This window comes from Nocardia sp. NRRL S-836 (assembly GCF_001279525.1).
Taxonomy (GTDB): Bacteria; Actinomycetota; Actinomycetes; order Mycobacteriales; family Pseudonocardiaceae; genus Lentzea.
The window spans coordinates 1-57671 of sequence record NZ_LGDY01000080.1 but is presented as its reverse complement, the minus strand read 5'-3'; the positions used below and the strand labels follow the sequence as shown (position 1 = coordinate 57671).

The following is a 57671-nucleotide window of genomic DNA, read 5'->3' as shown; positions in this document are numbered from 1 at the left end:
CGACCCCGCCGACCTCACGCCCGCGACGCTGGTCGACGCGGTCACGTCGGTGCTCGGCGACCAGGAGGTCGCGGCCCGGTCGGACCTCATGCGCAAGGCCGTCGCGGAAGCGGGCGGTGCGGCGCGCGCCGCCGACGTGGTCGAGCAGCACCTGGCGCGGTCGCGTTGAGCCCCGCCCCGGCCGAGTTCGGCGTGCTGGGCCCGATCCGGTTCCTGCGCGACGGCGTGGAGAAGCGGGTGGGCGGTCCCCGCGAACGCGCGGTGCTGGCGCGGCTGCTGTTCGACGCCAACCGCGTGGTCAGCGTGGACCGGCTGATCGAGGCGGTGTGGCACGGCGACCCGCCGGCCAGCGCGCGCGGTCAGATCGCGATCTGCGTGTCCCGGCTGCGCAGGGCGCTCGGCGAGGCGGGCCGGGCCATCGACACCGCGAGCCCCGGCTACGTGGCGCGGCTGGACGAGAACGCCGTGGACTGGTTGCGGTTCAACGGACTCGTCGGCCGGGCCCGGCCACGCGCGGCGAGCGGTGACGTGGCGGGCGCCGCGGCGCTGTTCCGCGAGGCGCTGGGGTTGTGGCGCGGTGTGCCGTTCGAGGACCTGCCGGGCCTGCGCGCGGAAGCGCTGTCGCTGCAGTCCGCGCGGCTGGACGCGGTGGAGGCGTGCGCCGAGCTGGAGCTGCGGCTCGGGCTGCACCACCGGGTCGGCAAGGACCTGGCCGCGGTGGTGGCCGAACACCCGCTGCGCGAACGGGCGCGGGCACAGCTGATGCTGGCCCAGTACCGGTCGGGTCGGCGCGCCGACGCGCTGCGCACCTACCAGGACGCCCGGCGGGTGCTGGTCGAGCAGATCGGCCTGGAGCCCGGTCCGGAACTGCGGGAGCTGCACGAGCAGGTGCTGCGTGACGCGCCGGCGCTGCTCGCTCCGGTCCGTGCCGAGGTGCAGGCGGTGGCGCCGTCCCAGCTGCCGCGCCAGGTCCTGCCGTTCGCCGGTCGGTCGGCCGAGCTGGCGGAGCTGGACGCCGCCCTCGCGCCGGGCCCCGACGTGCCCGGTGTGGTCGTGCTGTCGGGACCCGGCGAGGTGGGCAAGACGGCGCTGGCGCTGCGCTGGGCGCACCACCGCCTCGACCGGTTCCCGGACGGGCAGCTGCACTGCGACCTGGTCGACGACTTCGACCGCCCGGTACCGCCGGCCGTGGTGCTGGACCGGTTCCTGCGGGCGCTCGGCGTGACCGCGGAGTCCATTCCGGACGATCCGGGCGAGAAGGTCGCGCTGTACCGCAGCACGGTGGCGCACAAGCGGGTGCTGGTGGTGCTGGACGGTGCGGTGGACCACGCCCAGGTGCGGCCGCTGCTGCCCAGCGGCGCGCACACGAGGGTCATCGTCACCAGCAGGCAGCCGATGGACGAGCTGGTCGCCCGGCATGGCGCGCACCGGGCGTTCCTGGACCCGCTGACGGCGGAGGAGTCGTGGCAGCTGCTGACCATGCTGCTCGGGAACGACTGGGTGGCCGAGGAACGCGGTGAGGCGAGCAGGATCGTCGGCTCGGCGGACGGCTTCCCGCTGCCGCTGCGCCGCGCGGCGGCGGGCGTCCGGACGGCACCGCACCGCCAGGCCCGCCGACGCCTGACCGGCGTGCCTGCCTGACCGGTGCCGCCCGCTTGGGCGATGGCGCCCGCTTAGCCGGTGCCGCCTGTTCGGCCGATGCTGCTCGCTTGGCCGGTCCCGCCCGCCCGGCTGGTCCCGCCTGCTCGGCCGATGCTGCCCGCTTGGCCAGTGCCGCTCGCTTGGCCAGTGCCGCTCGCTTGGCCAGTGCCGCTCGCTTGGCCAGTGCCGCTCGCTTGGCCGGTGCCGCTCGCTTGGCTGATGCTGCTCGCTCGGCCGATGATGCCCGCTCGGCTGATGCGCGCCGCAACGGCCCGCGTGATCCCGCTGCCCGCCCGGCGCCTGGGGCAACAGACCGGTCAACCACGTGCGAGAACGGCGTCGACCGCCGCCGACAGCACGTCCGCCGACGCGGCAGCCGTGCTGCGCCAAGCCACGTGCCCGTCCGGCCGCACCAGCACCGCGCCCACCGCACCCACGCCGTAGACCGAGGCGAACTCCGGCGACACCACGGCGGTCGAGCCGTCGGCCGACACCTCGACCGCCGTGATCGCCACGCCGGTCCGGGAGCCGACCTCCTTCGCCGCCTGCGCCCAGCCGCTGCCCGCCGGGGTGAGCAGGACGAACCCCGCACCGAACAGGTCCAATGTGGACAACGTCTCCGCAGCCCGGGTCAGTGGCACGTGCGGCGCGCGGTGGCCGGGTCGCGCGGTCGGGACGTACGTCCGGTACGGGTCCTCGACCACCGGTGCGCCGGTGCCGTCCGGCACGACGGCGGCGGAGTCGTAGTGGAAGCCGAGGACCAGGCCCTCGCAGCTGCGCCGGCCCGCCTGCTGAGCGATGGCCTCCTTCATGGACAGCTTGCCCTCCATCATCTGGAACGTGATGAAGGCGTTCGCCAGGCTCTCGCCGACGGTGCGCTCGCCGATCGGGTGGCGCTCGGCGTCGTAGGTGTCGAGCAGGGCCTCGCCGGCCGTGCCCGACAGCACCGCCGCCAGCTTCCACACGAGGTTGTGCGCGTCCTGGATGCCGCAGTTCATCCCGAACCCGCCCTGCGGCGTGGACACGTGCGCCGAGTCGCCCGCCAGGAACACCCGGCCCGAGCGGAAGCGCGTCGCGGTCACCGCCTGCTGCAGCCACGGCATCACGCCGACCAGTTCGACGTCCAGGTCCGGCACGCCGACGGCCTCGCGCACCACCCGCACGCAGAACTCGGGCGTGAAGTCGGCCTCGCTGCCGCCCTCCGCGGGGTCGTAGCCGGTCTGGATGATCCAGCGCCGCTGGTTGTCCACCGCCTCCACCGCGCACGGGATCGCGCTGCGGATGAAGTACAGCGCGCACATCCTGCCGGTCAGCAGCGGCACCAGGTCGGCGTCGAACATGATGCTGATCATGTGCCCGAGCGGTGGCGGGCCCTCGACGCCGATGCCGAGCCGTTCGCGCACGGTGCTGCGCCCGCCGTCCGCGGCAATGGCGTAGCGGGCCCGCACGGTGGCACGGCCGGACGCGGACTCGACCACCGCGTCCACACCGGACTCGTCCTGCTCCAGTGACGTGAGCGTGGTGGAGAACCTGACGTCCGCGCCGGGCGAGCGCTCGGCCAGGCCGCGCAGCACCACCTCGAACCTGTCCTGCGCGCAGATGTAGGTGTACGTGGGACTCTGCGGGGCGTCCTCGGTGAGCGGGGCGACCTCGCGGTGGAAGTCGGCCGCGGTCAGCGAGGAACCGACGCCGACGGCCAGGCTGTCCTCGCGCGGCAGGCCGACGCGCTCGACCTCCTCCGCCAGACCCCACGCCCGCACCAGCTCCATCGTGCGGGTGGACACCAGACGCGCCTTGGGAAAGATCGACGTCCCGGCATGCCGCTCCACCAGCAGTGACGTCAACCCCTGCCGGGAGCACTCGATCGACGCGGCGAGGCCGACCGGGCCACCACCCACGATCAGGACGTCGACCTCGAAGTCAGCCATGGGCAGGAGCCTGCGACACCGCCGCGGGGACGTCAAGGAGGCGGATATCGAAGTGATAGAGCACTGAAGTCGCAGGTCAGTAGCGTTGCGCCAGAACGACGGCGTGCGCAGCGGGCAAGCCTTGGACAACGGGGGAGGCACCATGTTCGCCGAAGGATCGGTCGCCGTGGTCACCGGCGGGTCGCGCGGGATCGGGCGGGCCGTCGTGGTGGACCTGGCGGCCCACGGCGTGCACGTGGTGGTCAACTACTCGCGCTCGGAGGAGCACGCCAAGGAGCTGGTCGCGCAGGTCGAGCAGAACGGCGGCAGCGCGAGCGCGGTGCGGGCCGACGTGACCGACGAGGACGCGGTGCGCGAGCTGTTCCGCTCCGTGCGCTCCGAGCACGGCCGGCTCGACGTGCTGGTCACCAGCGCGGGCGTGACGCGGGACCGGCACCTGGTCGCGATGAGCAGCGACATGTTCCGCGAGACGATGGACATCAACGTGCACGGCACGTTCCTCGCTTGCCGCGAGGCGATGCGCATCATGCAGCACCAGCGGCGTGGCGCGATCGTGACGCTCAGCTCCGCGAGCGGCCTGGACGGCGGCTTCCCCGGCCAGACGAACTACGTCGCGTCCAAGGGCGCGATCATCGCGTTCACCAAGGCGCTGTCCTACGAGGCCGCTCCGCACGGCGTGCGCGTCAACGTGGTGGCGCCGGGGTTCGTCGAGACCGACATGACCAGGGTCATCCCCGCGAAGCTGCGCGACGGCTATGCCTCGCGCATCCGGCTCGGCCGCATGGGCCGGCCGGAGGAGATCGCGAACCTCGTCACGTTCCTGGCTTCCGACAAGGCGTCCTACATCACCAGCGAGACGTTCGTCGCCAACGGCGGCGGGCTCGGCTGATCCCCCATCAGCAAGAACCAGCGAGCCGCAGTACACAGTGGACGGAAGGACAAGCGTGACCCTCGACGAACTGCGCGCCACGGCGGCCGCCCGGCACGACACGTGCGCCCAGATCAAGAAGATGATCGTCTCGCGGCTCGACCTGCCGATCGAGCCCGCGTGGATCACCGACGACCAGCCGCTGTTCGGCCGCGGACTGGAGCTCGACAGCCTCGACGTGCTGGAGCTGTACGTGGCGATCGAGGCCGAGTTCGGCGTCGCCCTCTACGACAGCGACATGTCGGTGTTCGGTTCGGTGTCGCGCCTGGCCGACCACGTGAACCCGGCCCTGGCCGAGCAGGCGCCGACCGGTTCGGCATGACGGCGACCCGGGAGCCCGTGCGGGCGGGGACGTCGCTGACCAACGACCAGCTCCGCGAGATCCTGCCGCACCGGTGGCCGTTCCTGCTGATCGACCGGGTCGAGAAGGTCGAGCCCGGCGTCGGCGCGGTCGGGATCAAGAACGTCGCGGCCACGGAGATGTGGTTCCAGGGGCACTTCCCGACGGCGGCCGTGCTTCCGGGCGTGATCATCATCGAGGCGATGGCCCAGCTGGCCGGCGTGGTGTTCGCCCTCGCCGGCGCCGGGCCGATCGGCTACCTCGCGGGCGTGCGGACGATGCGGTTCCGCCGCCCCGTCGTGCCGGGCGACCAGCTCCTCCTCACCGCCGACCGCACGGCGGGAGGCCGGGGCTTCAGCGAGTTCAGGGTGAGCGCCAGGGTCGACGGCCAGATCGCCGCCGAGGGCACCATCACCATCGCCGACCCGGCAGCCACCAGCCCTACCGGAAAGGTTTGACACGACAATGGAACCCCTGACGTCGCCGGTGAAGGCCGCGCACCCGGAAGGCACCGCGTACGGCACCGTCCTGGACGCCGAGGTCGCGCTCCGGTTCAGCACGCTCGACGCCGAGTACCAGGCGATCCGGGAGCGCGCCGCCCTGCTGGACCTGTCCGGCGAGCGGATCGTCGAGCTCTCCGGCAGCGGCGCCATCGACTTCGCGCAGAAGGTGCTGGCGCGCGACGTGGAGTACCTGACCGCCGAGCGCTGCATGACGAGCCTGGTGCTCGCCGAGGACGGCGCCGTCGTGGACCAGGTCGTGGTGTGGGGCCGGGAGGACGGCCTGCTGCTGGAGTCCTCCACCGGCGCGGGCACCCGGCTGCTGGAGCACCTGCGCGCGCACGCCGAGCCCGGCGTGGAGATCACCGACCGCACCGCGGAGCACGCGCTCTTCGGCCTGGAGGGCCCGTACGCGTGGGGCGTGGTCGGCCGGCTGATCGACGGCGAGCTGGCCGCGCTGCCGTTCGAGTCCGTTGTGGACAGCCAGTGGGACGGCGTGGACATCCTCTTCGCCCGCACCGGCGTGACGGGCGAGTACGGCTACAAGGTGCTGGTGCCGCGCGAGTCGGCGGAGCGGCTGTGGACCAAGGCACTGGAGCACGCCGTGCCCGCCGGTCAGGAGGCCGTGGAGCTGGCGATGCTGGAGGTGCGGCAGCCGGTCGTGCGCCACGAGGCGGGCGAGGGCGTCGACGTGCTGGAGATGGGCGCGGGCTGGCTCGTGGACATCACCAAGGAGGAGTTCGTCGGACGTGACGCCGTGGTGGCCGCCTTCGAGGGCACGGCGGAGCGCCGCACGGTCGGCTTCTCCGGCGGCACCGAGGTGCCCGCGCCGGGGACGCCGGTCACCGTGGGCGGGGAGAAGATCGGCGAGGTCGTCCACGCCGTGCACAGCATCGCGCTGAAGTCCTCCCTCGGCCTGCTGCGGCTGCCGCCGGACCTGGCCGCCGCCGGGCTCACGCTCACCGTCGGCGACACCGAGGTCAGCACGCTGACCAGCCCGTACGTCACGCCCAAGAGCTGGAGCACCCCGATCATCTGATCTGGTCACCCGGGCGGTCGCCCGGGGGTCGCGAGGAGGAGCAAGCATGGCGCTGCGGCCAGTGGTCATCACCGGAGTCGGGGTGATCTGCGCGGTGGGCCGGGACCCGGAGAAGTTCTGGGCGCGGCTCACCGCGGGCGCGGGCGGCATCACCGCCGTGGACGACGAACGGTTCGCCGCGTTCGAGGCCAGGTTCGCGGGCCAGGTGCCCGAGGAGTGGATCGACGCGCAGCTGCCGGCCGAGGACACCGGGCTGGACCGCACGGCCCGGCTCGCCCTCGTCGCGGCCCGGCAGGCGGTCACGCAGGCGGGGCTGGGCGCGGACCTGCCTGCCGAGCGGTTCGGGCTGGTCCTCGGCAAGTGCCAGGCCACCCCGACCGCGGCGGGTGGCTACCAGCCCATGCACGCGACCGGCGACGTCGTCGCCCGCAGGCTGGGCATGGCCGGCCCGCGCATCCTGGTCTCGACCGCGTGCGCGGCGGGCGGCAACGCCGTCGGCCTGGCCAAGGACAAGATCCTCACCGGTGAGGCGGACGTGGTGCTCGCCGGCGGCGTCGACCCCCTGCTGTTCGGCACCTACGCGGGGTTCGCGGGCTTGCAGGCCCTCAGCGCCCGCCCGTGCGGCCCCTACAGCCGTTCGGACGGGCTGAACCTGGGCGAGGGCGCCGCGTTCTTGGTCGTGGAGGCGCTGGACCACGCCCTGGCCAGGGGAGCGGAGCCGCTGGCCGAGGTCGCGGGCTACGGCCTGTCCGCCGACGCCTACCACGCCACCGCGCCGGACCCGACCGGTCGCGGCGGCACCACGGCGATGCGCCGGGCGCTGGCCGACGCCGGTCTGGACGCCGACGCCGTGGACTACGTCAACGGGCACGGCACCGGCACGCCCGCCAACGACGCCATGGAGAAGAAGGTCATGCGCGCCGTGTTCGGCGAGCGGGCGCCCCAGGTGCCGACCAGCAGCATCAAGAGCTTCATCGGGCACACGCTGGGCGCGGCGGGCGCGGTCGAGGCGGTGGCCAGCGTGCTGGCCCTGCGCACCTCGACCGCGCCGCCCACCATCGGGTTCACCGACGAGGCGATCGCGGAGTCCACCTTGGACTTCGTGCCGAACACCGCGCGTCCGCTGCCCATGGACGTCGTGGTGTCCAACAACTACGCGTTCGGCGGCAACAACGCCTCGCTCGTGCTGCGCCGCCCCGGCGGCCCGCGCGAGTACGACGAGCTGCCCGCCACCGAGGTCGTCCTCACCGGCCTCGGACCGGTCACCGGGCTGGGCACGGGCATCGCCGAGGTCGCCGAGGCGGTCGCCAACGGCCGCACCGCGGTCGGTGCGGAGCCGTCCCTGGAGGGCCGCACGTTCGCGCCGCGCTCGCTGTGGCGGCACATGAACAACCTGTCCCGCATGGCGATCGCCGCCTCCCGGCTGGCCTGGGAGGACGCCGGGCTGAAGCTGCCCCGCGCCGCACTGGACAACGTGGGCGTCGTCTTCGCCACCGCGGCGGGCTCGGTGGAGAGCACCGGCGGGTTCGACGAGAGCGTGCTGGCCAACCCGAACAAGCCCGCCGTGCTCAGCTTCTCCAACGTGGTGCTCAACGCCACCGGCGGCGCGGTGTGCCAGACCCTGGGGCTGCGCGGCCCGACCACGACGATCTGCAACGGCAACGCCTCGGCGTCCATCGCGCTGGACTGCGCGGTGGAGACCATTCGCGCCGGCAAGGCGGACGTGGTGGTCGTGGTCGCCGCCGACGAGTCACCGCGGCCCGGCGACGGCGCGCGGGTCGACCCCTACGACCGCGACTCGGGCGAGGCGTCCGCGTCCGCGTCGGTGGCCCTGGTCGTCGAGTCCGCCGCGCACGCCGCCGCCAGGGGCGCGACCCCGTACGCGCGGGTGCTGAGCAGCGCCCACGCGAGCGCGGGAGCGGACGACGAGCGAGCCCTGGTGGAACGCGCCATCGCCGCGTTGCCCACCGAGGGCGTGGAACTGGTGGTCGGCGCGGCCACCGGCGGCGCGACCGACGAGGCGGAGGCGGGCGCGGTGCTCGGCGCCGTCCCGTCCGCCCGGCTCACCGCCACCGCGGGCCTGACCGGTGACGCGGGCGCGGCCACCGGCGCGCTGAACCTGGCACTGGCCGCGCTCGCCCTGCGCGACGGCGTCGCACCGGCCATCACCGGCCTGACCAGCCCCCGTGCCGGCACGGTCGAGTCCTACGTCACCAAGCCCGAGCTGCCGGCCACGCCGGCCAAGGCCCTCGTGCTCAGCGCCGCGCCCGGCTCGGTGCGCGGAGGAACCCTGCTGGGTGCGGTGTGACCGGCCTGCCCTTCGACGTGCTGGAGACCGACCGGCTGCTCACCACCACCCGGTCGGTGCGCCGTCGGCTCGACCTCGACCGGCCCGTGCCGCGCGCGGTGATCGAGGAGGCGCTGGAGGTCGCCGTCCAGGCACCGACCGCGAACGACCAGCAGAACTGGCGCTGGGTCGTGATCACCGAGCAGGCGGTGAAGGACCGGCTGGCTGAGCTGTTCGACATCTCCTGGCAGTTCCACCAGAAAGAGGTGTGGACGCGGTCCGGGCGCCGGCGCAACAACCCGCAGGCGAGGAAGAACAACGCCTCCGCCGCCGCGCTGGCCGAGACCATCGCCAGGGTGCCCGCACTGGTGATCCCGTGCGTGCTCGGCCGTCCGCCGGACATCGGCGCGATCGACGCGGAGTGGCTCGGAGCGACCGGCACCCGCAACCTCGGCACCTGGCAGGAGGGCGTGCGGATCGGGGCCATGCGGGCCAGCAACTTCTACGGCTCGATCTTCCCCGCCGTCTGGTCGTTCCAGCTGGCCCTGCGCAGCCGCGGTCTCGGCAGCACGATCACGTGCATGCACCTGCCGTTCGAGCGGCAGGTCGCCGAGCTGCTCGGCATCCCCGCCGGTGTCACGCAGGTCTGCCTGGTACCGGTCGCCTACACGATCGGCACGGATTTCCGTCCCGCCAAACGGGTTCCGGCCAAGGAGCGCACGTCCTGGGAGAGGTGGCAGGCATGACCGTCGAGCACACCGGGATCGACGTCGTCGTGGTGGGCGGCGGTATCGCGGGCGCGTCCGCCGCGGCCAACCTCGTGCAGAACGGGCTGTCCGTGGTGCTGCTGGAGAAGCAGGAGACCTACCAGGACATCGTGCGCGGCGAGTGGATCGCGCCGTGGGGCCTGCGCGAGGCGCAGACGCTGGGCGTCGAGGAGGCGTTCGGTCTCGGCGGCGCGTGGGAGATCCGCGAGTGGACGCAGTGGGACGAGACGGTCGACCCGGCCGAGGCGGAGACCGTGGACATGACGCGGTTCGTGCCCGGCGTCGGCGGCCCCATGTCGTTCCCGCACCACGAGGTCTGCGCGCTGATGGCCGAGCAGGCCGAGGACAACGGCGCGAAAGTGGTCATGGGTGCGCAGCGGGTGCGGGTCACCGCCGGAACCAGCCCGGAGGTCCGCTGGACCCATGCGGGCCAGGAACACCTGGCCAAGCCGCGCATCGTCATCGGCGCCACCGGCCGCGGCTGCACGGTCGGCCGGCAGATCGGCGTGTCCATGGCGACCTCGGTGCACCACTGGGGTGGCGGCCTGCGGGTCACCGGCCTGGACGACTGGCCGATGGACGTGCAGGCGATGGGCACCGAGGACGAGAAGATGTTCATGGTGTTCCCGCAGGGCGACGGCAACGCCCGGCTCTACATCAACTTCCCGACCGCCAACCGGAAGCTCTACCAGGGCCAGGAGGGCGAGAGGCGGTTCATCGCGGACTTCGAGCTGGCGTCGCTGCCCGACCGCGGCAAGGCCGTGTACAGCGCCGCGAAGCCGATCGGACCGCTCAAGCTGTGGCCGTCGGTGGCGATGTTCCCCGAGCAGCCGATCGTCCAGGACGGCGTGGTGCTCGTCGGGGACGAGGCGGGCAACGCCGACACCGTGCTCGGCACCGGCCTGTCGTGCAGCCTGCGCGACACCCGCGCCGTGTGCGAGGTGCTGACCGGCGGCGACGACTGGTCGCCCGCCGCCTTCGAGGGGTACCTGGCCGAGCGGAAGTTCCGGATGGACCGGCTGCACTTCGGCGCGGGCATCATCGCCAAGCTGCACTGCGAGTTCGGGCCCGCCGCGGCCGAGCGCCGCCGCCGGGCGCGCGAGCTCATGGCCGACAACTTCGCCGCGTCGGTGACCGGCCTGCTCAACATGGTCCCGCCCGAGGACGTGCCGGAGTTCGGGTTCAGCGAGTTCTTCGCCGAGAGGCTGTTCAGGGAGAGGGCATGAGCGTCAAGGACACCCTGCTGACCGGGGCGGCACACGTCAACGGCATCGACATCGCCTACGTGGACAAGGGCGAGGGCGACCCGGTCGTGCTGCTGCACGGCTTCCCCGACTCGCACTACCTGTGGCGGCACCAGATCGACCCGCTGGTCGAGGCGGGCTTCCGCGTCATCGCGCCCGACCTGCGCGGCTTCGGCGAGTCCGGCAAGCCGCAGGAGGTCGAGGCGTACGACATGCGCACGATCGTCAACGACGTCGTGGCGCTGACGCAGCACCTCGGCATCCCCAAGGCGCACATCGTCGGACACGACTGGGGCGCCGCCATCGCGTGGATGTACGCGTTCCTGATGCCGCGCCGCGTCGACCACCTCGCCGTGCTGTCGGTCGGCCACCCCGGCGTGTTCGGCACGCCGTCGATCGAGCAGCGCAAGGCCAGCTGGTACATGCTCTTCTACCAGTTCCCCGGCGTGAGCGAGCAGCTGTTGCGGCGCAACGGGTGGCGGCTGTTCAAGGAGATCATGGGCGGCGAGGGCGACCACCAGCGCTACCCGCGCGAGCTGGCCAAGCCGGGCGCGCTCACCGCGGCGCTGAACTGGTACCGCGCCAACCGCTCGCCCGAGGCCGAGCTGCGCGTGGAGGGCAACTTCCCGCCCGTGCTCGCGCCCACCCTCGGCATCTGGTCCACCGGGGACAAGGCGCTGCTCGAAGAGGGCATGACGGGCTCGGTGAAGTTCGTCAAGGGCTCGTGGCGCTACGAGCGCGTCGAGGACGCCAGCCACTGGATCCCGCTGGACCAGCCGGAGATCGTCAGCAAGCTGCTGCTGGGTTTCCTGGGCACCGAGAAGGCCGCGGCGGTGCCCACCCGGCGGCGCCGGCTCTGACCGGCACCCGGCTCGTCGGCAAGGGCAGCGCAGAGGACTGGAGGTGCGCAGGTGATCGGCTTCGTGTTCCCCGGCCAGGGAACGGTCCGGATCGGCATGGGCGGCTGGCTGCGCCGTGACCCGGTGGGCGCGGCGGTGATCGCGCGCGCCGACGAGCTGCTGCCCGAACCGGTGTCGGAGCTGTGCGCCCGCGGGCCGCTGGACAAGCTCGTCGACACCGCGCACGCCCAGCCCGCCGTGACCGCGTGCAACCTCGCCGCGCTCGCGGTCCTGCGGGACCGCGGTGTGGAACCGGACGTCGTCGCCGGTCACAGCGTCGGTGAGATCAGCGCGCTGTGCGCGGCGGGCGTGCTCGACGCCGACACCGCGCTGCGCCTGGTCGCCACCCGCGCCCGGCTCATGGCCGAACTGCCCGACACCGGTGGCATGACCGCCGTGCTGGGGTTGACGCCGCAGCGGGTGGAGGAGCTGGCCGGCGAGGCCGCGGGGCCGGGGGAGCCGCTGGTCGTCGGCTTGGAGAACGCGCCGGACCACACCGTGGTCTCCGGAGCGACCGCCGCCGTCGAGCGGCTCGTCGCGTTGGCCGGAGCGGCCGGTGCCCGCAAGGTGGTGGCGCTCAAGGTGAGCAACGCGTTCCACTCGCCGCTGATGGCGGGCGCGCTGGACGGCTGGGCCGAGGCGGTGCGCGCGACACCGATGCGCTCGCCGCGCGTCCCGGTGGTCCCGAACGCGACCGCCGAACCCACCACGGACCTGCCGACCATCGTGGACGCGCTGATCACGCAGCTCACGGCGCGGGTGCGGTGGACCGCGACGATGCGCGTGCTCGCCGGTGCCCAGACCCTGGTCGAGGTCGGCGACAGCAAGGTGCTCGCCGGGCTGCTGCGCGGTGTCGGCACGAGCTGCGTCAGCATGGCCGACCCGGCCGCCGTGCGCAGGCTGCGCCGCCCGGAGCCCGCGGCATGACCAGGTGGGGGAGTGCCGCGATCGCCTTCGGCGCGCTGACCGCACCGTGGCAGCTGGTCGAGCCGATGCCGCTGGAGGTCGTGTTCACCCGCGCGGAACGGCTGCGGTCCGGCGCCGGGCGCACCCTGCAGCATTGGGCGGGCCGGCTCGCTGCCAAGTACGCCGTGCTGCGCCTGCTGGACGAGCCCGTGACCGCGGAGCACCTGGGTGCGGTGGAGGTCCTGCCCCTGCCCGCGCCCCTGTGCGGCCGCACCGCGGCCTGCCTGCACGGTCACCCGCCGGGTGTGCGCCTGACCGGCGCGCTGGACGGCCGGGAGGCGCCGGGCACCCGCGTCCGGGTCTCCGTCAGCCACACCGCCGACCTCGCGTTCGCCGTGGCGGTGACCGCGGCCCGGCTGGCCGAGGACCACGACCTGGAAGCGGTGACCGCATGGACCTGATCGAGACCGCCGCGCGGTGGGCCGCGGCCTGGCGCGAGCGCGACGCCACCGCCGTCGCGGACGCGGTGGCGGAGTTCGCCGACCCGGACACCCCGGAGCCGGTGGCCGGGGCGGATCTCGTCGCGCACGTCGAGGCCGTGCTGACCCGGTTCCCGGACCTGGAGCTCGACTTCGCGCCGGCCACCGACGCGGGCGGCACCGCCGTGCTCACCTGGACCCTGACCGGCACGCACCGCGCCCCCTACCTGGGGATACCGGGCACGGGCGGTGCGGCGAGGGTGGACGGCGTGGACGTGCTGACCGTCGTGGACGGCGCGGTGCGCGTGCGTCGCCACTTCGACCGGGTCGCCCTGGCCTCGTCGCTCGGCCACACGGCGCGCTTCCTCCTGAGCCACGACGAGGTGCAGGAGTACGGCATCAGCGCGCGCACCACGATGGGCAGGACCGAGTACCCGCGCGTGCTGACGTTCACCTACCTGGACTTCCGCGACGACGTCGAGGGCGCGGACGTCGACCTGCTCAGCACCGAGGTGGTCAAGTCGTTGCGCGCCTCGAAGGGCTTCCTCGGCGTGAGCACGTTCGAGATCGGCACCCGCAAGTACACGATCAGCGCCTTCGACCGCCCTGAGTCGGTCCGCGCCGTGCACGCCCGGCCGCACCAGCGGTCCCTGCGGAAGTTCTTCCGCGGCGGCCTGTGCACCGGGGCGTACACCAGCGTGTGGGTGCTGGAGCGGGAAAGCCTCCACCTGCGCTGCCCCGACTGCGAGGAGATGGTCGACGCGGGCGTGGGCAAGACCTGCGCGTGCGGCACCACCCCGACCCCCGACCCCCTGTTCTGACGATCTGTTGTGACGACGCCAGGAGCTGCCCGATGACGGTCTTCACCGCCGACCACCGGCCCGCGGCGGGCGGGCGACCGCTGGTGGCCTTCATGTCCGCCCTGTTCGCGGGCGGCTGGATCTGGGACCACCCGTTCGCCGCCCTCGCCGACGCCGGGTGGCCGGTGCTGCGCACCGAGGAGCCCATCTGCGGGGTGGACCCGAAGATCGCGGGTTCCATCGAACGCCTCGGGGACGCCCTGATGGAGGCCGTGGACGCGGCCGGCGCTCAGGAGGTCGTGGTCTGCGCGAACTCCCTGGGCGGTCTGGTCGCCATCGACCTCGCGGGCCGCTTCCCGGACCGGGTGAAGGCCATCGCGGTCAGCGGCGCACCCGGCCTGAGCGCCGACCCCGACGTGGGCCTGAACATGGACCGGCGCGGCGACGTGCGGTTGCAGGGCGAGCAGTTCCGCGACCGCATGCTGGCCGCCCTCTTCCACGGTGAACCGCTGTTCACCGACGAGCAGGTGGAGTCGACCGCGCAGCTGCTGCGCCAGGGTTCGGCGATGGTCGCGATGGCCCGCAGCATCCGCGCCACCAGGACCTACCGGGTCGACCCGGCGATGGACAAGGTCACCTGCCCTTCGCTGTACGTCTGGGGCCGCCACGACCGCATGACGCCTATCGAGCCGTGGCTCGAACTGGTGCCACGGCACGCGAACACCGAGTTCGTCACCGTGGAGGACTGCGGGCACATCCCGATGATCGAGCGCGGCGAGGTCTACACCGCCGAGCTGCTGCGGTTCCTGCACGGGGTCACCGGGTGACCGCGCCGCTGATGCTGTTCGGCGTGGACGTGGTCGACGTCGCGAGGGTCACCCGCGCCATGTCCTACAGCGGGCCCGCCTACACCCGGCACGTCGCCTCACCTGCCGAACGGGACCTGCACGCCGATCCCGGCCTCGCCACGGCGGCCGCCGTCGCGGTGAAGGAGTGCCTCGTGAAGGCGATCGGCGGGCGTCCGCCCGGGTTCTCCTGGCACGACTTCGAGGCGCGCGGCGAGGTGCCGCTGCCCGGTGCGGAGTGGGCCGGCCCGGTGCTGGCCGCCGCCGTGCCCGAGGTCGAGGCGGCCACCCGCGTCTCGATGACCGAGTGTTCCGCCTACACCGTGGTCGGTGCCAGCGGTTCGGCCGCCCTGGCACGGCTCACCGGGCGATCCGCCGGCCCCGGCGACGGCGCCGCCGTCGTGGGCATGGCCCGCTGGGGCTTTCGCGGTGACCTGATCGTCGCCCTTGCCATACTGACCGCCACGCCGAGAGGAGCGCTGCGATGTCCGTGACCGAGGTCAGGACCGAGGTTCGCATTCAGCCGGGGGATTCCGTTCAGGAAGCGCTCGACAGCTGTGCGCCGGGCGCGGTGCTGCGCCTGGCCGAGGGGACGTACGAGGGCAGCCTGGTGATCGGCCGCCCGGACGTCGCGCTCGTCGGCGCGGGCGCGGGCCGCACGGTGATCGTGCCCGGTGCCGTCGCGCCCAGCGCCGTGCCGGCACTGCACGACGCACCCGCCGACGTGGTCAGCGGCATCACCGTGCACGACGTGTCCGGCGTGACCGTCGAAGGCCTGACCGTGCAGGGCTTCTCCGGGGCGGGCGTCTACGCGCACACCGCCACCGGCCTGCGGCTCGTCGACGTCGAGTCGGCCGGCAACGCGGTGTGGGGCCTGTACGTGCGTGAGTCGGCCGCGGTGGAGGTGTTGCGCTGCCGCGCGGAGGGCAGCCAGTACGGCGGCATCGCGCTGGCGTTCTGCCCGGCCGCCGACGCGGTGGTCGCCGACAGCGAGAGCACCGCCAACGCTTTCGGTGTGTTCGTCGACAACTCCAGCCGCGCGCGGGTGTTGCGCAACCGCTGCCACGGCAACGCGGCGGGAGTGCTGCTGCTGCACCAGACCTACGAGGGTGAGCTGCCCGGCGGCGTCGCCGACGTGCTCGTCGCCGACAACGACATCACCGGCAACACCCTGGCCTCCGGTGGCGACGAGCCCGGCGTGCTGGGGTTCGCCGGGCCACCGATCTCCGGCGTCGGCATCGCGGCCATCGGCGTCCAGCGGGTCTCGGTCGTCGGCAACCGGTTGCACGGCAACGAACCCACGGGCCCGTCGGTCATGGGCGCCGCGCTGGTGCTGGCCTCGTCGGCGGACTGGGGCGGCTCCGACTCGGTCGACAACTCCTTCGAGTGGAACACCATCACCGGCAACAGCCCGTTCGACGTGCAGATCGGCACCGACCCCGGCAACCAGCGCTTCCGCAACAACGTGGTGGGCGCCTCCCAGCCGGAGCGGATCGACGGGTGCGAATCTTGATCGAGAGGACGTCATGACGCCTGCGCTGGAGTGCGAGCGGCTGGTCAAGCGCTACGGCGACAAGACCGTGGTCGACCGGGTCGGCTTCCACATCGACGAGGGCGAGGCGTACGGGCTGCTCGGCCCCAACGGCGCCGGCAAGACCACGACCATCTCCATGCTCGTCGGGCTGCTGCGCCCGGACGAGGGTTCGGTGCGGGTCGGCGGCATCGACGTCGATGAGGACCCGATCGCCGCCAAGCGGCTCATCGGGTACGTGCCGCAGGAGATCGCGCTGTACCCGGAGCTGACGGCGCGGGAGAACCTGCGCTACTTCGGCAGGCTCCACGGCCTGCCGCGGCGTGAGCTGACCGCGCGCATCGGCGAGGTGCTCGACCTGGTCGGCCTGACCGGTCGCGGCGACGACAAGGTGGCCACCTACTCCGGCGGCATGAAGCGGCGCACCAACATCGCCGTGGCCCTGCTGCACCGGCCGCGCCTGCTCATCCTCGACGAGCCGACCGTCGGCGTGGACCCGCAGAGCCGCGTCGCGATCCTGGACCGGGTCGAGGCGCTGGTCGGCGAGGGCATGAGCCTGCTCTACACCTCTCACTACATGGAGGAGGTGGAGCGGGTGTGCACGCGGGTCGGAATCATCGACCAGGGCCGCGTGGTCGCCGACGGCACCAAGCGCGAGCTCGTCGCCGAACTGGGCGGCACGGACCGCGTGGAGCTGACGCTGGACGGCGACGTCACCGCGGCGTCCGAGAAGCTGCGCGCCGTGGAGGGCGTGTCCGAGGCGGTGGTCACCGGGTCGTCGTCGATCCGGTTGCTCGTCGCCGACGGACGGCACCTGCTGCCCGCACTGCTGGGCGCCGTCGGCGACGCGGGTGCGGTGACCGGTGTCGAGGTCGTCGAGCCCGACCTCGAAGCGGCGTTCTTGCACCTCACCGGCAGCACCCTGCGGGACTGACGCGGGCCGAGCTAGGGAGTGGCGAAAACCTTGGGGAAGAGCACTGTGCGTGCCCTGCTGGTGGTGGGCGGCCACGAGTTGCGGTCGCGGCTGCGGGACGGCACCGCGCCGCTGATCGCGCTCGTCGCGCCGATCCTGCTCGCGACGATGTTCGGGTTGGCGCTGGGTGGTGACGACGACCCGCCGCTCAAGGCGACCATCGGCGTGGTCGACCTCGACGGCGGCGAGTTCCCCGCCAGCGTGCAGCGCGAAGCGCTGAACACCGATGAGCTCAAGGGCGTGCTGACCTTCCGCAAGTACCCGGACGAGGCCGCGGCGCGCAGCGCGGTCGACGGCGGCGAGTCGGGTGCGGCCCTGGTGTTCCCGGCCGGGTTCAGCGAGGGCGTCGGCGCGGGCCGCGGCGGGCAGGTGTCCGTCCTGGAGTCGCCAGAGTCGCCACTGGCGGGTGTGGTGGCGCGCAGCATGGTCGACCGGATCTCGGCCCTGGTCGAGGCCAGGACGCTGGCCGTGCGCGCCTCGCTGGCGGCGGGCGTGCCCGCCGACCGGGTGCAGCTGTTCGTCGAGGAGAACGGCAAGGCCGGGCCGGCGCTGTCACTGGTCGGCGACCCGGTCTCGGGCGGGCGGGTGGACCTGGCCGTGCACTACGGCGCGGGCATGGCGGTGATGTTCGCGTTCTTCGTCGTCGGCACCACCGCCCGCAGCCTGCTCAGCGAGCGGCAGAACGGCACGCTCGACCGGATGCGCGCCGCGCCGGTGCCCCTGTGGACTGCGCTGGTGGGCAAGAGCGCGGTCGGGTTCGGGCTGGCGCTGGTCAGCATGTGCGCGACCTGGCTGTCGTCCGTGCTGATCTTCGGCGCGAGCTGGGGCGACCCGCTCGCGGTGTTCGCGCTGCTGCTGGCGCACGTGTTCGCGGCGACCGCGATCGTGATGCTGGTGGCCAGCCGCGCGAAGACCGATGCGCAGGCCGACGGCTACACGCTCGGCGTGGCGTTCGTGTTCGCGTTCCTGGGCGGCAGCATCGTGCCCGTCTACAACCTGCCCGAGTGGCTGCGCGGCGTCTCGCTGATCACGCCCAACGGCTGGGTGTCGGCGGGCTTGTCAGAGCTGGCGGGCACCGGCGCCGGACCGTCCGCCGTGCTCGTGCCGATCGCCGTGGTCACCGGCATCGGCGTGGTCGCAGGCACGCTGGCGTTGCTCGGCTTCCGCAAGGGCAGGTTCGCATGAGGCCCCGTCCCGTCATCGCGCTGGTGCTGGCCAACCTGAAGCGCCAGCTGCGCGACAAGGTCGGCATGTTCTTCATCGTCGTCATGCCGTTCGTGACGATCGTGTTCGTCGGCATGGCCCTGGGCGGCGACGCGGCGGACGCGAAGCTGCCGGTGGCCGTGGTCGCCGACACCTCCGACCCGGTCTCGGCGGCCGTGGTCGCCGAACTGGAGTCCGACAAGGCACTGGAGGTGCGGCGCGCGGAGTCCGCGCAGGAGGTCCGCGACGACGTCCGCCGGGGCGAGCTGGCCGCGGGGCTGGTCGTGACACCGGGCGACACCGACCTCGAACTGGTCATGACCCAGACCAGCGGCAGCGGCATGGCCGCGCGCAGCGAGATCGACGTGGCGGTCGGCAAGGTGGCGGCGGTGCTGGAGGCGACCCGCGCGGCACGGGCGGCGGGCGCGTCACCGGAGCAGGCCGCGGAACTGGTGCGCAAGGCCAAGGAGCAGTCGGTGGCGGTCACCGTCGCCTCAGCGGGAGGCGGCGAGCCCGCCAAGCCGACCGGCTTCGCCTACACCGCACCCGCGAACCTGCTGCTGTTCACGTTCGTCAACTCGATGGCCGTCGCCGCCGCGCTGGTCGAGAGCCGCCGCATCGGCATGGTCCGCCGCTCCCTGGCCGCACCGGTGCGGCGCAGCCAGGTGCTGCTGGGCGAGGCGCTGAGCCGGTTCGCGGTGGCGCTCGCGCAGTCCCTGCTGATCATCGTGGTGAGCCGGTTCCTGTTCGACGTGCGGTGGGGTGACCCGCTGGGCGTGGGGGTGGTCGTGGCGCTGTTCTGCCTGATCGCCACGGGTGCCGCGATGCTGGTCGGCGCCTTGGTGCGCTCACCGCAGCAGGCTCCGGCCATCGGTCCGCCGGTCGGCATCGTGCTGGGCATGCTGGGCGGCTGCCTGTGGCCGCGCGAGGTGGCCGGCGAGACGCTGGGCACGATCGGCTACCTGTTCCCGCACTCGTGGGCGATGGACGCGCTGCTGACGCTGTCCCGTCCGTCGGCGGGGCTGGGGTCGGTTCTGGTCGAGGTCGCGGTGCTGGCGGGCATGGCGGTGGTGGTGCTCGGCGTCGCGCTGGTGGTGTTCCAGCGGCGGGCGCTGGCGACGGTCTAGACGCCCGGTCGGTCACCGCTGTCCCACCGCGGTGCGGGTGTGGAGCAGTGCGGTGACGTGGTCGCGCAGGGCGCGTTGGACGTTCTGCTGGGAGTCACTGGGGATCACCGTCCATCCCCGCGTGCGCGCCCAGTCGAGCAAGACCCGGCGGACGGCCGTCTGGTGGGTCAGGAAGCGCGCGGGGGAGCACCCGGCGTCCCGGCCGCACTCGTAGGGGGCGAGGTCGTCGCCTTTGCGGCGCAGGGCCTCTTCCGGGGTGACGTCGAGGTAGACGACCGAGTCGACGGGCGCCATCGTGGCGTTGATCGTGTGCACGAGGTCGGGTGGGCAGTCGGCGAGCAGTTCGGCTGCCGCGTGCTTGGCCCGGTAGCCGTCCAGGACCACGAGGTCCTCGGTGCGTTCGAGTGCGCGGGTGGCCGCGGTGGCGTTCATCCACCCCAGGAACAGCATCCGTGCCGGGGTGGGCATCTCCGCGATGCAGGTGCGCAGGTCCACCTGGTCCGTGCCCCGCAGGAACCGCGCGTACGGCACCACGTCGTGGCGGAACACGTCCCATTTGCCGACGACGGCGGCGGAGTGTCCCTCCGCCCGTGCCCATGCGACCAGGTCGCGGACTTGAGTGCTCTTGCCCGCGCCGTCGGGTCCGTCCAAAGCGATGATCATTGTTTGCTCGTCCTCCCCGGCCCGAACGGCGATCCCTTCCCCGGGATTGCGTAGGCCTTTCACGTTGCATTCCAGTCAAGGTGATATTCCCACCGCATGCGGGTCGGGTCTGATTTCGACACGCCGGGCTGAGTCGATGTCGGTACAGTGACCTCGAACAGGCCGGGAGGATTCATGTTCAGTGCTTCTGACGTTGTCCGAATGGATGACGGAATCGGTTCGCGTCACCGTGCGCAATTCTCGTCACTCGGCCGGGTAGGTGATTTCGTGCCCCGAACGCGCGTGGTTCATTCGGATGTCGCAATCTCCCGTCGAGAACCCGGCGGGGCGGCGAGATGACCGCGCACCTCTACTGGGACCGGATGTGGCGCACCCGGCAGGGGCGCAGCGGCTGGGTCGCGCCGCACCCCTGGGTGGTGGACACCGTCCACCGCTTGCGCGACCGCGGCGTGCGCGACGTGCTCGACCTCGGCTGCGGCATCGGACGGCACACGTTCCTGCTGGCGGAGGAGGGCTTCGCCGTCCACGCGATCGACCGCAGTCCCGCCGCCGTGGAGTTCGTCCGCGGTGAGGCGGCCGACCGGCGAGTGCCCCTGGTGGCCGACGTCGCCGACATCACGTCCCTGCCCTGTGCGACCGGTGCCTTCGACCTCGTGCTGGCCTTCAACGTGGTCTACCACGCCGACGAGGACGGTCTGGCGCGCGTGCTGGGGGAGGTGCGCCGAGTCCTCCGCCCCGGTGGCCTCTACCAGGCCACGATGCTGTCCAAGCGCAACGCGCAGTACGGCCGGGGCGTCGAGGTCGCGGCGAACACGTTCGTCCAGCCCCGGGCGACCGACGACAAGGTCCACCCGCACCTCTACGCCGACGCGGCAGACCTGGTGCGGCTGCACCGGGGGTTCAGACTGCTCGACGCCTTCGAGGCCGAGCACGGGGAGGCCGGCTCGTACCACTGGCACTGCCTGTTCGAGGTGGAGCGCGCGACGCCGTGGCACCGGAGCACGCCGAGGGGTGGCACGCATGAGCAAGGCCGCTGAACTGCGCGAACTGCTGACACGACCGGCTGTCTCGCGCATCGTCGGGGCGAGGGACCCGCTGACCGCCCGGATGGTCGAGGAGGCGGGCTTCGACGGCGTGTGGGTGTCCAGCTTCGAGTTGTCGGCCACCCGTGCGCTGCCGGACCTCGGCCTGCTGACGATGACCGAGTGCCTCGACGCCGCCGCGCTCATCGACGGTGCGACGGTCCTGCCCTCGCTGGTCGACTGCGACACCGGGTTCGGCGCCGCGATCAACCTCGTCCGCGTGGTGCGGCTGTGCGAGGCGGCGGGCATCGCCGGGATCTGCGTCGAGGACAAGGTGTTCCCCAAGCGCAACAGCTACCTCGACGGGGGACAGGTCCTGGAGGACCCGGACGTGTTCGCCCAGCGCGTCGAGGCGGCCGTGCGCAGCAGGCGTGACCCGGACTTCACCGTGGTGGCCCGCTGCGAGGCCCTGATCGCCGGCGCGGGCATGGACGAGGCGCTGCGCAGGGCACACCACTACGTCGACGCGGGCGCGGACGCCGTGCTGGTCCACTCGAAGCGGCGCGAGCCTGACGAGATCGTCGAGTTCCTCCGCCGGTGGTGCCGTCGCGCGCCGGTGGTCGTGGTGCCGACCACCTACTACCGGTGGAGCCTGGCCGAGGCGCAGGACGCCGGGGTCTCGCTGGTCATCTACGCCAACCAGGCCCTGCGGGCCTGCGTGCTGGCCGTGCGCACGGTGCTGAGCGAGATCCACCTGCGTGGCGACGCGGCCACCGCCGAGGACTCGATCGCGCCGGTGAAGGAGGTCTTCGCCCTGACCAGGACCGCCGAGTGGGAGGAGTGGGGAGCGTGATCGAGGCGGAGGTGTTCTGCGACGCGCTGGAGTCGCGCGGGTTCGACTTCTTCACCGGTGTTCCCTGCTCCTACCTGCAAGGCGCGTTCGCCGTCCTGGAACGCCGCGGTGCCTACGTCCCGGCGCCCAACGAGGGCGTGGCGATGGCGATGGCGGCCGGCGCGCAGCTCGCCGGCCGCCGCGCGGCGCTGCTGGTGCAGAACTCCGGGCTGGGCAACCTGCTCGACCCGCTGACCTCCCTGCTGATGTCCTACGACATCCCGCTGCTGGTCGTGATGAGCCTGCGGGGGTGGCCGCACGCAGGCGACGACGAGCCGCACCACGAGGTCATGGGGCGCGGCACGGCCGCGCTGCTGGACGCCGTGGGGGTGGCGCACGAGGTGCTCGGGCCGTCGGTGGACTCCCTCGCCGCCGCGCTCGACCGCGCGGAACGGGAGCACCGGCACGACCGCTGCTTCGCCCTGCTCGTGCCGAAGGCGGCACTGGCCTCGTGCCCTGTTCCGGGCACGGGCACGGACGCGGTGATGCGTCGCGCGGACGCGGTGGCCGCGATCTGCGCACACCTGGGCGACGCGTTGGTCTACAGCACCACCGGCATGATCAGCCGCGAGCTGTTCGGGCTGGACGACCGCCCTGGCAACTTCTACGTGCAGGGCAGCATGGGTCACGCGATCGGCCTGGGCCTGGGCACGGCGGTCGCCCGGCCCGACCGGCGGGTCGTCGTGGTGGACGGCGACGGCTCCGCGTTGATGCACCTCGGTGGCCTGGCGCTGGTGGGTGACAGGAAGCCGCCGAACCTGACCCACCTGGTGCTGGACAACGGTGCCTACGACTCCACCGGTGGCCAACGGACCCGCGCCCACCCGGTCGCCTGGGACCGCCTCGCGCTCTCCGTCGGCTACCGCACCGCCGCGGTCTGCCGGACCGTCGAGCAGGTCCACGCCTGCCTGGAGCGCGTCGCGGGCGCACCGGGCCCGCACCTGGTCGCGGTGCGGATCGCGGCCGGCGCCGGGGGGACCCCACCACGCGTCACGTCCGTCCTCGACAACCGCGGCATCCAGGAGAGGTTCCGGTTCGCCGCGTGTGCCGCCACCGGGCTCGGGGTGGACCGGTGAGATCGGTGCTGGTCGCCGCGCGTGGAGCACCGGCGGTGCGCGCGGCCGCGGTGTGCCGCGCCCTCGGCATCGCCCCGGTGACCGTAGTGACGCGGTCGGACCCGCAGCGGCGGCACGTCCTCGCCGGTCACGTGGTGCTCGACGCGGCAGACTGCGCCGCCCGCGCCGGCTGCGGCGGTTACGACTGCGCCGACTGCGTCGTCCGCGCGGCGGTCGCGGCCGGGGTGGACGCCGTGCACCCCGGCTGGGGAGCCGTCGCGGAGGACCCCGCACTGGCCCGCGGGCTCGCGGAGCGGGGCATCCGGTTCGTCGGCTCACCGGAGGCGGCGCTCGCGGTGGCCGGTGACACGGCCTGGGCGGTCGAGACTGCCGAGCGCGCCGGCGTGCCCGTGCTGCCCCACGCCGTCGGCAGGCGGATGATCCGCGCGCTCGTCGCCCGCCACGGCCTGCCCGTCGTGCTCAAGCGGTCGCGCTGCCGGCAGGGCGACGGGGTCCGCGTGGTCCGGTGTCCGGCGGAACTGTCCGCCGCGCTGGCCGACCACCCGGACTGGTACGCCGAGCGGTACGTGGAACCCGCGCGCGTGGTCGGCGTGATGGTGGCGGTCGACGACGAGGGCAACGCGGCGCACCTGTGCGAGCGGGAGTCGCTGCTGGTGGCGGGCAACCGCAAGCTGCTGGAGGCCGCGCCCGTCCACGGCGTGCCGGACGTGCTCCTGGCGGCGATGCGAGCCGACGCCCAGCGGCTGGCGTGCGCGTTCGGCCTGCTCAACGTGGTGACGGTCGAGTTCCTCGTCCACGCCGGCGGCTACACGTTCCAGGAGGTCAACCCGCGCCTCACCGGCGCCTACCGGATCGCCGAGGCGGTGACCGGGATCGACGTGATCGCCCTGCAGCTCGGGCTGGCCGCCGGGTCGCGGTCGATCCCCGTCGACCCACCCGCCGGCACGCACGCCGTGCAAGGCCACCTGTTCCTCCGCCCAGGATCGCCCGCGAGCCGGGTGCTCAGGCGGGTGCGCCTGCCCGCCGAGCGGTCCGGGGTGGTCGTCGACTGCACGCTCGACGCGGGGCGGCCGGTCGTGCTCGACACCATCGCGGCGCAGGTGCTGGCCACCGGCACCAGCCGCGCCCAGGCGTACGACCGCGTGGCGCGCGCGGTCGGCGGTCTGCACCTCGCCGGTGTCCGGCACCACGGCGCGGACATCGCGCAGTGGTGCTCCCGGCGATCCCGAGCGCTCACGGAGGTGTGACGACGACATGGACGACGGCGAACAGACCACCCCGATCCACGACCTCGACCAGCGGCTGGTGGACGGGGTGGCCGGAGACGACCCCTCGGCCCGCGCCGCCTTGGCGAGGACGGTGCGCGACCGCGAGGAACGGCACCTGGTGACCGGGCCCGGCTACTTCCTGCTGTCCGGCCTCGGTCATCTCGACGAGTCGGCGGCACGCCGCTTCCTGCTCGCGCTGTCGGTGGCGCTGGGCAGGCCACTGCCCCAGACCTTCGACGGCGAGGTGGTCCGCGAGGTGCGCGACCGGGGCGTTCGGCTGGAGAGCGGGCCCACCGTCCGGTACTCCGACACCCGGCAGGGCGGACACCTGCACACCGACGGCATCCACCGGCCCGGCGAGGTGCCCGCCTACTTCGCGCTGCACTGCGTCCGGCAGGCGGCGGCAGGCGGTGCGCTGGTCCTGGTGCACGTGGCCGACCTGGTCCGCGAACTGCTCGCGTGGGAGCCGGAGTCGGTGGCCGCGCTGCGGGAACCGGTCCACTTCGACACGCGGGACGACCGCCCCGGCCACCCGGCGACCGTGCCGCGCCCCATCCTGGAGCTCGACCGCGGGGGAGCGCGGATCGCCTACCTGCGCGAGTACATCGAAAGCGCGCACCGCCGACCGGGGGTGCCGCCGCTGTCCGCGCCCCAGACGCGGGCCATGGACCGCCTGGACGCGTTGCTGTCCCGCCCGGACCTGCGCACCTGCCACCGCCTGGAACCCGGCCAGGTGGTCGTCGTCAACAACAGGGCGGTCGTGCACGGCAGGACCACGTTCCAGGACCGGCCCGGCGCGGGTGCGGGCCGGCTGATGTTGCGCACGTGGATCGCGGCCCGTTCCGCCCGGCCGGCTGTCCCGCGGCCACCTCTGTGAGTTAACCCGGGCGGTGCCGGCGACATCACCGGCGGTGACACCACTCCCCACCGCCTGGGTGACATCCGCCGAAATAGTACTTCGAAATCACCGAATCGGATGGAAAACGCCCGGTTGTGAATAAAGGGTGGACGTGCTCTTGTCGGCTCGGATTGGCCGCAGTACGCTCGGAAAACCGGGCAATTCACATTTCGAAGATCTGTTGATGAAAGGCGATCCCGATGGCTAACCAGGAACGCGCGGCCGATGTGGAACAACTCGCGAGCGCGGCGAGCACCATTCAGGAGAACCGCACCGGTTTGGTCCTGACCGGTCGGATCAAGAACGGCGAGCTCCAGCTCGACCAGTCGACGCTCGACCAGATCCGCGAGAAGTACCCGGACGCCGACATGGCGTTCGTCGCGATGAACTCGCCCTTCGACGCCGTGTCCCAGGCCGTCTGACCGACACATCGTCTGACCGAACGTGGCCCAGCACCGACCGCGAGGATGTGAGGTTCGGATGTCCCAGAACGTTGTTCTCGCGCACACTCTGCTCGGGCGTGAACCCTCCCCGGACCTCATCCGGTCCATCGCCGAGGTGGCGGTTCGAACCCAGTACCCGGACACCCGGTGCCCGCGCTACTTCGAGGCGCTGGACCAAGCCCTCCGGGACGAACCGCCACCGTTCGGCACGGCGGAGTACGGCCTCATCTACCGCAGCCTGTCGGTCGAACCGAGGTGGATGGGCATCTCGCTGATCACCAACTCGGAGCGCGAGGGCGACGGCTCCCGGCGGCTGTGGTCCCTCGCGGCCTGCTCGGTCGACCCGCGCCACCAGCGCCTGCTCAAGCGCCACGCCTGCGACGAGTCGCGGCACTCCCTGATCTACCTGTCGCTGCTCGACCTGACCTTCCCCGGGGCGGTGTCGCCGGAGTTCCGGGCCGAGCTCCGCCAGCTGTCACCGGGGTTCACCATGCGGCGGGAGCTCTTCCCGATCCCGGGGTCGCCGTACGCCAGGGTGCCCACGATCGACGACTTCCTCCAGATGAACATCGCCGAGATCCGCACGACGGTCCACCACGCCATGCAGCGCCCTGCCCTGGCCGCCCACTGCCCGCCCGAGAACCAGGACAAGATCACCAGGCTGCACGACGCGCTGCTGACCGACGAGCTCAGTCACATCGCCTACACCGCCGTGCTCGTCGAGGAGATCGGCCGGCACGCCGACCCCGACCGGTTCGCGGCGTTGTTCCGCAAGCGGCTGCACGACTTCAACACCATCACCACCGAGGAGCTGGGCGGGAACGTGTTCGACTGCTCGGTCGCGTGCTGCGCCCGCCGGCCGACCTGCCGCGCGAAGGTGGGCGACCCGGAACCCGTCCTGCACCAGATCGGGATGGGCCGGTCGTGAGCAGCGCCACGGAGGCGTCCCCGGTGCTCACGGCGTGCCTGGCCCGGTGTGGCACCGACCAGGCGGCCGTGCTGGCCGGCATCGACGACGTCGTCGGCCTGCGACCCGATGACCTGGTCCTCGCCGTCGGCTCCCTGGTCGAAGGACTGGGCAACGACAAGTCCGACCTCGACCTGATCCTCATCCCCGGCGAAGGCGACACCGACCGCGCGGAGGACGAGCTGTGCTGGGCCGTCGGGCACAGCATGGTCGACCTGCGGATCCTGCACCGGGCCGGTGTCGACTCGTTGCTCCACCGCCTGCACGACTGGGCGCGCCTGCCGTGGAACCTGGTCGAGCTGGCCCCCTTCGAGGACAGCGAGCGGTTGCTGCTGCACCGCCTGCTCGAAGGCCTCGTGGTCCACCCGCCCGATCCCGGTTCGACGCCGTGGTCCTGGCGGCCCGACCGCGCCTCGGTGGCGAGGCTGAAACTCCAGGTCGCCCGCCACCTCGCACGCACCGTCCAGGTCGACCTGGTCGGCTACCGCGGCCAGGGTGACGACGCCACGTGCGTGCTGGCGGCGCAGGACCTCCTCGGCCACGCCGTGGACGGCCTGCTCGCGGCCCACCACCTCACCAACCCGAACCCCAAGTGGCGCACCCGCCTGCTGGCCCGGCTGCCCGGCGACTGGGACCGTCCTCTGTGGACACGCAGCACCGGCCTGCCCGCCGACCGCGTCTTCTGGGACCTCCACCGGGCGCCGGCCAGACCCGAGCCGCATTCGGCCGCGGCCCACGCCACCCGCTGCGTCGCCTTCGCGCGGGCGGTGTTCGCCTGGGCGGAGCACCACCTCATCGGACGCCCCGCACCCGCGAGGGTGCCGCTGGTCCCGGTGCGCGACGACGACCGCGCCACCGGCGCGGTGCTGCCCGCCCTGGAGTTCGACGTCGACTTCTTCTTCTCCGAACAGGGGATCGCCGTCGCCCGGCTCAACGAGTTCGCGGCCTCGCTACAGCTGTCGGAACAGGAGTTCGCGCACCTGCTGCTGTGCGACGGCAGGACCACGGCCGCCGCGGCACAGGCGGCCGTCGGACAGCGGGACGGCGAGGCGGCGCCGAACGTCGAGAGCCTGGTCCAGCAGATCACCGACCGCGGCCTCGTCCTGCGCACGCCGGCGCGACCGGCCGAGACCGGCACCGTCCCGCCGGAGGACGCCGCCACCGCAGCGGTGGAGCGGTTGAGCGAGGTGCTCACCGGAACCGGGTACGGCGAGTTCCTGACCTGCTTCACCCCGTCCGTCCTCGACCCACGAGCATGGCGGGCCGCGCGCGACCACGCGCCGCCGGGTCTGCGTGCCGTCGTGGACCTGCTGCTGCTGGGCCGCGGCGTGCACCCGGACGCCCTGCCACCGGATCTCGCCGAGTCGGTGGCGGGCTTGACGGCGGCGGGAGTGCTCGCCGAGCGGCAGGACGGGTGCGTCGACACCGACGGCCTCGCCGTCCTGCTCGTCGCCGGCAACTGGTTGATCTGCGACCGTCCGCAGCCGGACCCGCTGTGCTACCTCGGTGACGACTCCCTGGCACTGCTGAGCCGGCTGACGCCGCAGGGAACCCGAGCCTGCCTCGACCTCTGCGCCGGCCCGGGCCTGCACGCGCTGCACTGCGCCCGCTTCGCACCACAGGTGACCGCGGTGGAGCTCGACCCCCGGGTCGCCCGCGTGACCCGGCTCAACGCCGCGCTGAACGGCCTGACCGACCGCGTCGAAGTCCTCTCCGGCGACCTGTACCAGCCCGTCGCCGGTCGGCGCTTCGACCTGGTGGTCGCCAACCCGCCGACCCTGCCCTACCCGGTGGCGGACCTGCCGGCGCCCCGTGTCGGCCACGGCGGTGAGGACGGCCTGCTGCTGACCTCACGGGTGCTCGCCGGTCTCCCGCACGCCCTGACCGACCGAGGCCGGGCACACCTGGTCGGGATGACGCTGACCGATGGCGGACCGGGCCGGTTCGGTGACTGGTTGGCCGCGGCGGCACGCGAGCACGACCTGGACATCCGCTGCACGGTCGTTTCCCACACACCGCTGACCCCAGGTGCGGACACCTGCGAACGGCTCATCGCGGCGGTCGCCGCCGCCACGCACACCGAGCCCGACCGGGTCCGCGAGTCCTACGCCCGGCTGGCCGAGCGCCAGCGCGCGAGCCATGTGAGCGCCTACTTCCTGCAGGTGTCGACCGGTTCGGGCGAGGTCGCGCTGGCCGATGTGTCACCGGCCGGCCGCGGCGGCACGTGGTTCGTCTGAGCGTCACAGGTTCCGGGCTGCGCGATGTCTTCCGGTCCACCACATCGGGTGGCCGGCGCTCGACCGACGACAAGGTCTTCTCACGTGGACTGTCCAATCGAGACACTCTGACGCATCGGACAGCCGAGCAAGGAGGAAGTGAACGGTGTCCGTGTCGACGCCCGTCATCTCGTCGGATCACTGCCCCGGCCGTTGTGCGAGAAATCGGCAGGCTCCTGGCAGCGGTTCCTCCGGGCGAACGTGCCTGCACCCAGGTGGAGACCTCCGGGGCCGGAACGGATTGCGCGGGACGCAGACCCGTTCCGGCCCCGGATTCTCTACGCTGAGCGGTAGTCGATCGTGTGCCGGTAGACCAGGTCCCGGGTCGCCGCCGACACGTCCAGGCCGGCGTCCGGTCGGCGCGTGAGGAACCACTCGCGCAAGGTGCTGGTCCGGTTGCCGATCAGGCTCTCGAACGTCGGCACGGGTCCGCCGTCGACCTGGCGCCACAGCGTGATCAGCGCACCCGCCACCCTGGCCTCGACCTGGTCGCCGTTCTCCAGGTTGGTGGCCGACGGCGCCTGCGAGGGGTCGAACCAGCGGGTGTTCATCAGGTCGATCTCGACGCCGCCGACGTAGACGTACTTGCCGTCGCGCATGACGTAGCCGGCCACGGCGTTGGCGAAGCCCTCGGTCCACCCGCACTTCGAGCCGGTGACCCGGTTCGGCAGGTGCTTGTCGGGGCAGTCGGAGCTGGGCCACCAGCCCTTGTGCAGCATGTCCATCAGGCCGTGCGCCGCCTCGTGGATGACCAGGTGCTCGGACTCGGGGTCGGCGGCGGCCAGTTCGACGTGCCGGTCGGGGATCGCGACGGAGTTGTCCCAGTGCGCGTAGACCGCGCTGTCCGCGGCCCACCAGATCGAGAGCTTGCGGCAGGAACCGGTCTCGGCGCTGGTCCAGCACCTGCTCTTGCCGTGCTCGCCCCACAGCCGGGTGATCGTGTCGAACGCCCGCCAGCCGCGCATCTGGAAGTCGGCCGGCACGGTGACGCCGAAGTCGACCTCGGTGCCGACGGCCACGGAGGTCTTCGCGGCGGTGTAGCTGCGGTAGGCGTCCGAGGTGGTGAACGGCCGCACCTGCCACAGGCCCGAGTCGGCGGTGAAGCGCACCCAGAGCTGCGACAGGGCGGCGGAGGCCGGGAAGCACAGCCGGTACGACCCGTCCTGGACGCCGGTCAGGCCGGACGCGTAGGTCACGACCGGGGAACCCGCCGTGGCGCGTCCCTCGACGGCGACGCCGGCGTTGCGGACGGGCCTCCACGTGCCGCTCGGCGTGGCGTGGCTGTAGCTGCCCTTGGCGCAGACCTGGTTCGCGGCTGCCTGGGTCGTCTGGACGCCGGTGCGGGACACGGCGGCGAGGTCGACTCCATCCGTGCCGGTCGTGGACGCACCCGGCCGGGCGCCCACGGTGAGGGTCGCCGCGGCACGGGCGGGACGCAGCTGCGCGTCGGTCCGCACGGTGGCCTCGACCTGCGCGGGACCGGACTGCTGGGCGGTGACGGTGAAGCGCAGGGTGCGGGCCGTGGTCAGGTCGACGGTCTGCTCGGCGATCGAGCCGAGTCCGGACTCGCGGGGTGCGGGCAACCCGCCCCGGTCGGTCAGCCGGAGCCCGGCGGGCAGCCGGACGGTGAGCTGGGCCCGTTCGACGGCGGCCTTGGGACGGATCCGCAAGGTAGCGGTCGCGGACTCGCCGACGGAGGGCAGCCGGTCGAGCGTGAGATCGGTGTCCACGCAGGACTCCGGTGCGGGCGGGCAGTGCGCCGCGGCGGTCGCGGGCAGCGGGGCGGCCAGTGCGGCCGCCGACGCGACCGCCACGGCGGCGATGACGTGGGAGTACATGCAGGGATGCCTTTCGGGGTGAGCACGGCGTTGTGCCGGTCGAAAGGATGAACCGCGAGTTCCGCCGCGGCAACGGGCCCGGAACGGCCTCGCCAATTGTGTGAAAAAAGGCCGCGCTGCGTGCGGGAAGGGCGTCAATCCCGTGAAAAACCGGTCACCAGTGCCAGCGGGTGCCGACCACGCACGGCTTCAGGTCGTGGACGATCAGGGCACTCGTCCCGGACGGGCCCACGTGCAGCGGTTCGGCGGTGTGCTCGGGCGCGTCCGGACCGTCCTTGCGGAACGCGTGGACGCCGGCCGGCGGATCGCCCTCGAACCGCACGAGTTGCGCGTACTCGCCCACAGGGCCGCGGAAGCGGCGGGAGTAGAACTCGACCGGCGGGCCGGGTGGCGCGCACAGCGCGTACTCGATCATCGCGTGCTCGCCGGGTTTGAGCGGCCGGTCCAGCAGCAGCTCGGCCACCATCAGGCCGGAGGCGGCGTCGAGGACCGTCCGTCCCACGCGGCAGAACTCGACGGCGTCCAGCTCCGGTGCCGTGCCCGGCTCGTCGGCCTGGTAGCGCACGAGGTAGCGGTGGACCAGCCCGGTGAGCCCGCGCAGCACGGCCCTGGACCTCACGCCGCGCTCCGTGCGGTCGGCACGCACCGTGAACACGTCGTGCGCGGACATCAGCACGCACCGGCCCTCGTCCGGGTCGTCGAACTCGGCGACCAGCGGCGCGATGTGGGGACTCTCGGGCCGGGTGACCCACCGGCCGCGCGGACGGGGAGCGCCCAGCAGCACGACCAGGGACGACGGCGGCAGGCCCAGCACCCGTTCGAGCACCTGGACCGCGCGCAGCGACTCGGGCCCCTCGGGACGGCGGCGGGCACGCCGCCAGTAGCTCAGGGTGGCGATGCCGACCTCGGCGCCCTGCTCGGCGAGGCGGTGCCGGACGCGGTCGAGCGTCAGCCCGCTCGCCGTGATGGCGGCGTCGAGCGCCTCGGCGAAGGACGCGAAGCGGTCCCGGCCGACCTCCTGGGACATCGTCGTCCTCCCGTCGCGCGAACGGTGCCCGGCACGTGTCCGGGTATGGTCGGCGGCTTCGCGCGGGAGTTCAAGTGCCTGGTTCGCGGTGCCCGTGCGACGCGATCGGCGTCGTGCGGTCCACGGACCAGGCCCACATCGACCGCGGCTCCATCGGCTGCGTGCGAGGCGGTCACACCTGGGAATGGCGCTCAGTGGTCAGCCCGAGCCCGAGGCCGGGCAGCTTCACCGCGGCGGTCCGCGCACCCGCCGGCTCGTGCCACGCCCGGTACCGGAGGTCGTCCGGGCTCGTGATCCCGTAGGACCTGTTCAGCGCCACAACGCACCGCCGCGCCAGTTGTGCGAACTCGGCCGTGAGCGCGGGCCGCCGCAGCGACGACGTCCAGTTGGGCTGCGCGACCCCGGGCTCGACCCACCCGAACCTGCGGAGCAGGAACTCGAGGGCGTCCTCGACGACGTCCGCGCCCGGCGCCTCCGCGTCGAGGCGGTCGGGCCCGGCCGCGAACTGCACGTACCGCTTCGGGTCGTCCGCCGCGTGGATGACGAGGAACACGCGGTCGGTCACGTCGCGCAACGCGCCGGTGAGCCGTTCGGCGAACAGCTCCCAGGCGTGCGCGATCTGCCACGGCGCCGGAACCGGCGTGAGCTCGGTGTTGAACCGCAGCTCCGGGTCGTCGAACGCGACGAGCTTCTCCAGCGGCCCGCGGTGGTCGGCCTTCGCGAAGCCCTCGACGTCCGCCCGCTGGTCGCGCGTGGTCACCACGTACGCCTGAGGTGTGGTCGTGAGGACCTCGACGGCCAGGCCGCGGTAGGTACCGGGACGGGCGAGGTCGTAGCAGTCCAGCACGTCGTCCGGCCCGAGGTGCTTCACGAAGTAGCGGCGGTCCGTCCTGGTGAACGACTCGTCGACGGCGTGGTCCGACGCGATCCACCACCTGTCGGCCGAGTGCAGCAGCCGGTAGGCGACGTCGCGGTACCGGACGAACCGTCCAGGTGCGGGAAGGCGGTCGTTCACCGGTGCCCGGCCCTCCGATCGAGCTCGACGTCCTGCGGGGTCTCGAACATGAGGTCGCACGCCTCGACGGGCGTCATCGCCTTCCGGCTCACCTCTCGATCTTCGCATGCCGATCTCGCGGTCCTCACCGGACGCGACGCCCTGACGTTGGATGATGCCCGGCATGACAGGTGTCGACCCCTTCGGTACGAGCCGCGAGCGGTACCTCGGTCCGCTCGGCGGTGACGGAGTCTTCTGCGTCGGCAACGCCGACGAGTGCGACCACTACACCGAGGACGGTGCCGTCCGGATCCCGTGGCGAGGCCGGCCACAGCCCGAGGACGTGCCACGGGTGCACAGCCTGGCCCTGTGCCCGACGGAGGCCCAGCTGCGCAAGGCGGTGCTGCCCGCCTACCTGCCGGACCTGGTGAACCTGGAGTCGCTGACGCTGCCCGCTCCGCTCGTGGCGCACCTGACGTCTCCCTCGCTGACGTCACTGGTGATCAGCAACGCCGACGGCCAGGCCCCTCCGGTCCCACTCGCCGCCGACACCGCCCTGCCGGCGCTGCGCGCGCTGATGTGGGTCAGCTCCTGCACCACGCCGCGGCTGCCCGGGGTGGTCGACCCGCTGCCGCCACTCGAGTTCCTCCGCACCAATGTGTCCGGTGACGGCGCGGTGCTGCGTCAGCTCGCCGCGCTGCCCTCGCTGCGACACCTGGAGCTGGTGCACCTGAAGAACGTTGACGTCGTCGACCACCTCGTGGCACCGCTGCGCGTGCTGGAGATCAGCGGCACCGGACGCGACTTCCCGGTGGCCCGGCTCGCCGAGATCGTCACGCTGGAGGCGTTGCGCCTCAACGGTGTTCGCGCCGAGATCGACTGCGCGGTGTTCCAGGCGCTGCCGAACCTGGTCCAGCTGACCGTCCTGAACTCGAAGCGGGTCGTGAACGTCGAGGCGCTGCTGGACTGCCCGGAACTGGCGAGTGTCACGTTCATCGACTGCGGCAACCCGTTCGGAAGGGACGGCAAGGCGCTGTTCCGGTCCAAGGGCTTCGCCGAACTGGACATCGACTACTCGTGACCGCACTGCGCCACGCCGTGCCGGACGCGGAAGATGCTCCGATGGCTGCCGCCAGGGGCTCCAGCGGCTGCCGTCGGAGCATCATGCCTGCGATCTCACGCTTTCCCTCTCCGAGAAGAGGCAGAGGTCCACGTGGGGTCGGTCAGTGTGTGCGCTGGTAGTCCTCCCAGGTCTGGATCGGGATCCGGGGGCCGTCATCGGGGCGGTGGTTGGCGAGGCCGTTGAAGCCGAGGTAGTAGTCACCGACCTGGTTCTGGGCCTGGGTGGCCTGGTCGGTGTCGTTGATCGCCACGGCGTGGATGTGCCACGGCCAGTCGCCCTGGGAGGGGCTGCGGACCCAGGCGGCGAAGCCGACCTGGCGCAGCGCACGGGCGGCGGCGGTGCGGGTGGCGGCGGTCATGCCGTCGACGTTGATGTCCACGACGCCGCCGCCGTCGTGGGTGCCGGCGGAGGTCGGGTCGCCACCGGGGTTGTACGAGCCCTGTGACAGCACGAAGCGACGTCCCAGCAGGCGTTCGGCCTCGGTGAGCATCGCCTGGGTGCGGGTGTTGACGACGTACCCGTCACGCTGGACCTTCGAGCCCGGCTTGAGCACGTGGGACACGGTGAACCGGTTTTGCCCGAGCGAGGCCAGCGAGCTCGCGCCGGGCAACCCGTTCGCGGCCAGCCCGGTGTAGCCGAGCGAACGCTGGTAGGCCGCGTACGCCGTGATGGTCGTGGTGCCGAAGTAGCCGTCGACCCAGCGGGCGTCCAGCAGGTTGCGCGCCTGGAGTGCCCGTTCGACGGCCAGCACGGACTCCTTGGCGCCGGGGGTCAGCGTGTCGTCCGCGCGCCGGGGATCGATCTGGGCGGCCAGGACGGCGGCTTCCATGTTGACGACCGGCAGCGCCGCGGCGGTTCCGGAAGGTGCCGGCACCGCTTGCGGGGCTACGGCTGAAGCCTGCGTCGCGCCCAGCGCCAGGCAGCTCACGACAGCGAAGGTCGCCAGCGCTGCGGTGCCGCTCCGGGTCTTCAATTGTGTCTTCATGCGGTCTTTTCCGTTCGGTTGAGCTCGTTGCGCGGTCGGACAGCGCGAGCGCGGTGTCAGTGGCCAAGGCTCGGGCATGGCGCTGACAAAGCTCTGACACGACGGTGACCAGGTGACTCAATTCTGACCGAAGTGCGGCCTTCGTTTGGAGCCATGGGTTACTCTGTGCGCTCGTGCATGTGATCGTGGTCACTAGTGACCCAGGAGCCTGGATGGCATGGTTGTCGGTTCCACTTCCAGTCACGTCTCGGTGCAGAACGAGCTTCAGTTCATGGACGTGACCTCGCTTTTCGGGCTGCCGCTCGTCGTGCCGCGCGCGAACCGCTATGCGCAGCTCGGCATCGCACCAGAGGCGACCGCTGCGGAAGTCCGCGCGGCGACCGACCGGTACATCGCCCGGTTGAAGGCTGAGGGTGCCGGCGACGAGGAGATCGCGCGGGCGCACGGGCTCAGCCTGGAGAAGCCCGATGACAGGGCCGCGTACGACGCGGAACACCCGCCGCTGCCGTTGCTGCGGCTCGAGCCCGCCGGCGATCCGGTCTTCGACGACCGGGCGACCAGCCTCGCCGCGCTGCGCCGTGAGCTCGAACGGTTCCTGTCCAGCGCCGGGGAGGCGGTGTACCACCCGGACGACACGACCCGGACGGACTTCACCGCGGACTTCCACCCGACCTCCCTGCTCGACGGTCAGCAGCCTGGACGCATCAACGGATGACGGGGAACATGGACGACAAGAAGCCGAACCTGCACCGAGTCGTCGGCATCGACCTCGGTACGACGTACTCGGCGATCGCGGTGTTCGACACCGACGAGGACACCGCGGTGATCGTTCCCGATCGGACGTTCGACCCGCCGGTCGACACCACGCCCTCCGTGGTCGGCTTCGACCCGAGCGCCGGCGCTGTGATCGTCGGCGCCGCGGCGAAGCAGGCGATGTCCCTGCCCGGTCGCGGCCGCGAGACGATCATCGAGATCAAACGCGAGATGGGCGCGCTCTTCAGCGAGGAGACGCTCAGGCTGTTCGGGGCGAAGGGCACCTCGTTCCGCGTGGACGATCCGCTGCGCGTCCGGCTGCACGGCGAGTGGTTGCGGCCGCAGGAGGTCAGCGCGCTGGTGCTGATGCGGGTGAAGGAGATCGCCGAACGCGAGCTCGGCCACGGCGTGCACGACGCGGTGGTCACCGTGCCCGCCTACTTCACCGAGCGCCAGAAGAAGGCCACCGAGGAAGCGGCGCTGCTGGCGGGCCTGCACCCGCGGCAGCTGATCCCGGAGCCCACCGCGGCGGCGATCGCGTACGGCGTGGACCGCGCCGAGGAGGAGAGCAAGATCTACCTGGTCTTCGACCTCGGCGGCGGCACGTTCGACGTGTCGATCATCGAGACCGAGGACCGGCAGATCACGGTGCTCGCCACCGCCGGTGACGCGCGGCTGGGCGGCGGCGACTTCGACGCGGCGATCGCGAAGTGGCTCAACGACAAGCTGGGCCGCTCGTCCCCGAGCGAGGACGAGCGCATGCAGGCGCTGGCCGCCGCCGAGAAGGCCAAGCGCGAGCTCTCCCTGCACGAGTCCACCACGATCGACCTCGGTGGCGAGATGGCGCCGGTCGAGCTCGACCGCGCCACGTTCAAGTCGTTGATCAAGCCGACGCTGGACCGGTCGCTCAGGAAGGTGCTCGAGGCGCTGGAGATGGCGAAGGGCGGCCCGGACCAGCCGCCGCTCGACGTCGACGCCGTTCTGCTGGTCGGCGGCTCGACCCGCATCCCGCTCGTGCGGAAGATGCTGGTCGACCACTTCGAGAAGGACGACGACTTCGTCCGCGCCGATGGCGATCCCGACACCCTCGTCGCGCGGGGTGCCGCGATCCTCGCCAGCCGGTTCGAGGCGTCGGACTCCTTCGACCTCAACAGGCGGCCGACCGCCGAGCGCCAGTCCGACGCCGACGACTTCGAGATCCGGTTGATCACCGAGCACACCCTCGGCGTCGGCGTGCAGGACGACAGGTTCGACCCGCTGATCGAGCGCGGCGCGAAGATCCCGACGCGCAAGGAGAAGCGCTACACCAACCAGAAGGACTCCGAGAACGTCGAGGTGCCGATCTACCAGGGCGAGTCGGCCATGGTCTTCGACAACACCCGAGTAGGCACGATCGTCCTCGACAAGATCGAGCCTCGGGAGGCCGGCCACCACCAGTTCGACATCACGTTCAAGCTCGACGTGAACGGGTTGCTGGAGGTCAAGGTGTTCCACGCCAACGCGGGCCGCGAGTACGAGGCGACGTTCCGGCAGAGCACCAGCATCGGGAAGATCGACATGCTGGCCGAGAGCAGGCGGCGGTTGCTGCGGCTGGTCGAGCCGGGCGTGGCGGAGCCCGTCGAGCGCGAGGAGCCCTTCTCGTTCCAGGTCCCGCCGCCCGTCGACGTGCCCGACGACGGCCCCACCGTCGATCTCGACGCCGTGCCCGCCGAGTTCCGGCGGCTGTTCCGCAAGGTCACCGCGTGGACCGCCGAACGCGAGGCACCGGATGACCTCGCCGCCGCGCTGCGCGAGTTCACCTCGGCCGTGCGCGCGGGCACCGGGCTCGACGACCTCGCCGACCGGCTCGAGGACGCCTATGACCGCGCCCGGCGATGAGCCCGTCGGGCTGATCGCCCAGGAGCTCGACGCGGAGTACGTCGGCGTCGGCAGGCGCGGCACGCTGTACCGGGCGCCGGGCAGGCGACGCTGCTACCGGCTGATTCCGCGCGCCGAGCTCGGCGCTGAACACCGTGATGAGCTGAAACGCTGGCAGCACAGGGGGTCGCGCGCGGGGCTCGCCGCCGTGGTGCCCGCCGACGCGGCGGGCGACCAGCAACGTCTGGGTGGCCGCTGGTACCAGGTCGTCTGCTACGAGACCGATGCCCGGCGCAGCCTCGCCGACGCGATCGCCGATCCCGATCCTGCCCGGCGCGTCGAGGCCGTCGTCGCCGCGCTGCGCGCGTTGCCCGGCTGGTGGGAGTCGCTCGGACCGGGCATGGTGCCGATGCCCGCCGACATCGTGCTCACCGACAGCGGGCCGCGGCTGCTGCCGCTGCCGTGCTGGGGCGCGCCGTCGTTCACCGAGCTGCTGAGCGCTCCGGAACGGGTGCTGCACCTCGCCCCCGGCCTCGCCCGCGGGCAGACCGCGGTCGGCCGGGAGGAGGATGTGTTCGCGCTGGCGGCCGCCGCGTTGCGGTGCTTCGGCACCAGCCCGGACACCGACGCGGCACGGTTGCTGCACCGCACGGCCTGCGCGGTGGCACCGTCGGGGGAGCGGTTGCACGGCAGGCTGCCGGTGTGGATGCGGCGGGTCGGCCCGATCCGGGCGGTGCTGGAAGACCTGCGCGAGCTGACGACCGCACCCCGGCGTGGTGGCACGGACACCACATGGCTGGCAGACCGGCTGCAGAGTGCGAGAAACGCCATGGACCCGGTGGCCGCGGTGCAGGCGCTGCGTGCCGCGGGGGAGCCGGACCAGGCGCTCTCGCTGGCCCAGGCGGTGCTCGCCGACGATCCGCACTACGACGTGCTGGTGCTCGCCGCCACCATCGCCTACCAGGACACCGGCGCACCGCTCGAAGCGCTCACGCTGCTCGACCGCGCGGTGGAGGCCGACCCGGAACGCGTTGAGGCGTACGAGGAACAGATGTCGGTCGTCGCCATCGGCGAGGTGTGGGCGACGGTGCAGACGCTGCTGTCCGACGCGATCGACGACTCCTTCACCCGCAGGCTCGACGCCACCGTGCAGACCGCGTTCCACCGGCTACCGCACGAGTTGCGCGCCAAGCACGCGCCGGCGATGGCGAGCCACCTCATCCGCGAGGGCCGCGTGCGCGAAGCGAACGCGCTCGCGCACAGGTGGTTGCACGACGGCAAAGCGCTGATGTGGTGGCGGTTCGACCTGATGATCGCCTACGCCACCACGTTCTGGCTGCTGGGCAGGCGCGCCGAAGCCGCCCAGGTCGGTGACGTGATCAGGCAGGGCCTCAAGCGCGTGCGGGACAACGGGTCCGTGGAGATCACCGCGATCGAGTTGTACGAGCTGCTGCTCGACCAGCTCGAGGAGGAAGAGGGGAACCCGTGAACGCAGTGCTGGTCGTGGTGTGCGTCGCCCTGCTCGGCGTGTGCCTGGTGGGTGCCTGGCACTTCTTCGTCGTCGTGCCGAGCCGGTGGCGTGCACCGCTGCACCGTGCGCTCGCGATCCTCGCGCGTGACGGGCACCAGCGGGCACAGCTGGAGGAGGCCGACCGGCTGCTGGACGAGGCGACGAACGCGGGCCCGCGTGGCCGCGACCTGGCCGACACGAGGTTCGCACACGCGTACGTCCGCGCGGTGCTCGGCACGTACCGGCCCGAGCACCACTGGGCGGCCGCCACCCTCGTCGACAGCCTGGCCACCACCTCCGGGCACGACTCGGCGTCCGCTCACCTCGCGCTGTGGTTGCAGCACAAGCTGGAACGCCACGAACGCGTGGTGGAGCTCTACCGCGAACACGAGGCGGCACTCGCCGACCGGCCGGGCGCGCGCCTCATCGCCTCCGCGTCACACTTGCACCTCGCCGGTGCACATTGGCGGCGCCGCGAGACCGACGAGGCCCTGCACCACTTCGACCGGGTCCGCGACCTCGGCGTTCTGACCAGCGAGATCCCGAAGGCCGCGGACAACCTCCACGTCCTCAAAGGCATCCAGCTGTTCTTCGACCAACGGCGCGCTGAGGCCCGCGAGGCGTTCGACGCCGCCCGCCGCCGCGCCCACGAGCGCGGGCAGAGCCGGGTCGAGGCGAGCCTGGGGCTGCTCGCGTGCGACTGGGAGACGGCCAGCCCGAGGAAGCTCGACCGGTGGCTGACGCAGATCCGCAAGCAACGTGCGTGGCGGGACTGGACCGGCGATGCGGAGGACACGTCCGCGGAACAGGACTACCTCAGGCAGCTGGCCGCGGTGGTCGCGCTGCTGAAGGTGGTGGTGCTGCTGCGGGGCTGGGCGAACCGGCCGGAGCTGTCCGGGGTGCCGAGCTCCGAGGAACGTCACGAGCTGTCCGAACGGCTGAACGTCATGCTCGCACTCGACGAGGAGTGGGGCGACGCCTATCTGGTCGAAGGACTGCTCTGGTACTACTTCGCCGCCAGCGAGGGCGAGCGGGAGACCGGACTCGCGATCCTCGAACGCGGGATGGGCCTGCGGAGCGCCAAGGCCATCATCGTTCCCGAAGTGCTGCACCTCGTGGAGAAGGAACGTGCGCTCGGCGGGCAGGGTGACGCCTTGTCGCGCTTTCTGCGGCTGGTGCACGAGTTCCTCGCCGACCCGGCCGTGCCCGCGTCGCACCGGGCGGAGCTGCGTTCGTTGCGCGACCAGTTCGCCCGCTACGCCGATGATCTCGGCGAGGACCTGGCACTGCCGACGCGGCCGGCGTCGCCGGAGGAGCTGCGCCGGCGGATCGAGGCCGTGCGCAGGCGCATCGAGCTGATCGTCTATCCGCGGCTGCGCGACCTGCCCGACGACGCCCCCGCCCGAGTCCGGCTGCGGGAACGGCTGCGGGAGCTGGACGTGGTCGCCGACGGGTTCGCGGCACAGGCGCAGGCGCTGCACCGGAGCGAGCACGAGTTGATGATCACGACCGGAGAGTTCCTGCTGCCGCAGGAGGAATGGGACGACCATGCCGTCACCGCTGACCTGGATCCGGACCGCGTGGACACGGCCGCCGAGCATGGACCGTGACCGGCTGGTCGGGCTGCTGCCGCCGGTCGAGTACCGCCGGGAGACCGACGAGCGGCAGCTGTTCGACGAGGCCGCGCTGCCCGCGGCGCTGCCGTTGATGCTGAAGCTCGACCAGGAGGCCGAGTACCTGCTCTGCCGCGCGGTCGCCGAACGCGCGCTCGGTTCCGCACCCGAACCCGAAGCGCTGCCGGAATGACCGAACGCGACACCCCGGCGCTCCCGCACCTGCCGCCTCGGCTCCCCGACTTCTCGGGGCTGAGCTTCGGTGGCGGGGACCTCGGCGAGCACTTCCGGCGGCTGGAGGAGTTCACCCGGCGGCGCACCGAACGCACGGCGCCGTCGACGGTCTTCCTGCCGGACCTCGTGACGCTCGCCGCCGAGGACTCGCTCCAGCTGGACGACGACGGCGACGACCTGCTCCAAGACGCCCGCGTCAACATCGCCGACGGCGAGTACGAGATCGCGCTGGAGCAGCTCGCGGAGTTCCTGGAGATCTCGCCCGGTCACCCCGAGGCGCGGTATCTCCAGGCGTACTGCCACTACCGGCTCGGCGACCTGATGACGGCGCTGGAGCTCACCCTGCCGTTGCGAAGCGAACGACTGGATCCGCAGCTGCGCGCGGGGGTTCTCGAACTCCGCCGCACGCTGCGCGACGTGCTGACGCCGCAGGAGATCGGCACGTTCCTCGACACCCGCCACCACGACCGGCGCGCCGCGGACGAGCGGCTCGGCCGGTTCATCGAACTCGCGCCGGAGGAGTCCGAACCGCCGTACCTGCTGGCGATCATGCAGGCGATGGACGGCGAGTACACGACGGCCTTTCGCACCGCGCGGTCCGCGGCGGAGGTGGTCGAGGGCGACGCGAGCCATCTCCGCACGATCGCGAACGCGCTCCAGACGGTGGCGTTGAGGCCGCTGACGAGAGACGCCGTGCGCGCTCTCGCCGACGGCGCGTACCTGCGCACCCGCAAGGAGTTGCGGCGGCTGGACGCTGACTGGCGTCAGGCAGAGGTGGTGCGTGACTTCGACACGTATGTCGAAGGGCTCCTCCGCACCCGCCGTTCGCCCGCGAAACCGTTGCCCCCGCCCAAGCTCGCGCCCGAACGCGCCATGCGGCTGTACGAGCTGATCGCCGAGCAGTACCGCGAGGAGACCCTCGGTCTGTTCGGGGACGAGCGCTGGGCGGAGGCGGAGCGGGTGCTCGCCAAGGTCCTGCACCTCGTGCCGTCGTTCCCGCCGGCCAACTACCTGTACGCGTTCTGCCTGCTGGTGCAGGGCAAGGATCCGGAACGTGCGATCACGGCGGCCGGGATCGCCGCGCGTGACCCGCGGCTGCCGGAGTCGGAAGCGCTGCTGCGCAAGGCGGTGGAGGCGAAGGAGGTCTTCGCGGTCAACGCGGCGTTCGACGAGCACAACACCGCCATGGCCAAGGTCCGCAACCCGCCGACGCAGGCCCAGCTGATCGCCTTGCGCCGCACCATGGAGGAGCTGCGCGGCCGAATCCCCGGCCTCCAGGCGATGGCCAGCACGAAGGAGAACGAGCGGCACGTGCAGAAGCTCGCCGACGCGGTGACCCAGAGGTTGGCGGAGATCGATCACGCCATGGTCAACGTGGAGGTCAACGCGCTGGTCCTGCGCTTCAACAGCGCGGCGGAGACGCTGAGGTCCGGTCGGCTCTTCCCGGCGGACGTGATGGCGTTGCGGGACCTCCACCGCTCGGAGTTCGCGAGCATCGGCCAGGAGGCGAGGCGGCTGCTGCGCACCACCACCGACCCGCGGTCGCGCCGGGCGCTGCAGGACATCGTGACCGCAGTCGACCGGCTCGCGTGAAGGGGCAGCAGATGACCGAGCCCGAGAGCCACGACGGGTGGGACGTCTTCATCAGCTACGCGCGTGAGGACTACCAGAAGGCCAGAGACCTCGCGGACGGCCTGCACAAGTGCATCACGTCCCGGGGCGTGCCGCCGCGGATCTTCATCGACGTCGACCGCGAGGGCTTTCCGCCCGGCGTCGACTGGGAGGAGTACCTGGAGACGGCGCTGCCGCGGTCCAGGTACTTCGTCGCCCTGTACTCGTTGCGGTACTTCACCAAGAACGTCTGCCAGTTCGAGCTCCAGCGCGCCGTCGACCTCAACAGGGCCGGCCGGATCGGGTTCATCCCGGTGCTGATGGAGGAGGCGGCCAAGGACAAGATCTGGTTCACCGCCAGCAAGTACAACTGGGTCGCCGTCACCCACCCGAACTGGTTCGAGACCCTGCGCACCGCGCTGGGCCTGCGACCCGCGCGGAACCGCAGGCAGCTCCGGTTCGAGGGGCCGCCGCCCAGCGCCGTGGTCAACCACACCCTGCCCACGGTGCGGGTGTCGGTCATCGGCACCGATGGCACGACCGTGCTGGAGAGCAGCGAGCCGATCACGCTCACCACCGTGCCGCCCGACTCCGGTCTGAACGGCACGCTCGTCCACCCGACCGTGCACGGCACCGCCACGTTCGCCGACCTGTCGTTCCGCCGGGCGGTCGAGTCCGTGCGGTTGCTCGCGCGGGCGCCCGGCTGCGAACCCGTCGAGACCGCGCCGATCCAGGTGAGCCCGCCCGCGCCGCAGCCCGCCGGCCCGGATCGCGTGCACCCGCGCCTGCCCGCGAGCGGACGTCAGGTGTTCTTCCCCGACGCGCGGCGGATCGTGGTGCTGGACGGTCCGCACCTGTCTGTCCACTCGCTCGACGAACCCGGCCGCGGGCAGGGCGGCACGCGCCTCGCCGGACGGCCGCGGCTGTGGGCGCGCGGACGCGACCGGATGGCGGTCGCCGACTGGACGGGCCGCGTCGTGGTGGCCGCACCGGACGGGAGCACTCACACGGCCGATCTCGCTCGTGCGCCCGGCCTCACCGTGCCGGGAGCGTTGGTGTTCCACGGCGACACGCTGCTCGTCGGCATGTGGAGCGGCTCCGTCTGGTCACTGGCGGGTGCGGAACCCGAGACCGTGCTCGACCACCGCGAGGGTGTGCAGCTGCTCGAGGTCGACGGCGAAGGGCGGCTGCTCGTCGGTGATCTGGACGGCGTCCTGACCGTCTACGACCAGGGGCACGTGAAGGCCGAGTACGCGTTGGAACGCCTCTTGCTCGGCATCCACCACGAACCGGGGTACACGCTGATCGCGGGGGAGCACCACGTCTACCGCCTCGACAGCGGATCCGAGCGCCCGCTCGTCGTGGACCTGCCGGTCACGCAGCTCGCCGACGCGCTGGTGGGGCCGGACCTGTCGATCGTGCTCAACGGCGAGGGCCTCGGTGTCTGCTTCGACGCGGAACTGGGCGTGCACCTGGGTTTCCGCACGGTGCCCGGCGCCCGGATCGTGTGCGCGTCCCGGGACGGCAGGCTGGTCGTGTTCGAGTACCCGGACGGCTCGCACGTGCTGATGCGGGACGGCCGCATCGAGGTCACCTCGGCCCACCCGCTCGCGATCTCGCCGGACGGGCGGCTCGCGGCGACGTCCGACGGCAGGGGCACGCTGGTCCTGCCGGTCGAGGAGCTCAGCACCGGCGCGGAGGAACAGCCGTGACCTCGCTCGAGAACCGGCCGGAGGTGCTGCGCCCGATCGCGGACAAGCTGCTGGCGCGCCATGAGCAGGGCGCCGGGCTGGGCGCCGACGAGCGGGACGCGCTGGCGGAGGCGTGTTTCCGGCTGGCCGTGCACCCCGCCACGCCACCGGAGGAGGCGCTGTCGTTGCTGGGGACGGCCCACCGCGTCGATCCGATCAACCCCAGGCACCCCTACCACGTCGGCCTGATCCACCTGCGGCACGGACGGCTCGACGCCGCGCTGAGCTGGCTGACCGCGGCGGCCGAGTTCGCACCGGCCAACCACCGGGTCTGGGCACACCTGTCGATCGTCCACCAGGGCCTGCACGAGCAGCGCGTCGGCGACCCCTCCTACCAGGGCGAGGAGCGGCAACGGGTCGATGAGATCACATCGGCCGTTCGTGAAGGCAGGGACCTGGACAGCACGGCGCCGGCGTCGTTGTCGCGCCCTGGCACGTCCCGTTGGTCGGGGATCCACGACATCACCGCGGAACGGGTGCTGCGCAGGCCCGCGGGTGAGCGCGGCCGGGACGTGATCGCCGAGGACCTGCGGCGGATCGCCGAGCTCGCTGAGCGGAGGGTGGGCGGTGCCGCGGCGTTCACGGTGTCGGCCGTGCAGTGGCTGGTGCACGGGTATCCACCCGCGACGATCCGCAGGCTCGCGGCACCGGTGGGGGACGGCCCGGCCCGGCGCGTGCTGGACCTGGTGTGCGAGCTGTTCGAGGCCGACGAGGAGGCGGTGCCCGCTCGCCTCGCCGAATGTCTCGCACGGCGGGAGCTGCCCGATCTGCTCGTCGCGCTCATTCACCAGCGGCGGGTGCTGTGGCGGCCGCTGCAGGTGCCGAACCTGAGCGCGTACGCGGCGGCACGGCGGTTCGTCGACGGCGACCCGGCGGTCCACCTCGACGCGATGGCGTCCGCGCTGCGGGCCATCACCACCGCCACACCGCCGAAGACGCCGGCCGACGTCGTCACGGAGAAGGCGGCGGAGGCCGATCCGGACGTGGTGCTGGCGGCGTTCGAACGGGACGCTGAAACGCTCGCACGGCTGAAGAAGGACGCGAACACCACCGCCAAATCGCTCGTCCGCGCCGATCTGGCGGACGCGGGCCGGATCCGTGCGGATCACGCGGTGCTGGCCCGCATCGCGAAACGGCTCGACCACGTCTGCGCCGAACGGGTGCGGGAACTGGAGAAGCTCGTCCAGGGCACGGCGGACCGCACTCGCTCTGCGGATTTCGGTGACCGCTTCGAACGCTGCAAGAAGGCGTTGCAGGCGGCGAGCCCGCTGAACGGTCACCTGAGCAAGATCCGGAAGAGACTGCACTCGTGCGAGGTGCCGGACGCGGTGCCGCCGTCGGCGGGTGTCGCCGAGATCGACGCGGAGCTCAAGTCCTTCGCTCCCGCGCCCCAAGGCGGGCCGATCCCGCCTCACACCGAGCCGGCCCCGTCTCCGGCGCGTTCCGGCGGTCCTCGGGAGCGAGTCGCCGCCGCGGTGGCAGCGGTCGACCGCGCGCTCGCGGACAACACCGCTCGTGCCTGGAGGTCACTCGACGCGTATCCACCGCCACTGAGCCGCCGCTCCGCGCTCGTGCTGCTGCGTTCCCACCTGAACGGCCGCCTCGCCGAGTCACAGCACCGGATGGGCGCGCACACGCCGGCTCGCAGGTACTGGCAGGCGATGCTCATCGAGAACCCGATGTCCACGGCGGTCCTGCACAACCTCGCGGTCGCACACACGGCGGCAGGCGACGTGGCCGCGGCGACCCAGTCCTGGAACCGCTACCTCGAAGCCCTCTACGGCGAGGCGCTGCTCGCGGACACGCCGGCGCGGGGCGCGGCCGAGCGGGCCGACGTCCACCGCGTACTGGCGGGTTCGTTCGGCACGGCGGCGTTGTGCGGCAGGCAGGCCGACGACGGCACACCCAACCCGCCTCCGCGCGGTGTCCCCGCCGAGCTGACCAGCCCGGCGCGGGTAGCGCTCGCCATCGCCCACCTGCGCCTCGAAGAGCTCAACCGCGCGCTGTCGTACCGCGGCCCGGCGCTGCGCCTCGGCGTCACGCGGTCGGTGCGGCGTTCTCGGCTCGACGAGGCGTTCGACGCCCGTCTGGACCTCGTCGCGACCGCCTGCGCCCCGCTGCCGAAGCGCGTGCGCGCACCGTTCGAAGAGCTGTGCCGCACCGCGTTCCAGGCAGCACACCAGGCCGCCTGCAACCCCGGCAGCCGCGTGCGTGAGGCGACCGACCAGGACGAGGAGGCGGCGCACGTCGCCTGGACGCACGACCGCGTCCGGTGGAAGTCGCGCATCGCCAACGAGCTGCTCGGCGCGGACGACTGGCCCGTCACGGAAACGTCCGGCGAGATCCTCACCAGCCTGCGCCTGCTCGACGAGCTGCGGCTGGACCCGGCCGACGAGACGGTGCGCAAGGCGGTCCTGCGACTCGGCGCGCCGTCCACGTACCTCAGGCAGCTCAACGACCTGTGCGAGCTCGCCGCCCGGTTCGCCGTCGAACGCATCTTCCGCGCCGCCGAGAACAGGCTCGACTCCTCGGCCGACTTCCCCCGCCGCTACCAGCGCCTCTGCCGCTCCTGGCACCGCAACGACGCACCTGAGCACCACCTCGACCTGCTGGACGACCCGCACACGGTCTACCTGCCGTCGGTGGAACACGCCCTCGGCCTTCTGAACAACGACGCCCCGGACCACCGGGTCCGGGATGCGGTGCTGGCGGCGTTGCCCGCCATGGAGCACTGGATCACCCGCCTGCGCGGCGCCGCAGGCCCGGCCGCCCTGCTCGGCGAACTCCTGAACGCGGTGGACGAGCAACACCGGGCACGACCTCTGCTCGCCGAAGCCCGCGCCGCCTGCGTCCCCCGCGACTCGCTGCCGTACGTGCGCCTCTCCATCCAGTGCGACGACTTCGCGGACGCCCGCACCCGGTTGCGGAGGCTCGCCGCCAGGGGCGAACACCTGGAGGACGTGCACCGGCTGATGATGACGGTGTACCGCCGCTGGATGCGGTGGGACGGTCCGCTGCCCACGAACGTGGAGATCGGCGAGGACTTCGGCGAGATGTCGTCCCTCGACGCCGGTGACGCCCGCCGCCAGCTCGTGGTCGAGGTGACGATCGCCAAACACCGGCGCCGTCCCGGCGAGGTGGACCCGGACTCCCTGGCCAAAGACCTCCGCCAGCTGCTGCGCGACGACAAGGACAACTCCCACGCCCGCTACCAGCTGACCCAACTGCTCTACCAGCACGCGGTCTCGGTTCGCACCGCCATGCGCGCAACGTTCGGCGCACGCCGCGAAACCCTGCGCGACGAACTGACGCGCCTGCGAACCGAGTGCGCCGGCCACGCCGCCGCGTTGCTGGACCGCGACCCGGCTGACGACCACCACGCGCTGGCAGACGAGTCCCGGTTCGAGGAGGTTCAGAAGATCGCCGCGAAGGTCCGCTGAGCGCCGTGGCTGCCTGCAACTCCGGCAATGCAGGTCGAAGCCGTGAGGGTGTGCCCGCCGGGGAAGATCGTCGGTCAACAGGTGAACACGGCACCTGGGACAATGGCCCCCCGACCACCCGAAAGACCAGGAGTGCACCGTGCAGCACGGAACCGTCCGCTGGTACGACCTCGAGCGCGGCTTCGGCTTCCTCGCCCCCGACGACGGCAGCGCCGACATCTTCGTGCACGTCTCGCAGGTGCAGGGCGAGGGCGCGGCCCGTGCGCTGCGCGAGGGTCAGACGGTGGAGTTCGAGACCGGTGAGGGACCCCGCGGTCCGCAGGCACTGCACGTCGCCGTCACCGGGGACGCCTCGCCTGACGCGATCCTGGGTGTGCTCGCCACCGTCTCCTGGTACGAGCCGGCCAAGGGCTACGGGTTCGCCGCGCCGGACGGCGGGGGTGCGGAGGTGTTCGTGCACTCCTCCGCCATCGTCACCGGGGGCGTCCTCGCGGCCGGGCAGCGGGTGGCCTTCGTCGTCACCGCGGGGGAGAAGGGCCCGCAGGCCCAGCACGTGGTGCCGCTGAGCTTCGACGCCGGGGTCCGCAAGGCCCCTCTGGTCGTGCCCGGCGACGGCGCCGACGGCTCCGTGCTGTGGTTCGACGAGGAGAAAGCGTTCGGCTTCGTGGCCGCCGACGACGGGGCGGGCGACGTCTTCCTGCACGTGCGCGCCCTGGTCGACGACCGGTACCTGCCGGTCGAGGGCGACCGGGTCTCGTTCACCACGGTCACCGTGGACCAGGGTCGTCAGGCGCGCGAGGTGCGGTTCGTGGCCGCCGGCGAGCCGGTGGAGGCCGCCGCGGCACCCGCTCAGGCCCGTTCGGCCGCCAAGCCCGCAGCCCGCGCCGGCGACGGCACGGTGGCCCGCTACGACGCCGACCGCGGCTTCGGCTTCATCACCCCGGACGCGGGTGGGCCCGACCTCTTCGTGCACGTCTCGGTGGTCTCCGGCAGCGAGCCCCTGGTGGCCGGCGAGCGGGTGCGCTTCCGCATCCGGCAGAGCGACCGGGGCCCGCAGGCCGATTCCGTCGAGCGCGCCTGACCGTCCGGGACGGTCCTACGGCCTGAGGACAGGGTCCTGCTTGCTGTCATTCTCGTGCCCGCGGGCTGCGGGCACGAGAATGACCTATGGCGATCGAGTCAGCTCGGCTGGACCCGTTCGAACCGAACTCGGCTGAGCCCTCCCGGGAGGTCGCTGAGCACGTACAGCTCGCCGTGCACGTCGGTGCCGATCGCGCTCGGCTGGGTGGGGAAGTTGCCGATCGTGGCGGTGTCGTAGCCGCCGCCGGGCTTGGGGCGCACGGCGAACACCCGGGTTGAGCAGTAGTCGCTCGCGACGTAGGTCCCCCGTGCCTCCGGGGTCCGGAACCCCCGGTACACCACGCCGCCGGTCACCGAGCAGTTGTCGTTGTAGTGGTCGTACTCGAAAACCGGGTCGGTGTACTTCACGCCCGGTCGGCATTGCTGCTCGTCGAACACCGGGGTGCCTTCCCGGCAGGACCAGCCGAGGTTCGCCCCGCCCTGCCACGGGCGGATGTGGTCGATCTCCTCCACCAGGCCCTGTCCGACGTCGCCGATCCACAGCGAGCCGTCGACGTGGTCGATGGAGAACCGCCACGGGTTGCGCAGACCGTAGAGCCAGATCTCCGGCCGCGCGCCCGGCACGCCGACGAACGGGTTGCTGCGAGGCACGCAGTAAGGCTGCGCCCCGCACGTGCGGCTGACGTCGATCCGCACGATCTTGCCGAGGAGGGTGCCGAGGTCCTGACCGGTTTTGAACGGGTCGTTGGCGTTGCCGCCGTCGCCCGTCGACCAGTAGAGGTATCCGTCGCGGCCGAAGGCGACCTGTCCGCCGTTGTGGTTGCCGTACTCGGCGTGCGCCTGGGTGAGCAGCACCTGCAGCTGGTCCGGAGCGCCGAGGGGCACGCGCGCCACGGTGAGCGAGCCCGCCGGCAGGCTCGTGTAGGACACGTAGAGCATCCCGGTCCGCGCGAAGTTCGGAGCGGGTGTGATGCCGAGCAGACCGCGCTCGTTGTCCGAGGTGTCGATCCGGGCGGTCAGGTCGAGCACCGGTTCGGCCGCCAAGCCGGTGTCGGGGTGGTAGGCGCGAACGGTGCCGTCCTTCTCGGCGATCAGCATCCGTCCGTCCGGCAGCCCGGTGATCGCGATCGGACGACGCAGACCGGATGCCACCCGTTCGGACACCACGGTCAACTCGGTGAGTGGCACCGCGCTGGGGCGGGACGTCCCGGCTGCGGCGGTGCCGTCCGTCAACAACGAGGCTGACGGGAACGCGGACAAGGCCAGAACGAGCAGACCGGCCAGCAGGGCGGCCGGGCGACGACGTCGTCGCGACATGGGTCGGCTCCTCGAGCAGGGGTGTGCAGGACATGTTCTGGGAGCGCTCCCAACGTACTGCGACCCCACGGCCGCATCGAGCCGCCGTCTTGCCCCCTCTGGTCGCAGAAGGAGTAGGGGAACGACAGGGCGGCAAGGATCTTCGACCCCGCGCGGGTGGGCGGCCGCCGACAGCCGGTACCGCGAGTGGTTCGTGAACACGCGGATCTCTGAGGGCGAAGCGGAGGCCGTGACCGAGCGTCGGCCCGGTGCACGAGCAGCTGGCAGACGCCGTCTCGTGGTCCCGCGCGGTCACGACGCCCGCAGTCCCCGGAAGGTCGTCCGGATCTGCTCGGTGAGGACGTCCGGCTGCTCCAGGGCGGCGAAGTGGCCTCCGCGCTGGAGTTGTTCGTAGTGCACCACCGTCTCGTAGCGTCGCTCGACCCAGCGTCGGGAGGCCTGCACGGCCTCGCCGGGAAAGATGCTGAAGCCGGCGGGAACGGGGTTCGGTGCCTGCGCGCTCCCGACGGTGCCGTCCTGGCCTTCCTCCCAGTAGAGGCGGGCGGAGGACGCCGCGGCGTTGGGGAGCCAGTAGAGCATGACGTCGTCGAGGATCTCGTCGCGGTCGATGACCTCCTCGGGGTTGCCGCCACTGTCGGTGACGTCCTGGAAGAGCGTGTAGATCCAGGCGGCGAGTCCGGCGGGTGAGTCCGCGAGCGAGTAGCCGATCGTCTGCGGCCGGGTGGCTTGTTCCCGCGCATATGCGCTCAGTTCCTGCTGGTAGCGGTCAGCGCGCGCGATCATCCGTTGCTCCTCTGCGCTCGCCAGGCCTATCTCCTGCTCGGTGGGGAACACCAACGGTAGGTTGAAGTGCACCCCCAGGCACCGTTCGGGCGCCTTGCGGGAGATCTGCTCGACGACCGCCGAACCCCAGTCGCCGCCCTGGGCGAACCACGTGTCGTGGCCCAGGCGCCGCATGAGCGTGATCCACGCGTCGGCGACGCGGGAGACGTTCCAGCCGCTCGCCGTCGGTTTACCCGAGAACCCGAAGCCCGGCATGGACGGGATCACGACGTGGAACGCGTCGCGGGCGTCGCCGCCGTGGGCCACCGGGTCGGTCAGCGGCCCCACCAGGTGCCGGAACTCCAGGACCGAGCCCGGCCAGCCGTGGCACAGCAACAGCGGGACGGCGTCCGGCTCGGCCGACCGGATGTGCAGGAAGTGGACGTCGATCCCGTCGATGGTGGTGCGGGACGAACCGAGGTCGTTGATGACCGACTCGGTGTGCCGCCAGTCGTAGCCGGTGGCCCAGTGGTCGCAGAGAGCGCGGACGCGGTCCAGTTGCGGACCCTGCCCCCCGTCCGGAACCGTCTCGCGGTCCGGCCACCGGGTGGCGGCCAAGCGGCGGCGCAGGTCCAGCAGTTCGGTGTCGGGGACGGCGATCGTGAACGGCTCGACCGCGTCATTGGCGGAGGAAGAGGGCACCGAGGGCTCCAGGGGTGGTGGGAGGGCGAACGGTGCGAGCGTAGCCCAGAAGTGGAATAAGTCTTCAACTTGGAACTAATCTTCCACTTGCTTGCCCTGGGTCCGTGATCGAGGCGGCTCCTCCTCCGCGTCGCTGACGACCCCGGCATCTACGGTGTGGCGTCAGCGGTGAGACAGGGAGCTTGCACATGGTGAGGCTGGACCGTCTGGTCAACGTGCTGGGTGGGTACGGAGTCCGGCTGTGCTGCTGTCCGGTGCCGCGGTCGGCGGAGTTGCGTGGTGTGGTGCTGCGGGATGTCACGGACGATCGGGCCGAGGTCGGTGACGTGTTCCTCGCGGTGGGCGCCGGGTCCGTGGCCGAGGCCGTGAGTGGGGCGGTGTCGGCGCGTGCTCTGGTCGTGCTCGTCCGAGGTGGCGAAGAACTCCTGGCGGATGCCGTCGCGCTGGGGGAGGCCGAGGGCGTGGCGGTGATGCTGGCGGATCCCGCTCTGTCGTGGAGCCAGCTGGCGGGTGTTGTCTACGGCTTGGTGCTGGAGGGCCGGGAGACCGAGTCGGGGCGTGGCCCCACCGACTTGTTCGCGTTGGCCGACAGCCTGGCCGGCACCACGGGTGGTGCGGTGACCATTGAGGACCAGTTGTCACGCGTGCTGGCCTATTCGGGGCCGCAGGAGGAGGTCGACGCGGCGCGGCTGGAGACCATCATGCGCCGGGAGGTGCCGGTGTGGGTGCGGGAGTTGTTCGATGCGGCGGGTGTGCGGGCGCACCTGCTGGCGTCCGATGAACCGCTGTTCGTGCCCGGCGAACCCGCGCGTGGCCTGACCGGGCGGATGGTGGTCGCGGTCCGGGTGGGCCGGGAGCTGCTGGGGACGGTCTGGGTGGCGTGTCCGGTGCCGCTGGAGGGCACGCGGCGCACCGCGTTGACCGATGGGGCCCGGATCGTGGCGCTGCACCTGCTGCGGTTGCGGGCCAGTGCTGATCTGGAGCGCCAGGTGGAGTCGGAGTGGGTGCTCCGGCTGCTGGAGGGCACGGCGGACGCCGCAACGGTGATCAGTCAGCTCGGGTTGCCGCCAGGGCCCGCGAGGGTGGTCGCGGTTCGCGCGCATGTCGGAGACGAGCGGCACGCGGCCGTGTTGCTGGCGTTCGAACAGGCGACCACCGGTTTCGGCTGGTCACGGCCGGGGCGCAGTGCGTTGGCGGGCAACAGCATCTACACGCTCCTGCCGGGCGAGCAGGTCGGTGCGGCGCGGGGTTGGCTGGCGGCGTTGAGGTCGGTGCTGCCCGGGAACGTCATGATGTCGGCCGGGATCAGCGCGGTCGCTGAGGCCGCGGACCTGCCGGCTGCCCGGCAGGAGGCGGACGAGTGTCTGGCGTTGCACGAGATGCGGTCCGGTGACGCGGCTCCGCCCGCTTACGACGAGTCGTGGGACGAGATCCTGTTGCAGCGTCTGCGCACGGCGGCGCGGGTCGGGCGGGCGTCCGCGCGCGGGCCGGTGGCGGACCTGCGCAAGCACGACGGTGAACACGGCACCGACTACGTGGCGACGCTGCGGGCCTGGCTCGAGGCGCAGGGCGATCTGGCGGTGGCCGGTGAGCGTCTCGGCGTGCACGGCAACACGGTGCGCAACCGGCTGCGGAAGATGAGCGAGGTGACCAGCCTCGGCTTGGACGATGCCGCCAAACGGGTCGCGATGCTGATCGACCTCGCGGCGACGGTGTCGGAATCCGACAATCGCTGAGCAGCAATTGTACGAAGCGGACAATCGGCTTGAGGGCTGATCACAGCATCCTGGAATCGGGACAAGCGATGACAGGAGGCAGGGATGGATGGCGTCGCGCGCCTTGACGGCGGCCCGCGCTCAGCGGTGGTGATCGGTGCGGGTGTGGTGGGTCTCTCCACCGCGTGGTTCCTGCAGGAGCGCGGTGTCGAGGTGACGGTGGTCGACCGGACCGGCGTGGCGGCGGGCGCGTCCTGGGGCAACGCCGGGTGGATCGCACCGGGCCTCGCGATCCCGCTGAACGAACCGGCGGTGCTGCGCTACGGACTGCGGTCGCTTCTCGACCCGGCCGCGCCACTGCACATCCCGCTGACCGCCGATCCGAAGCTGTGGTCGTTCTTGACGCGCTTCGCCGCCCACTGCAGGTGGTCGTCGTGGACCAGGGTGGCGAAGGCGAACATCCCTCTCAACGAAGAGTCCATCGAGGCTTACGACGTGCTCACCGCCAACGGAGTCGAGGCGCCCACCGTCGACGCTCCGATCACCGCGGCCTTCACCTCGGCGAGGCAGGCGCAGACGCTCGTCCGCGAGCTGGAACGTCTTGCGTCGGCCGGACAACCGGTCGACCACGTCGAACTGTCCACGGCAGACTTGCGCGAGCAGGTTCCGCTGGCGTCGCCCGCTCTCACGGCGGGCGTGCGCGTCAACGGGCAGCGCTTCGTCGACCCCGGCGGATTCGTACAGGCGCTGGGCCGCGCCGTGGTCGCCCGTGGGGCCACGATCCGAACCTTCGAGGTCGTCGACGTCCGCGCGGACAACGCCGGAGTCGTCGTGAAAGCGAAGGACGGCAACGCGATCTCCGCCGACGTCGCGGTCCTGGCCACCGGCGCCTGGCTCACAGGACTCGCTGCCCGAGCCGGTGTCCGCGTCCCGGTCCGGGCCGGGCGCGGGTACTCGTTCACCGTGCCTGTGCGCAAGCCGCTCCACGGCCCGATCTACCTACCGGAAGCGCGCGTGGCGTGCACCCCCTACCAGGGCGCACTCCGGGTCGCGGGCACCATGGAGTTCCGCGGCCCCGACGCACCGCTGGACGAGGCGCGGGTGGACGCGATCATCGCCTCCGCCCGGCCGCTGCTGGACGGGGTGGGGTGGGAGGACCGCACCGATGTCTGGGTGGGTCCACGCCCCGTCACCCCGGACGGTCGCCCGCTCATCGGCGAGACCCGGATGCGTGGCGTGTACGTGGCTGGCGGGCATGGCATGTGGGGCTTGGCGCAGGGGCCGGTGACGGGACGGTTGCTGGCAGAACAGATCACCACCGGCAAGCAGCCCGCCGCGCTGCGCGAGTTCGATCCGCTCAGGTGACTGCCACATGGAAGCCGCGCACACCGATGTGCCGCTGACCGACAGCGAACGAGCCGAACTCACGTGGCTGCGCAAGGAGAACGACTTCCTCCGCGTCCAGCGCGACATCCTCATGAGCGTGGCCACCGGCTACGCCCACGACTTCGAGGAGATGCTGCGCCGCCACCACGGCCACCGTCACCACTGACCACTTCCCTGTCCGTGCGGGTCGCCGGACCGACCGAACCCGGCCCGCACGGATGCCCGCCGTCAGGGCGGTACCTCCCTCCAGACCGCCCTGACGGCACTCATCTCTCATGCCATGGAGGCATCATGACGACCAGTGCGCCACGTGTGTGGCTGACACCGCAGGCACACCAAAGGCTCCGCGACGAACTGATGACCTTGCTCGCGCCGACCCGCGGCGGCGACGCGGACTTCGCTTCCCAGCGGGACCGGGAGGCGCGCATCCGCCAGATCAACGACCTCCTCACCAACGCGGTGGTGGGCGAGGACCCTCCGGATGACGGCATCGCCGAACCCGGCATGGTGCTCACGGTCCGGTTCGACGACACCGGCGAGACCGAGACGTTCCTGCTCGGCGTGCGCGGCGCGGAGCCCGGCACGGTCGAGGTCTACTCGCCGAGCTCCCCGTTGGGAGCGGCCGTCAACGGTGCCCGGCAGGGCGAACAGCGCACGTACCGGACGCCCAGCGGCGCCGCGGTCGTCGTCACGTTGCTGAACGCGGTGCCCTACGGACAGGCCGGCGAAGGAGGTGCCGGGTGGGGCCGGATGTAGGAGATAGTCACCGAACGCCACCTGCTTGTGGCGCGGAAACGCAAACAGGTGCTCAAGCGGAGTTGAGCACCTAGCATGTCGGCTATCTGTGGAACAGACCACCAGGCGTAGTTTTGGCACCCCACAGGACTGTCGAAATGTGCCGGAGTCAGTAGGGCCAGCCGGGAACGTTCAAGCGAATGCTGTACAGGCCGAAGTTTCCGGTGTTGCCACCGGTGGATGCGGTACCCGACGTGATGTAGAGAGTTTTCCGGTCGGGGCCGCCGAAGGCGACGTTGGTCGTGTTGCGGCCGGCGGAGATCGTGCCGAGGAGCTTGCCGGCCGGGGAGTACACGTGGACCTTTCCGCTGCCGTAGGTGGCCTGGTACAGGTTTCCCGCGCAGTCGACGGTGCCGCCGTCGGTGCCGTCGAGCGCCGCGAAATCGCTGCGCTGCCCGGTGCTCCCGTCCGCGTTGACGGGATAGCGGTAGATCTTGCCGGTCGCGTTGCCGCCGACGTAGAGGGTCTTGCCGTCCGGGGAGAGCTCGATGCCGTTCGGCTGGCGGATCGTGTCGTCGATCAGGGTGACGACACCGTTGGTGACGCGGAAGACGCCGGTCCTGCCCGACATCTGGTCCGGGCGGTTCGCGCGCTGGAAGTTCGGGTCGGTGAAGTAGGCCGTTCCGTTCGCGGCCACGGTGACATCGTTGGGAGAGTTGAACAGTCGCCCCTGGTAGCTCGCCGCGATCGTCGTCCGCCGCCCGGTGGCCAGGTCGTACGAGGACAGGCTGCGCTGGTCGTGGGTCGCCGCGAGGACGGACGTGCCGTCACGGCTGATCGCCAGACCGTTGCTGCCCGCGTTCTTGACGAAAGTGGTGAACGTGCCCGTCGAGGGGGTGTACCGCAGGATGTCCGAAGGCTGGACGTTCTGCGGGCCGGTGCCGTCGTACATGTTGGACAGCAACAGGGTTTGCGTCGCCGCGTCCCAGGTCGGGCCCTCCAGGAAGTTGAACCCGTCCTTGATCTTGGCCGCAGTCAGGTTCGGTGAGGGCAGCGGAGTGCCGAACGGCCCGCCGGGGCACGGTCCTTCGGGTGCCGCGGCCGAGGTGCCGGTGACGCTCGCGGAGACCATACCCAGGATGATCGTGGCCACCGCGATCTTTCGCTGCCGTGCTCGGATGTTCATGCCGGTGACATCCTCGCTTCCGGTTGGAGGACTGTGCCTTGAACTGTGAAGGATGATTTCGGTGCGGTCAAGGCGCGACGAAAAGATTCTTCCGGCTAAGAGGTGGATCGTTGGAGTGTTTGGGATCGCTAAAATTCGAGTGACTTTTTAGCTTGTGGGGTGGCTGCGCGCGGGCGCCATCAGGTCTTCGCTTCACGTGCGCTGCGATTCGACAGTCGAATCGAGTGGTGGTTCGATGAATTCGACGAGCGGCCATGTGAGAAAGCGGTGGACATGGGGACGTGTCGAGTGCGAATTGTTCGTGCTTCATTCGCGCGTGACGGTCGCGTGGCGGCCGGAACGCCGTGCCTCGCTATCGCGCCCGCGCGTCCCGGGAAATACGTCCGTGCAGGTCAGTAGGCGTCGGTGGGTAGCGGTCGTCATCGGGCACGATCGCGGCCGTGCTGGTTCGTTTCGCTTACCTTGCCTCCTCCCTGGCCTTCGCCGCGTTGTGGCTTCTGCGCATGTCCGCTTGGGAGAAGGATGTCGAATCCTCGCGTTACGCCATCAACTCGCGGTCCTGCATCGGCAGCTCGGCGGTCAGCGCCCGCGACTGCGGCCGGAGGAGAGGGTGTTGCTCGCAGCCTTGCTTGTGCCCTTGGCGCGCGCGACGTTGCGTCGGCTCCGGCTGTTGGTCAGCCTGGATACGGTGCTGAGGTGGCATCGCGACTTGATGAAGCGCCGCGCCCGCATGAGCGTGAACCGTAAGCCTGGGCGTCCGCGCACTGAGGTTCCCCCGATAACTCGGAGGGTTGGTTACCTGGCTCCGGATGAGGATGCCGGGATGATCGATGGCTGGAGTTGGTCGGCGTGCCAGGCGGCCTCGTACTCGTCGGGGCTGAGCCAGCCGAGCTCTTTCTGGATGCGCTGGGTGTTGTACCAGCCGTCGATGTAGCTGAAGATCGCGTTCTCGGCCTCGTCGCGGGTGCGCCAGGAGTTCCGGTACACGAGTTCGATCTTCAGCGTGGAGAGGAAGTTCTCCATCAGCGCGTTGTCGTAGGAGTCGCCGACCGAGCCCATCGACGGCAGAATTCCGATGTCCGCCAGGCGTTGCGCGAAGCGAATCGAGGT

Annotated in this window: 51 protein-coding genes and 1 pseudogene (1 of these 52 running past the window's edge); 42 read left to right on the top strand and 10 right to left on the bottom strand. The window is 71.8% G+C overall.

Annotation, left to right across the window (positions count from 1 at the left end):
• Both ADL03_RS09100 and ADL03_RS09095 read left to right on the top strand, forming a co-directional pair.
• Positions 1-169: the final stretch of a macrolide family glycosyltransferase gene (locus ADL03_RS09100; RefSeq protein ID WP_053732931.1), read on the top strand. The gene continues 1052 nt to the left of window position 1, outside the view; the window shows 169 of its 1221 coding nt (coding positions 1053-1221); its start codon lies beyond the left edge, outside the window; the stop codon is at positions 167-169.
• Positions 166-1641 carry an AfsR/SARP family transcriptional regulator gene (locus ADL03_RS09095; RefSeq protein WP_053732930.1) on the top strand — a complete coding sequence of 492 codons (1476 nt, stop codon included), beginning with the start codon at positions 166-168 and terminating at the stop codon, positions 1639-1641. Before ADL03_RS09100 ends, ADL03_RS09095 begins: the two co-directional genes overlap by 4 nt.
• A 317-nt stretch (positions 1642-1958) precedes the next feature.
• Here the strand turns inward: ADL03_RS09095 and ADL03_RS09090 are convergent, their stop codons facing one another.
• Positions 1959-3569 carry an FAD-dependent monooxygenase gene (locus ADL03_RS09090; protein WP_053732929.1) on the bottom strand — a complete coding sequence of 537 codons (1611 nt, stop codon included), beginning with the start codon at positions 3567-3569 and terminating at the stop codon, positions 1959-1961.
• 142 nt (positions 3570-3711) lie between these two features.
• On the opposite strand from ADL03_RS09090, the gene fabG reads away from it, so the two are divergent.
• The 17 genes from fabG to ADL03_RS09005 are packed head-to-tail and all read left to right on the top strand — an operon-like array spanning position 3712 to position 19437.
• The gene (gene fabG / locus ADL03_RS09085) at positions 3712-4458 is read left to right on the top strand and encodes a 3-oxoacyl-ACP reductase FabG (protein WP_053732928.1); all 747 of its coding nucleotides are present in this window, start codon (positions 3712-3714) and stop codon (positions 4456-4458) included.
• Between the two features lie 55 nt (positions 4459-4513).
• Complete coding sequence (locus ADL03_RS09080) at positions 4514-4819, top strand: acyl carrier protein (RefSeq protein ID WP_053732927.1); 306 nt, start codon at positions 4514-4516, stop codon at positions 4817-4819.
• Positions 4816-5295 carry a 3-hydroxyacyl-ACP dehydratase FabZ gene (gene fabZ / locus ADL03_RS09075; RefSeq protein ID WP_053732926.1) on the top strand — a complete coding sequence of 160 codons (480 nt, stop codon included), beginning with the start codon at positions 4816-4818 and terminating at the stop codon, positions 5293-5295. Before ADL03_RS09080 ends, fabZ begins: the two co-directional genes overlap by 4 nt.
• Before the next feature lie 7 nt (positions 5296-5302).
• Positions 5303-6376, top strand: a complete 1074-nt coding sequence (locus tag ADL03_RS09070; RefSeq protein ID WP_053732925.1) for an aminomethyltransferase family protein — start codon at positions 5303-5305, stop codon at positions 6374-6376.
• A gap of 46 nt (positions 6377-6422) precedes the next feature.
• Positions 6423-8684, top strand: coding sequence for a beta-ketoacyl-[acyl-carrier-protein] synthase family protein (locus ADL03_RS09065; protein ID WP_053732924.1), 2262 nt, complete (start codon positions 6423-6425; stop codon positions 8682-8684).
• On the top strand, positions 8681-9409 hold the full coding sequence (locus ADL03_RS09060) for a nitroreductase family protein (RefSeq protein WP_053732923.1): 729 nt from the start codon (positions 8681-8683) through the stop codon (positions 9407-9409). Before ADL03_RS09065 ends, ADL03_RS09060 begins: the two co-directional genes overlap by 4 nt.
• Positions 9406-10656: an NAD(P)/FAD-dependent oxidoreductase gene (locus ADL03_RS09055; RefSeq protein ID WP_053732922.1), complete on the top strand. Its 1251-nt coding sequence runs from the start codon at positions 9406-9408 to the stop codon at positions 10654-10656. The genes ADL03_RS09060 and ADL03_RS09055 overlap by 4 nt, the downstream gene beginning before the upstream one ends.
• Positions 10653-11534, top strand: a complete 882-nt coding sequence (locus tag ADL03_RS09050) for an alpha/beta fold hydrolase (protein WP_053732921.1) — start codon at positions 10653-10655, stop codon at positions 11532-11534. The genes ADL03_RS09055 and ADL03_RS09050 overlap by 4 nt, the downstream gene beginning before the upstream one ends.
• A gap of 51 nt (positions 11535-11585) precedes the next feature.
• Entirely contained in the window at positions 11586-12500 is a 915-nt protein-coding gene (locus ADL03_RS09045; protein ID WP_053732920.1) for an ACP S-malonyltransferase, read from the top strand.
• Complete coding sequence (locus ADL03_RS09040; RefSeq protein WP_053732919.1) at positions 12497-12940, top strand: phosphopantetheinyl transferase; 444 nt, start codon at positions 12497-12499, stop codon at positions 12938-12940. Before ADL03_RS09045 ends, ADL03_RS09040 begins: the two co-directional genes overlap by 4 nt.
• The gene (locus ADL03_RS09035; RefSeq protein WP_053732918.1) at positions 12931-13779 is read left to right on the top strand and encodes an ester cyclase; all 849 of its coding nucleotides are present in this window, start codon (positions 12931-12933) and stop codon (positions 13777-13779) included. Before ADL03_RS09040 ends, ADL03_RS09035 begins: the two co-directional genes overlap by 10 nt.
• Before the next feature lie 32 nt (positions 13780-13811).
• Positions 13812-14585: an alpha/beta fold hydrolase gene (locus ADL03_RS09030; protein ID WP_053732917.1), complete on the top strand. Its 774-nt coding sequence runs from the start codon at positions 13812-13814 to the stop codon at positions 14583-14585.
• On the top strand, positions 14582-15097 hold the full coding sequence (locus tag ADL03_RS09025) for a 4'-phosphopantetheinyl transferase superfamily protein (RefSeq protein ID WP_197288213.1): 516 nt from the start codon (positions 14582-14584) through the stop codon (positions 15095-15097). The genes ADL03_RS09030 and ADL03_RS09025 overlap by 4 nt, the downstream gene beginning before the upstream one ends.
• Complete coding sequence (locus ADL03_RS09020) at positions 15088-16116, top strand: nitrous oxide reductase family maturation protein NosD (RefSeq protein WP_053732916.1); 1029 nt, start codon at positions 15088-15090, stop codon at positions 16114-16116. Before ADL03_RS09025 ends, ADL03_RS09020 begins: the two co-directional genes overlap by 10 nt.
• A gap of 13 nt (positions 16117-16129) precedes the next feature.
• Positions 16130-17068, top strand: a complete 939-nt coding sequence (locus ADL03_RS09015; protein WP_053732915.1) for an ABC transporter ATP-binding protein — start codon at positions 16130-16132, stop codon at positions 17066-17068.
• Between the two features lie 30 nt (positions 17069-17098).
• Positions 17099-18292: an ABC transporter permease gene (locus ADL03_RS09010; protein WP_197288212.1), complete on the top strand. Its 1194-nt coding sequence runs from the start codon at positions 17099-17101 to the stop codon at positions 18290-18292.
• Entirely contained in the window at positions 18289-19437 is a 1149-nt protein-coding gene (locus ADL03_RS09005; RefSeq protein WP_053732913.1) for an ABC transporter permease, read from the top strand. The genes ADL03_RS09010 and ADL03_RS09005 overlap by 4 nt, the downstream gene beginning before the upstream one ends.
• A gap of 12 nt (positions 19438-19449) precedes the next feature.
• On the opposite strand, the gene ADL03_RS09000 is transcribed toward ADL03_RS09005, so the two are convergent.
• Positions 19450-20100: a hypothetical protein gene (locus ADL03_RS09000; protein ID WP_053732912.1), complete on the bottom strand. Its 651-nt coding sequence runs from the start codon at positions 20098-20100 to the stop codon at positions 19450-19452.
• Positions 20101-20435: 335 nt separating this feature from the next.
• Between ADL03_RS09000 and ADL03_RS08995 the strand changes: the two genes are divergently transcribed.
• From ADL03_RS08995 to ADL03_RS08960, 8 genes are all read left to right on the top strand, one after another.
• Positions 20436-21137: a class I SAM-dependent methyltransferase gene (locus tag ADL03_RS08995; protein ID WP_053732911.1), complete on the top strand. Its 702-nt coding sequence runs from the start codon at positions 20436-20438 to the stop codon at positions 21135-21137.
• On the top strand, positions 21121-21975 hold the full coding sequence (locus tag ADL03_RS08990) for an isocitrate lyase/phosphoenolpyruvate mutase family protein (protein WP_053732990.1): 855 nt from the start codon (positions 21121-21123) through the stop codon (positions 21973-21975). Before ADL03_RS08995 ends, ADL03_RS08990 begins: the two co-directional genes overlap by 17 nt.
• Positions 21972-23090 (top strand): phosphonopyruvate decarboxylase, encoded by a 1119-nt coding sequence (gene aepY / locus ADL03_RS08985; protein WP_053732910.1) that lies wholly within the window; start codon positions 21972-21974, stop codon positions 23088-23090. The genes ADL03_RS08990 and aepY overlap by 4 nt, the downstream gene beginning before the upstream one ends.
• The gene (locus ADL03_RS08980; RefSeq protein ID WP_053732909.1) at positions 23087-24337 is read left to right on the top strand and encodes a biotin carboxylase N-terminal domain-containing protein; all 1251 of its coding nucleotides are present in this window, start codon (positions 23087-23089) and stop codon (positions 24335-24337) included. Before aepY ends, ADL03_RS08980 begins: the two co-directional genes overlap by 4 nt.
• A 7-nt stretch (positions 24338-24344) precedes the next feature.
• Positions 24345-25235 carry a TauD/TfdA family dioxygenase gene (locus ADL03_RS08975; RefSeq protein WP_053732908.1) on the top strand — a complete coding sequence of 297 codons (891 nt, stop codon included), beginning with the start codon at positions 24345-24347 and terminating at the stop codon, positions 25233-25235.
• A gap of 221 nt (positions 25236-25456) precedes the next feature.
• Positions 25457-25678 (top strand): hypothetical protein, encoded by a 222-nt coding sequence (locus ADL03_RS08970; protein WP_053732907.1) that lies wholly within the window; start codon positions 25457-25459, stop codon positions 25676-25678.
• 58 nt (positions 25679-25736) lie between these two features.
• Complete coding sequence (locus ADL03_RS08965) at positions 25737-26627, top strand: hypothetical protein (protein WP_053732906.1); 891 nt, start codon at positions 25737-25739, stop codon at positions 26625-26627.
• Entirely contained in the window at positions 26624-28903 is a 2280-nt protein-coding gene (locus ADL03_RS08960; RefSeq protein WP_053732905.1) for a methyltransferase, read from the top strand. The genes ADL03_RS08965 and ADL03_RS08960 overlap by 4 nt, the downstream gene beginning before the upstream one ends.
• Positions 28904-29220: 317 nt before the next feature.
• On the opposite strand, the gene ADL03_RS46790 is transcribed toward ADL03_RS08960, so the two are convergent.
• From ADL03_RS46790 to ADL03_RS08945, 3 genes are all read right to left on the bottom strand, one after another.
• Positions 29221-30780, bottom strand: a complete 1560-nt coding sequence (locus ADL03_RS46790; protein ID WP_053732904.1) for a hypothetical protein — start codon at positions 30778-30780, stop codon at positions 29221-29223.
• A 154-nt stretch (positions 30781-30934) separates the two neighbouring features.
• Positions 30935-31807: a hypothetical protein gene (locus ADL03_RS08950; RefSeq protein WP_053732903.1), complete on the bottom strand. Its 873-nt coding sequence runs from the start codon at positions 31805-31807 to the stop codon at positions 30935-30937.
• Between the two features lie 172 nt (positions 31808-31979).
• Positions 31980-32822 (bottom strand): hypothetical protein, encoded by an 843-nt coding sequence (locus ADL03_RS08945; RefSeq protein WP_053732902.1) that lies wholly within the window; start codon positions 32820-32822, stop codon positions 31980-31982.
• 163 nt (positions 32823-32985) lie between these two features.
• Between ADL03_RS08945 and ADL03_RS08940 the strand changes: the two genes are divergently transcribed.
• Positions 32986-33882, top strand: coding sequence for a hypothetical protein (locus tag ADL03_RS08940; protein ID WP_053732901.1), 897 nt, complete (start codon positions 32986-32988; stop codon positions 33880-33882).
• A 142-nt stretch (positions 33883-34024) separates the two neighbouring features.
• Here ADL03_RS08940 and ADL03_RS08935 read toward each other — a convergent pair whose 3' ends face one another.
• Positions 34025-34798, bottom strand: coding sequence for a peptidoglycan-binding protein (locus ADL03_RS08935; RefSeq protein ID WP_197288211.1), 774 nt, complete (start codon positions 34796-34798; stop codon positions 34025-34027).
• A gap of 388 nt (positions 34799-35186) precedes the next feature.
• Here ADL03_RS08935 and ADL03_RS08930 point away from each other — a divergent pair, with 388 nt between their 5' ends.
• The 10 genes and pseudogenes from ADL03_RS08930 to ADL03_RS50735 all read left to right on the top strand — a co-directional run bounded on the left by ADL03_RS08930 (position 35187) and on the right by ADL03_RS50735 (position 48759).
• Positions 35187-35624 carry a hypothetical protein gene (locus ADL03_RS08930; protein ID WP_157528377.1) on the top strand — a complete coding sequence of 146 codons (438 nt, stop codon included), beginning with the start codon at positions 35187-35189 and terminating at the stop codon, positions 35622-35624.
• Positions 35625-35632: 8 nt separating this feature from the next.
• Positions 35633-37540, top strand: coding sequence for an Hsp70 family protein (locus ADL03_RS08925; protein WP_053732899.1), 1908 nt, complete (start codon positions 35633-35635; stop codon positions 37538-37540).
• The gene (locus tag ADL03_RS08920; RefSeq protein WP_053732898.1) at positions 37521-39008 is read left to right on the top strand and encodes a tetratricopeptide repeat protein; all 1488 of its coding nucleotides are present in this window, start codon (positions 37521-37523) and stop codon (positions 39006-39008) included. Before ADL03_RS08925 ends, ADL03_RS08920 begins: the two co-directional genes overlap by 20 nt.
• The gene (locus ADL03_RS08915) at positions 39005-40639 is read left to right on the top strand and encodes a hypothetical protein (protein ID WP_053732897.1); all 1635 of its coding nucleotides are present in this window, start codon (positions 39005-39007) and stop codon (positions 40637-40639) included. Before ADL03_RS08920 ends, ADL03_RS08915 begins: the two co-directional genes overlap by 4 nt.
• A complete protein-coding gene (locus tag ADL03_RS08910; RefSeq protein WP_053732896.1) occupies positions 40629-40835 on the top strand; it encodes a hypothetical protein in 207 nt (68 codons plus the stop codon). Before ADL03_RS08915 ends, ADL03_RS08910 begins: the two co-directional genes overlap by 11 nt.
• Positions 40832-42469: a tetratricopeptide repeat protein gene (locus ADL03_RS08905; protein WP_053732895.1), complete on the top strand. Its 1638-nt coding sequence runs from the start codon at positions 40832-40834 to the stop codon at positions 42467-42469. The genes ADL03_RS08910 and ADL03_RS08905 overlap by 4 nt, the downstream gene beginning before the upstream one ends.
• Positions 42470-42480: 11 nt before the next feature.
• Positions 42481-44199, top strand: a complete 1719-nt coding sequence (locus ADL03_RS08900; RefSeq protein WP_157528375.1) for a toll/interleukin-1 receptor domain-containing protein — start codon at positions 42481-42483, stop codon at positions 44197-44199.
• Positions 44196-47678: a hypothetical protein gene (locus ADL03_RS08895; protein ID WP_053732893.1), complete on the top strand. Its 3483-nt coding sequence runs from the start codon at positions 44196-44198 to the stop codon at positions 47676-47678. Before ADL03_RS08900 ends, ADL03_RS08895 begins: the two co-directional genes overlap by 4 nt.
• Before the next feature lie 139 nt (positions 47679-47817).
• Positions 47818-48021, top strand: a pseudogene (locus ADL03_RS48295) (cold-shock protein); the annotation flags it as partial.
• Between the two features lie 30 nt (positions 48022-48051).
• Positions 48052-48759 (top strand): cold shock domain-containing protein, encoded by a 708-nt coding sequence (locus ADL03_RS50735; protein ID WP_369808955.1) that lies wholly within the window; start codon positions 48052-48054, stop codon positions 48757-48759.
• A gap of 98 nt (positions 48760-48857) precedes the next feature.
• Here ADL03_RS50735 and ADL03_RS08885 read toward each other — a convergent pair whose 3' ends face one another.
• Both ADL03_RS08885 and ADL03_RS08880 read right to left on the bottom strand, forming a co-directional pair.
• On the bottom strand, positions 48858-50075 hold the full coding sequence (locus tag ADL03_RS08885; protein WP_053732891.1) for a sorbosone dehydrogenase family protein: 1218 nt from the start codon (positions 50073-50075) through the stop codon (positions 48858-48860).
• 291 nt (positions 50076-50366) lie between these two features.
• Positions 50367-51539, bottom strand: a complete 1173-nt coding sequence (locus ADL03_RS08880; RefSeq protein ID WP_053732890.1) for an epoxide hydrolase family protein — start codon at positions 51537-51539, stop codon at positions 50367-50369.
• Between the two features lie 188 nt (positions 51540-51727).
• Here ADL03_RS08880 and ADL03_RS08875 point away from each other — a divergent pair, with 188 nt between their 5' ends.
• From ADL03_RS08875 to ADL03_RS08860, 4 genes are all read left to right on the top strand, one after another.
• The gene (locus ADL03_RS08875; RefSeq protein ID WP_053732889.1) at positions 51728-53275 is read left to right on the top strand and encodes a CdaR family transcriptional regulator; all 1548 of its coding nucleotides are present in this window, start codon (positions 51728-51730) and stop codon (positions 53273-53275) included.
• Between the two features lie 84 nt (positions 53276-53359).
• On the top strand, positions 53360-54619 hold the full coding sequence (locus ADL03_RS08870) for an FAD-binding oxidoreductase (protein ID WP_053732888.1): 1260 nt from the start codon (positions 53360-53362) through the stop codon (positions 54617-54619).
• 7 nt (positions 54620-54626) lie between these two features.
• Positions 54627-54806, top strand: coding sequence for a hypothetical protein (locus ADL03_RS08865; protein ID WP_053732887.1), 180 nt, complete (start codon positions 54627-54629; stop codon positions 54804-54806).
• A gap of 125 nt (positions 54807-54931) precedes the next feature.
• Positions 54932-55396 (top strand): GreA/GreB family elongation factor, encoded by a 465-nt coding sequence (locus ADL03_RS08860; protein ID WP_053732886.1) that lies wholly within the window; start codon positions 54932-54934, stop codon positions 55394-55396.
• Positions 55397-55544: 148 nt separating this feature from the next.
• Here ADL03_RS08860 and ADL03_RS08855 read toward each other — a convergent pair whose 3' ends face one another.
• On the bottom strand, positions 55545-56561 hold the full coding sequence (locus tag ADL03_RS08855) for an SMP-30/gluconolactonase/LRE family protein (protein WP_053732885.1): 1017 nt from the start codon (positions 56559-56561) through the stop codon (positions 55545-55547).
• 795 nt (positions 56562-57356) lie between these two features.
• A partial coding sequence (locus ADL03_RS08850; protein ID WP_197288210.1) for an IS3 family transposase occupies positions 57357-57671 on the bottom strand: 315 nt, incomplete at its 5' end.

Coding starts and splice junctions, on each gene's coding strand:
- ADL03_RS09090 (WP_053732929.1), bottom strand. CDS start 3,569: ATGGCTGACTTCGAGGTCGACGTCCTGATCGTGGGTGGTGGCCCGGTC.
- fabG (WP_053732928.1), top strand. CDS start 3,712: ATGTTCGCCGAAGGATCGGTCGCCGTGGTCACCGGCGGGTCGCGCGGG.
- fabZ (WP_053732926.1), top strand. CDS start 4,816: ATGACGGCGACCCGGGAGCCCGTGCGGGCGGGGACGTCGCTGACCAAC.
- ADL03_RS09070 (WP_053732925.1), top strand. CDS start 5,303: ATGGAACCCCTGACGTCGCCGGTGAAGGCCGCGCACCCGGAAGGCACC.
- ADL03_RS09065 (WP_053732924.1), top strand. CDS start 6,423: ATGGCGCTGCGGCCAGTGGTCATCACCGGAGTCGGGGTGATCTGCGCG.
- ADL03_RS09055 (WP_053732922.1), top strand. CDS start 9,406: ATGACCGTCGAGCACACCGGGATCGACGTCGTCGTGGTGGGCGGCGGT.
- ADL03_RS09050 (WP_053732921.1), top strand. CDS start 10,653: ATGAGCGTCAAGGACACCCTGCTGACCGGGGCGGCACACGTCAACGGC.
- ADL03_RS09040 (WP_053732919.1), top strand. CDS start 12,497: ATGACCAGGTGGGGGAGTGCCGCGATCGCCTTCGGCGCGCTGACCGCA.
- ADL03_RS09035 (WP_053732918.1), top strand. CDS start 12,931: ATGGACCTGATCGAGACCGCCGCGCGGTGGGCCGCGGCCTGGCGCGAG.
- ADL03_RS09030 (WP_053732917.1), top strand. CDS start 13,812: ATGACGGTCTTCACCGCCGACCACCGGCCCGCGGCGGGCGGGCGACCG.
- ADL03_RS09020 (WP_053732916.1), top strand. CDS start 15,088: ATGTCCGTGACCGAGGTCAGGACCGAGGTTCGCATTCAGCCGGGGGAT.
- ADL03_RS09015 (WP_053732915.1), top strand. CDS start 16,130: ATGACGCCTGCGCTGGAGTGCGAGCGGCTGGTCAAGCGCTACGGCGAC.
- ADL03_RS09005 (WP_053732913.1), top strand. CDS start 18,289: ATGAGGCCCCGTCCCGTCATCGCGCTGGTGCTGGCCAACCTGAAGCGC.
- ADL03_RS09000 (WP_053732912.1), bottom strand. CDS start 20,100: ATGATCATCGCTTTGGACGGACCCGACGGCGCGGGCAAGAGCACTCAA.
- ADL03_RS08995 (WP_053732911.1), top strand. CDS start 20,436: ATGACCGCGCACCTCTACTGGGACCGGATGTGGCGCACCCGGCAGGGG.
- ADL03_RS08990 (WP_053732990.1), top strand. CDS start 21,121: ATGAGCAAGGCCGCTGAACTGCGCGAACTGCTGACACGACCGGCTGTC.
- ADL03_RS08975 (WP_053732908.1), top strand. CDS start 24,345: ATGGACGACGGCGAACAGACCACCCCGATCCACGACCTCGACCAGCGG.
- ADL03_RS08970 (WP_053732907.1), top strand. CDS start 25,457: ATGGCTAACCAGGAACGCGCGGCCGATGTGGAACAACTCGCGAGCGCG.
- ADL03_RS08965 (WP_053732906.1), top strand. CDS start 25,737: ATGTCCCAGAACGTTGTTCTCGCGCACACTCTGCTCGGGCGTGAACCC.
- ADL03_RS46790 (WP_053732904.1), bottom strand. CDS start 30,780: ATGTACTCCCACGTCATCGCCGCCGTGGCGGTCGCGTCGGCGGCCGCA.
- ADL03_RS08950 (WP_053732903.1), bottom strand. CDS start 31,807: ATGTCCCAGGAGGTCGGCCGGGACCGCTTCGCGTCCTTCGCCGAGGCG.
- ADL03_RS08940 (WP_053732901.1), top strand. CDS start 32,986: ATGACAGGTGTCGACCCCTTCGGTACGAGCCGCGAGCGGTACCTCGGT.
- ADL03_RS08925 (WP_053732899.1), top strand. CDS start 35,633: ATGGACGACAAGAAGCCGAACCTGCACCGAGTCGTCGGCATCGACCTC.
- ADL03_RS08920 (WP_053732898.1), top strand. CDS start 37,521: ATGACCGCGCCCGGCGATGAGCCCGTCGGGCTGATCGCCCAGGAGCTC.
- ADL03_RS08910 (WP_053732896.1), top strand. CDS start 40,629: ATGGACCGTGACCGGCTGGTCGGGCTGCTGCCGCCGGTCGAGTACCGC.
- ADL03_RS08905 (WP_053732895.1), top strand. CDS start 40,832: ATGACCGAACGCGACACCCCGGCGCTCCCGCACCTGCCGCCTCGGCTC.
- ADL03_RS08900 (WP_157528375.1), top strand. CDS start 42,481: ATGACCGAGCCCGAGAGCCACGACGGGTGGGACGTCTTCATCAGCTAC.
- ADL03_RS08885 (WP_053732891.1), bottom strand. CDS start 50,075: ATGTCGCGACGACGTCGTCGCCCGGCCGCCCTGCTGGCCGGTCTGCTC.
- ADL03_RS08875 (WP_053732889.1), top strand. CDS start 51,728: ATGGTGAGGCTGGACCGTCTGGTCAACGTGCTGGGTGGGTACGGAGTC.
- ADL03_RS08870 (WP_053732888.1), top strand. CDS start 53,360: ATGGATGGCGTCGCGCGCCTTGACGGCGGCCCGCGCTCAGCGGTGGTG.
- ADL03_RS08865 (WP_053732887.1), top strand. CDS start 54,627: ATGGAAGCCGCGCACACCGATGTGCCGCTGACCGACAGCGAACGAGCC.
- ADL03_RS08860 (WP_053732886.1), top strand. CDS start 54,932: ATGACGACCAGTGCGCCACGTGTGTGGCTGACACCGCAGGCACACCAA.
- ADL03_RS08855 (WP_053732885.1), bottom strand. CDS start 56,561: ATGAACATCCGAGCACGGCAGCGAAAGATCGCGGTGGCCACGATCATC.